A 44,399-nucleotide genomic window follows, 5' to 3' on the forward strand; every position below is an offset into this window, starting at 1 on the left:
AGGGCTCGCTCTACACCGTCGTGCCAGGTGCACGTCATCTGTTTGGGCTTAAGGAAGTGCTCTACGATACGCCGTACCTTAACGACGAGAAGCTGCCGCAGACCACCGAGCTCGAGTTGGTCGGAACGCAGCGGGTGTCTGCGAACATTACGCTCCAGACCCAGGCAGACATTGAGGCGGTGTTCCAGATGACGCCGTACTACTACCGCACACGACCTGCCGATAAAGAGCGCCTGGCAAACCTGGACACCCTTCAAACTGACATCGACTTCATCATCGCCGAGTACCGCCACTAACCTGCCAAAAAGGGACAGGTTTATTTTGGTAGGTTTTATCTGGGCAAACGTAAAGGGCCGACCACGTTGCTGCGCGATCGGCCCTTTTCAGTTGCTTGGTTGCAGAGGTTATGAGAAGCGAGCGCTTACAGGCGGTCCTTGTTCTCGGCCTTAACGGCGTGCGCCTGCTGAACAAAGAACAGGTCGTACACCACGATGACAAAGGTGACGATATTGACGGAGCTGCCGCCGAGCGCGGGAAGCGTGAGCACGGCCTGCGCAATCGTGGCGATTGCGGCAACGATACCGAGCTTAAACGCGCCATCCACCTGCGAAGGCTTGTTGGCGCCCTTGATGCCCGCAACGCCTGCGGCGAGATCGATGAGGCCCTTGGCGACCAGCACGACCGCAGCGGGTATGGCGTTCGACCCGTACGTGGAATCGAGGTTGCCGGTCGCGGTGCCGGCGATTCCAATGACGAGGCTGACGATGCCCAAAACAAAATAGATGAGGGCAAGGATTTTGAGAGTCTTACGAGCGGCGCTCATAGCTGGTCCTTTCGATGCGGGCGCGGAGAATCTGTCGCACCCAGGTTGCGGCACATATCGTGAAGCACATTGTAGTTCAACGGGGCGATGCATGCGTTTGAAAGCGTCTCTTGCCTGTACGGTCCAACCTTTCAAAAAGGAAAGCTGGACGTAAGCCAAATCGATGGCAGCCCATGTGCGGCGCTGCGATGATGAGGCCGTAACAAGGAGCTGGTCTCAAGGAGGAGTCATGATGTACGGAGCAGGGCAAGTGCGTGAGCCGCGGTCGTTGGGAAGGCGCATGGGTGATTCTGTGATCGCTGCCGTGTGCACGGGATTGATGGCGGTGCTTTGCATTGCGATGCTGTGGACCATGTCGCATGTGGGACAATAGCGAACGGTTGGGTGCCGACACAAACGGCGCTCACGTATTCGCTTTGCTTGCTAAGGAGTGCCCATGGGCGTCGTCGATCCCTTTTCTGTTGCTCGGGCCGCGGGGCTTGAGCTGATCGGGAAGTCCGAGGGTCTTACGCTCACCGACGGCACGATGGAGCTGCGTGCCGATTTTACCCGCATGCTTCCACGACTCAAGCAGGGCCGTCTGCAGCAAGAACTGCTGGTAAAGGCTGCGCGCGTAAAAGGCATCGAGCGCCCATGGGCGATTGACGCTACGGCAGGCTTTGGCGAGGATTCGCTGCTACTGGCGGCCGCGGGCTTTACCGTCGATCTGTATGAACAGGATTGCGTGATCGCGGCGCTCCTCAAGGATGCTTTGGATCGCGCGGCAGATGATCCGGCGCTTGCGACAGCCGTGGCGCGCATGCGCTTACATGCGGGCGAGGACAGCATTGTCGGCCTTCGCCATACAGCTGATCTGATCGGGCGGGGCGAGCTCGCCGCTCCCGACGTGGTGTATCTGGACCCCATGTTTCCCGAGCGCACCAAGAGCGCGGCGGTCAAAAAGAAGTTCCAGCTCTTGCACCATTTGGAACAGCCGTGTACCGATGAGGAAACGCTGGTCGAAGCTGCGCTTGCGGTGCACCCGCGCAAGGTCGTTATCAAGCGACCGGTGAAGGGGCCACTGCTTGCCGGCGTTAAGCCGAGCTATCAGCTCGCGGGCAAGGCCGTTCGCTACGATGTTTTGGTGCCGCCGCGCCCGTAGTTTGCGTGCGATGGCTGGCACTCCGTCAGTGCCGTGCCGATGCGGCGCCTATTTCCAAGGGTGCGACGTCAGGTGCCATCCACCGCAGTATTCGCATTTGTAGCAGGCCAAACCGCGCCGTCCGCGGTTTTCGCAGTCGGCCATAACTGCCTCGGCCTCGGCGCGCGTGTCGTAACGGTTTTTGCGCTCGCACGACTTGTAGCGCCAGGCTTCATCGCGCTCGGCGTCTAGTGCGTCGCGGCGCTCGTCTTCGCGTGCAAACAGGTCGTTCATATCGCCGCCCGTGGCAGCGCCCAAAAACTCGCTTTTGGCTTTTGACCAGGCGGCTCGCTTTTTGCTACCCATCTGCTTCGCGCCCTTCTCAAAACGTTGGTATCATTGCTCAATCAAAGTGATACCAATAAACGTGAGGTCGCCGCGTGATGATCAGAAAAACCCTCGATACCGACATTCCCGCCGTCATGGCTGTCTATGACGCGGCCCGCGCCTTTATGCGCGCGCATGGCAACGCCACGCAGTGGCCCGAGGGCACGCCTTCTGCCGAGCAACTGGCTGCCGATATCGCCGCTGGTGGCAGCTATGTGTGTGAAGTCGACCGTCGCGTGGTGGCGACGTTTGCCTTTTTACCGGGCCCGGACGAGTGCTATGACGTAATTGAGGACGGTCAATGGCGTAGCGACGCTCCGTACGCCGTGCTGCACCGTGTGGCATCCGATGGCACCGTGCACGGTATCGCGGCTGCGATGTTTGCCTTTGCCAAGGAGCGTGCCGATCACCTGCGCATCGACACGCATCAGGACAACCTGCCCATGCAGGGTGCGAGCCTCAAGGCCGGGTTTAAGCGTGCCGGCGTCGTGCATGTGTCGGACGGCACGCCGCGTGTTGCGTTTGACTGGCTGCGCGAGGCATAAGAGCAAGGGCGCGTGTCAACAATTCGCACGAACGAAAATGGCCCGGGCGGGGCCATTTTCGTTCGCTGCGCTGTTTTGAAAGCCGGCTTTCGCAAGGCGCGAACCTACGAAAATCGCCGCGCGGCAACGCGGGGCGATGAGCTCGGTCGGGGGATAGGGCCCGCTTCGCCCGCCGGCCCGTAAATTGTATCATCCAGTGTGGAGCGTGAACGCCCGTTGCCGCGTGCGATGGGCTTGTAATAAGAGGAGAGCCATGTCGAAGCAAGCGGTCGTTGGAATCTTGGCGCATGTCGATGCTGGCAAGACCACGTTGGCCGAGGCCATGCTGTTCAACGCGGGTCGCATTCGCAAGCGCGGCCGCGTGGACGATGGCGATTCGCATCTGGACACTAATGCAATCGAGCGCGAGCGTGGCATCACGATTTTCTCGTCGCAGGCCGTGCTCGACCACGGTGATACCCATGTCATGCTCGTGGATGCGCCGGGGCATGTCGATTTTTCTGCCGAGGCGGAGCGCACATTGCGCGCGCTGGACTACGCGATTATAGTCGTGGGCGCCAACGATGGCGTGCAGGGGCATACCGAAACTCTGTGGCGCCTGCTTGCACGCTATGACATCCCGACGTTCATCTTCATCAACAAGATCGATTTGGAAAATCCCGGCCGCGATGTTTTGCTGGCACAACTTGGGCAACGTCTTTCCGAGGGCTGCCTGGATGCCAACGAACTGCTGGCGGGCGGCGCCGTTCAGGAGGACGCTGCTGCGTTGGACGAAGCGGCACTCGAGGAGTTTCTTGAAGCGGGTGAGCTTTCCGTCGCAACGCTGTCGCGCATGGTTGCCGAGCGCAAGCTCTTTCCCTGCTTTGCCGGCTCGGCGCTCAAGGACCAGGGCGTGGACGAGCTGCTGGATGGTATATGCGCGCTGATGCGTGAACAGGCGTGGCTCCCGGAGTTTGCCGCGCGCGTCTATCGTGTCAGCCGCGGGGATCGCGGAGAGCGCTTGGCATGGGTTAAGGTGACCGGCGGCACGCTGCATGCCAAGCAGATGATTGCCGGACGTTCCGGTGCCGAGGCATGGGAGCAGAAGGTCGATCAGGTACGCATCTATAACGGCGATAAGTATGAGCTTGCCCAAGAAGTTGCTGCTGGCGGTATTTGCACCGTGACGGGTCTTGCGCACGTTCGCCCGGGGGACGCCCTGGGCGCGGAGCCTGCGGGCGATGCGCCTGTCATTGCGCCGGTCCTCACCTATACGGTGCTTCCGGGCGAACACGATGTCCACGCGGTGTTCAAAGCGCTGACTGAGTTAGCGGGCGAAGATCCCATGCTCGGCGTAAGCTGGAATACGCATCTGGAGCAGATTCACCTGCAGTTGATGGGCGCCGTGCAACTCGAGGTCGTGCAGCGGGTGTTGGCCGATCGCTTTGGCCTTTCGGTTGCGTTTGAGTCTGGCGGCATTCTCTATAAGGAGACTATTTCGCAGCCGGTCGAGGGCGTGGGCCACTTTGAGCCGCTGCGCCACTATGCCGAGGTGCATCTGCGTCTGGAGCCGTTGCCAGCGGGTTCGGGCGTGCAGTTTGGCACCGTGACCTCGACCGACGAGCTCGATCTTAACTGGCAGCGTTTGGCGCTCACCAACGCTATGGAGCGCGATCACCTGGGCGTGCTGACCGGCTCGTCCATCACCGATGTGCGCATTACGCTCACGGGCGGCCGCGCGCATGCCAAGCACACCGAGGGCGGCGATTTTCGCCAGGCCACGTATCGCGCGATTCGCCAGGGTTTGATGCAGGCGCGCGAGGCCGGCGCGGCTGTGCTGTTGGAGCCGTGGTATCGCTTTGAGCTCGAGGTGCCGGGGGAGTGCGTGGGCCGGGCGCTCTCGGATGCCACGCGCATGGGTGCCGAGTACGAGCCGCCGACGATGGCGGGCGATCGGGCAAAGCTTGTGGGTCGCGTGCCGGCATCCGAGGTGCAGGATTACGCGCTGGAGGTGGCCGCCTACACGAGCGGTCGCGGGCATCTGTACCTAGAGTTCGCCGGCTATGCGGCTTGTCATGATGCCGAGCGCGTAATCGAGACGGCCGCCTATGAGCCCGAGGCCGATCTGCCCAACACGCCCGACTCGGTCTTTTGCTCTCACGGCGCCGGCTACACGGTCAAATGGTATGACGTGCCCGCCGCAGCGCACGTAAAGATCGATCCCGCCACCTTCCGTCCCTGGCGAGCAGCAGACGCCGAGTTTTTCGGCCATAGGTGATAGAAGGGCGGCCTCTTTGTCACCTGCTGTTGGTATAACTCGGTATAAGTTGGTATAACTATAGGCAGCGTTTGCCAATCCGAGGAGGCCGACATGAATCCAAATCCCTTTAAGCCCACGGCTGGCAAGCGGCCTCCGATACTCATCGGCCGCGAGTCGGTCATCGAAGATTTCGAGGAAGGACTCGATAACGGCGCCGGAGCGCCGGGTAGGCTCATGCTCATTACGGGAAACCGCGGCTGTGGCAAGACAGTTCTCCTGCGGGAGCTGCAACGTCTAGCCAATGAGCGCGGATGGGCGGTTGTCTCCGATTCCGCTTCGCTTGGCTTATGCGATCGCTTGGCCGACGCGCTTCGCTCGAATAAACCCGTTGTGACGTCAATGGAGCTCGGTCCGTCGTTTGGCCGGATGTCGGTCGAGGCGGCGCGAGCAAAGGGCGAGACATTGAGAGGGCTGGTCAACGAGCGCCTCAAGAGGCTCGGTCCAGGCAAGGGCATACTGTTTGCGATTGACGAAGCGCAATCGGCGTCTATCGAGGAACTGGCGGCTCTTGCCGTTCTCTATCAGCAGGTGCTCGGAGATCAAGATGCCACGGGCTTGCCCGATAGCGACCAGCGCGGTCTTGCGCTGGTTTTTGCCGGCTTGCCCAGTATGGTTGATGACTTGCTCGAAGAGCCGAGCGTGACGTTTTTGCGACGTGCCCAGCAGCGTACGCTGGGGGCTATCTCTTTGCCCAAGGTGCGTGATTCATATATCCAGACGGTCAAAGACGCTGGCCTTTACGTTGACGCGGAGACAGCGGACCTTGCGGCGCGCAAGAGCATGGGACATCCTTACATGGTTCAGCTGGTGGGATATTACATGTGGCGCTCTGCTGTCCGGCGTGGCTCGCAGGTCATCGAAGTGTGCGATGTCGAGGCTGGCCATACGGACGCTGTCTCCGAGTTCTACGAAGCAGTTGACGCGCCCCTGTATTATGGGCTGCGCAGTCCGCAACGCCTCTTTATCGAGGCCATGGCTGCTGACGAGGGTAAGCCGACGCGCATGGCAGACATCATTGAGCGTTGCGACCGCACCCAAAGCTGGGCGAGTAAATATCGCGCAAGCCTGATTCGCGAGCGCGTCATCGAGGCTGCCGGATACGGCCTCGTCCGGTTTACCGTGCCCATGCTGGGCGCGTACATTCGCGATCGAGTTTTATGGCATGAGTAGGGTGATAAAGGTGACGGAACAGAAGATGAGCCCGCAGGCTATCGAGGTGCGTGGCGCGCGCGTGCACAACCTCAAAGACATCGATATCGATATTCCACTGGGAAGGCTTGTGGGCATTGCCGGCGTGTCGGGCTCGGGCAAGAGTTCGCTGGCGCTGGGGGTTCTTTATGCCGAGGGCTCGCGTCGCTATCTTGAGGCGCTCAGCACCTATACCCGCCGTCGTCTGACGCAGGCCGAACACGCCCAGGTGGACGAGGTGCTGCACGTGCCGGCGGCGCTCGCATTGCATCAGCGCCCCAGCGTGCCGGGCGTGCGTTCTACCTTTGGCACCATGACCGAGCTCAACAATAGCCTGCGTCTGCTCTTTAGCCGTTGCGCCCATCACGTATGCCCGCATTGCGGGGCGCGTTTGGAGCCGAGCCTTAACGTGGCCGCAGGCCTGTCGCTCACGTGTCTGACATGCGGCCGCGAGTTCTACGCGCCGAGTGCCGAGGATTTGGCTTTCAATAGCGGCGGCGCGTGTCCCACTTGCGGCGGTACCGGCGTCATGCGCGAGGTGGACGAGGCGAGCCTGGTACCCGACGAGTCAAAGACTATCAACGAAGGCGCGGTGCTTCCCTGGGGCACGCTTATGTGGGATCTGATGAAGCAGGTGGCTGGCGAGATGGGCGTGCGCACCGACGTGCCGTTTAATCAGCTCACGCCTCAAGAGCGCGACATCGTGTTTCACGGCCCCGCGGTTAAGAAGCACATTCTTTACGTTCCCAAAAACGGCGAGGGTGCCACGCCGCTCGACTTCACCTATTACAACGCCGTCTATACCGTCGAGAATGCGCTCGCCAAGGTCAAGGACGATAAGGGCTTAAAACGCGTTGCGCGCTTTTTGCGCGAGGGCCCATGCCGTGATTGCGACGGTACGCGTCTCTCCGAGGCTGCGCGCCAGCCCCAGGTGCGCGGTATCAATCTGTCACAGGCGGCGGCCATGACGCTTGGTGATGCGATTGAGTGGGTGCGCGGGGTGCCCGCATCCTTGCCGCCCGAGATGCGGCCCATGGCAGCGGATATCTGCGATTCGTTTTTGGGCACGGCTCGTCGTCTGGTCGACCTGGGTCTCGATTACCTTTCGCTCGATCGCGCCGGTGCCACGCTCTCCACGGGTGAGCGTCAGCGCGTGCAGCTCGCCCGCGTGGTGCGCAACCGATCGACGGGTGTGCTTTATGTGCTGGACGAGCCCTCAATTGGCCTGCATCCTGCCAATGTCGACGGCTTGGTGGGTGTGATGCGCGACCTAGTGGGCGACGGCAACACCGTGGTTGTTGTCGACCACGATACGCGCGTGTTGGCGGAGGCTGATTATCTGGTTGAGATGGGCCCCGTTGCCGGAGCAGGCGGCGGCAATGTGATCGCCGCTGGTACGGTTGACGAGGTCGAACAATCGCAGGGCAGCCGCATCGCACCGTTTTTGCGCGCAGACCCCAAGCGTTTGCGCCCGCGGGTGGCTGACGACGAAATGTTCGATCAAGGCCATATCCGCATGGCGACCGATGCCATCCATACCGTCAACCCGCTCGAAGTCGATATACCGCGCGGCCGCCTTGTCACGGTGACGGGCGTTTCGGGTTCGGGCAAGACAACCCTGGTGCTCGAGACGCTCATCCCTGCACTCAAGGCTCAGGCAACTGGCGCGCGCCTGCCAAGCCATGTGCGCTGGGTCGACGCCGAGGGCATCGCACGCGCCAACCTGATTGACGCCACGCCCATCGGCGCCAACGTGCGCTCGACGGTGGCGACTTATGCCGACATCCATGACGAGCTGCGCCGCGCCTTCGCCCGTACGTCTGAGGCCAAGGCAGCCGGCTACAAGGCAGGCGCCTTTAGCTACAACACCGGCGCCTTGCGCTGCCCTACGTGCGACGGCACGGGCTCGATATCACTCGACGTGCAGTTTTTGCCCGATGTCGAGATCGTCTGCCCGGCATGTCGCGGCTCACGTTATGCAGACGCGGCTTCGCATATCCATCGCGAGGGCAAGGACGGGAGCTTGCTTACGTTGCCGCAGCTCATGGATATGAGTGTGGATGAGGCCATCGACGCCACACTGGGACTCAAGAAGGTTCAGACGCGCTTGCAGACCTTGCACGACCTGGGCTTGGGTTATCTCACGCTCGGTGAACCCACGCCGGCGCTTTCGGGCGGCGAGGCACAGCGTCTTAAGCTTGCGAGCGAGATGGGCCGCGTGCAGGACGATGCCGTATTCGTATTCGACGAGCCCACGATCGGCCTACATCCGCTCGATGTTCAGGTGTTGCTGAGTGTGTTCGACGGCCTTGTTGTCAAAGGCGCCACGGTTATCGTGATTGAACACGATCTCGACCTTATCCGTAACGCCGATTACGTGATCGACATGGGCCCGGGCGGTGGCGATGCGGGCGGGCAAATCGTCTGTGCCGGCACGCCGGGGGACATCGCGGCCTGCTCCAAGAGCATTACCGGACGTTATCTATAACCGAATGCGACAAAGGGACAGTCCCTTTGCCTCATTGATACCTATTTCACGCATTGAGCTGCGAGATAGTCGCGGAAGAATGGCAATTCAAATGCGACGAGCCCTCGTCCTCGCTCCCCGATGATGCCGGCGTCTATCATGCGGCGTCGGTAGCGGGAGACCTGCTGCGGCGAACGCTTAAGGCGCTCGACAAGGTCAGCGGTGGTGGACTCTTCCTCGTCATCGAGCATGGCGATGAGGAATCGCTTGTCCTCTGCCGTGAGTTCCCGATAGGTTGCCGCGAGGATTCGGTCGTCCATCTCGTCGCGCGCGATTTTGATTCCCAGGTCAAAGTCGCGTGACGAGATTTCCTTCGAATCGCTTGTGAGGTCCCAGGCACGGTAGCCTACGAGTTGCAATAGGAAGGGAAAACCAGAGATCGAGCGAACGGCTCGATCGATTCCCTCAGCATCTGCCAGGCGATCGTTTTCCTGGATTGTGCGAATCAAGGCCTCGCGCACGTCATAGTCGGCAATGCGGCCCAGATGATATTGTTGGGCGCGGCGAAGGAACGAGACCGTCTTGTGGTTCAGTAGCGTCGATACGTTGTTGGGAAGTCCCGCCATGAGCAGAGCGACGCGTTTCCCATCGGTCACAAAGTGCTGATACGTCGCTGCGAGCTGAATCATCTCGTTGAGTGTCGGGTCCACCTCGTCAACCGTGACGAGCAGACCGGTGTCCGCCTCGTTGAGCTGGTCGATGATGTCGCTCATGCGATAACGCCAGGTTGAGGCATCGTGAACGCGACTGACCTCGATGCTGCCGAGCGGTGCAATTCCGAGACCGGTGACTTCGAAGTGGTTGGACGGGTCGATAAGATGGCCGGCAGCACGTTTCGCCCCGAGCTCGATTTCCTCAAGCATTCCCGGGAGCGCGGTCGTCTTTACGGCAATCCAGCCGTGGGATTCCGCCCTTGTCGCGAGCGACGACATGAGAGCGGTTTTACCGGTTCCACGCGCGCCTGAGAAGATCGAGGTTAATTCTGGGCGCCTGCGCTGGCTCAAGAAGGCACGGTCCAAATCCCGAATAATCTGTTGTCTGCCAGCGAGATGGGCAGGAACTTCGCCAAAGCTAGGGGTAAACGGGTTTTCGAGGTATTCCACAATGCCCTCCTTTAGCGTCTCGGGTTAATTTCATTTTATTCTAGTTAATCTCAATTAAAAACGATTAATTTCATTTCAAAGCATAAGGTTGGCGTCGTGCGTTATCGAAGCGGTGCTTGAATAGCTTACGTTGGAGCTCGAAAATGGGTTCAACCCATTCGCGAAATTTGCACGCCCTATTGTGAGTGGGCTCTCAGATGAGCTGAAGCTGCCATCGTGCGGCTGATAGGGGCAATCATGAAAAACAGAATCTATGGGTATGCTCGAGTTTCGTCAGCAGATCAGAACCTGGATCGCCAACTGGATGCGCTGGAGCGGTTTCCGGTCCAAACGAATTTGATCTATGCTGACAAAGCGAGCGGAAAGGACTTCAGGCGTCCTCAGTACCGGCGTCTTCTTCGTCGTCTGCGCGAAGGGGACGTTCTGGTGATTAAGAGTATCGATCGATTGGGTCGCGACTACCGTGAAGTTCTCGATGAATGGCGTCGCCTAACGACGGACAAACACGTTGCCATCGTGGTGCTCGATATGCCATTGCTTGATACACGCGAACAACCCAATGGAATTACGGGGACTTTTATTGCCGATCTAGTGCTTCAGGTTTTGAGCTACGTGGCTCAGGTGGAGCGCGAAAACATAAAGCAGCGCCAGGCGGAGGGTATCGCGTCGGCGCGTCTGCGGGGTGTGAGATTTGGGAGACCGACGCTCGAACGTCCGGATAACTACCGCGATGTCATCAAATCATTCGAAGGAGGTGAGGTTACGAGGCAAGAGGCCGCAATGCTTTTGAACGTTAGCGCATCGACGTTTGATCGTTGGAGACGGGCGGACGCGAACGGATATGACCGTTCGCCGTCTGCCCGTCCTCTTTAGCTAGACATTTTGACGAGGGGAGTTTATTGCACAGGGCCCACTCCTTCCCTCGATGTTTATCCAGTTCACGCCCTTGAATCAAATAGTGCCACCGCGTCGCCAATTCGTCTGCTATTTGACGAGGGGGGGTTAAACGACTACCAAAGGATATGTAATGAAGAAAAAGTTATTTACGGCAGTTCTGGCTTTTAGCGCGGCGGCGCTAATCGGCATTTCTCTACCACTCGGAATTACGGGTCGCGGCTGGAGTCCGACATGCGCATTTGCAGCGACTAAGAAAAGTGGAAAGAAGCCAAAGCCAGGTAAGAAGGATTCAGTAAAAATCGATCAACTAAACTGGAGCGTCTCAGAAGGCGTTGTTGATGGCGTCGAGATGATGACATTTGAATATGACAATAAATCGAGCTTCGATATTGCTCAGTTCACTATTCAGTTTGAGCCGAAAGGGGAGTTGACTGACGAACAGAAACTTCTGTTTACTGACGTTTTTGATGAGGAAGAGGCTGCGCACGATTATTCAACGCTGAAAATGACGGCGGATAGCCAGCGAATCGTCGAGAAGCGAGAATCGGTTGATAGCGTTCCGTGCATTACCCATGGTGACTATGTCGCCAATGCCCAGCAGAATCAATATGACCTGATGGAGCCTTCAGTGGCGACTATTGCCTATCTAGGCGGCGATGGAAAGATATATCTCGAGTACTATAGTTTCAAGTCGAAAACCTATACGACTTCATCAAAGGGCGGTGTCAAGGCGTATGACTGGCCAACAAAAGCCCTTGCAAAATCCTTGCCGAAGCCTGACTGCCCTATCGTTTATACGTCGTTAGACGAAAAAGACTGCCTTTCGTTTGTCGCATTTGGCATCGATCGTGATGGGTACGACAAATACATCAAAGCTTGCAAGAAAAAGGGATACAAGGACATCGAATATTCGTATGACAGCAGTTTTTGCGCAAAGGATAAAAAGGGACGGGAACTGATGATCGGATATAGCGACCGAGATCAGCGGATGGACGTCAGCGTTTCAGTTGATTAACGTGGGCATATGATCGAATGATCAACGCGTTATGATGCCTATGTATGGATTGGGGCGCCGGCCTATGGTCTGTGCCCCAATCTTTCTAAAGTTACGTGCAGCAGAATAGGTATTAAATTAACGTATGAATGTGTATTTATATTATGTTGGATTTAAGTCCTTCCTTTCTGAATTGGTTGACATCAAAACCCAATATAAATGAATTGAGTCCGTAATTACCCTGAGGACAACTGGAGGACAAGGGCTAAATGAGCGTTTCCAATCCGTTTAAAACAATTGGCCAGAAGATAATTGTCGCCCTATTGGCGTTAGGCTTGATTGCAGCTTGCGGCGGCTGCGTGTACCTGTGGTTGACGCGCGATCAGACCGTTATAAGCGATGATTCGATTCGGGAAGAAATTAAGCCGGTAACGAAGTTGCTTACCTACGAATACGATTTTACTCAGGTTCTATATATTGACGATGCAGGGAATCCGTTTGGTTTTAACAACCCATTTACTACTAAGCGATATGTAGCGACCATCGATGGCAAGGCGGATATCGGCCTGAACGTAGACGATGAGAACCTGAAGGTCAAAGTCCATCGTTCGAAAAACAACGAGTCGGTAATAAAATCTGTTAATGTTACGCTTCCGCATTCCGAGATCGTGACGTTGTCAACGGATCCGAACTCGCTTAAAAAGTACGTTGAGGACAATGGTTTTCTTAATTGGAATCAGGTCAGTACGGACGATTTAAATAAATTGCTTCAGCAGGCTGATAAGGACCAGAGGCAAAAGGTTCAAGAAAGTGGCATGCTGGAAAAATCTGATGAACGTGCAGTAAAACTGGTGAAAAAGCAGGTGTCGACGTTCTGTGGTCCAGACGTAAGGGTCAATGTCGAATTCGAAGATTAATATCTACCTTTGAAATCAAATTACTGATTCAGCTGAATGCCCGCTATCGCGATGCCTTACGTTGCGATAGCGGGCATCTCTGATTTCGTTTGAAGGGTGTCAATGTGACAATTGTCCGATATGACAACGAGACTGTCCCTTTGTCACATTCCCGGAAAGCCTGTTTGGCGCAGGGCTTCGTAGAGGACGATGGCGGCGCTGTTGGAGAGGTTGAGTGCGCTGATGCGGTAGTCGTCCGGATTGACGAAGTTGCCGCAAATATCCTGCTGAAGGATGGCCTCGTGGCTGTCCTCGGTATGCCCCAGCGATTCCTCGTGGGCTTCCCAGGCCTCGGCGTTATCGAGTGAGTCGCAATCGCGCAGCATCGGGATGCGCTCGCAGCGCTCGGACGCCGCGGCGAGTAGCTCCTCGGGAATCCCTGAGCTCTCGCTGCCAAAGACCAAGTAGTCGCCATCGCGGTAGGTACTTTGCGCATAGGTGCGGCGTGCCTTTTTGGTCAGCAGATGCAGGCGCTCGTCGGCGGGGGAGAGGCCGTTGCGGGCAAGGAAATCCTCCCAGCCGGCATAGGTTGTCACGTCCAAGTTTTGCCAGTAGCCCAGGCCGGCGCGACGCACCGTCTTGTCATCGAGCGAAAAGCCCAGCGGCTCCACCAGATGCAGGCGGGCGCCGGTAACCACGCAGGTGCGGCCGATATTGCCCGTATTGGCCGGAATCTCGGGCGCGTACAGCACAATGTTGAACATGACTCTCCTTGGCTCAGAACGAAAAACCACCACGAAGGGCACCTTCGTGGTGGTTTGGCGGTTGCGTAGGCGGAAAAATGCCCGCTTGGATAAACCTAGGCGCGGTGCCAGTCGGTCAGGCAGGCATCGAGGGAGGCGATGAGCGCATCCTTGTCCATGTGACGGCCGATGATGCACAGGCTCGTCATACGGTCGCCCGTCTCGTCGTCCCAAATCTGCATGATCTCGGGGTTCTCGTCGATGATCTTCTGCTTCTCGCCCTCGGGCGCGGAGTCAACGAACAGACCGTTCTCCATCAGGCGCATCTGGTGGCCGGCCTGCTCAAACATGTAGCACATGTCCGGATCGCCGGTCTGCCACAGCGGACCCTTGACGCGAATGACCTCGTCGGGCCACTCCTGCTCAACAAAATCGGTGAACTTCTGCAGGTCAAACGGCTTGCGGCGCGAGTACACAAAGGTCTCGATGTCGTACTCGAGCACCTCGGGGTCGTCGTGCTCCTCGGGATGCTCCATGGCCTCGATCCAGGCGGCGGAGTTGTAGGCGCGCATAAAGTCGAAGCGGTCGGTGTCGAGCAGCTCCTCCATGGGGACCTCGCCGTTTTGAGCCTCGACGATCACGGCGTCCTTCTGCAGGCTGCGCACGATGGCCTTGAGCTCGGCGATCTGCTCAGGGCTCACGGTATCGGTCTTGTTGAGAATCAGCGTGGAGCAGAACTCGATCTGCTGGATGAGCAGGCTCTCGATGTCGTCCTCGTCGATATCCTCTGCCAGCAGGTCGCGACCGCCGTTGAACTCGTCATACATGCGGGCGCAGTCGACCACGGCCACGATGTTGTCGAGCGCGAGCTTGGGCTCGCCGCCCACCTTGGCCTCGTCGCAGAAGCTCGAGATGGTGTAGGCGATGGGGATAGGCTCGCAAATACCCGATGCCTCGATGATGATGTAATCGAAGTTGCCCGAATCGGCGATGCCCTGCAGCTGGTTGGCCAGGTCATCCGAAAGCGTGCAGCAGATGCAGCCGTTGGTGAGCGGGATGAGGTCGTCGGTCTCGGAAAGACCGCCGTCGGCGATGAGGCTGGCGTCCACATTGATCTCGCCGATGTCGTTGACGATTACGGCGGCGCGGATGCCGCCGTCGTTAGCGAGGATGTGGTTGAGCAGCGTGGTCTTGCCGGCACCGAGGTATCCGGTAAGCATGATGATCTTCACGGGTTTGTTGGGCATGTGCCCTCCTTTGTTAGACATGGCTTACAGCTGAATCTTATGCCAAACGCCTGCTCTTATACCCACGCGCCGGCAAATAACACAAGCTACTCCCAGGCTCCCCATACATCGGGGCAATAACCGACGGTGGCCTTTTTGCCGTTGCGCACGATGGGCTCGGCTAGAACCTGCTGGTTCTCGAGCAGCTTGTCGAAGCGCTGGCTAGGGGTGAGGTGCTGGATGAGCGCGAGCGTCTCCTCGTCCTTGGCTTTGGGGTTGAGCAACTTGTCGATACCGCCGACCGCCTGCATCACGCTCGTGAGCTCGCCCTTGCTCATCTCCTTTTCCTTAAGGTCAATTAACTGCACCTTAATGCGGCGCTCCTTAAAATAGCGCTGGGCCTTTTTGGTGTCGAACGACTTCTTGGTGCCAAAAATTTGCACGTTCACTTATCGGCTCCCGTTCTAACGAATGAAGTTGGTGCGCTCGCGATCGGCTTCGGGGACTTCGATGCCGGCGGCCTGTCCTGCCTCGATACAATGCAGGAGCCAGGCCATGTTCTTGCCGATGTTGCGCATGGTGGCCAGACCCTCGGCGTCCTGGGCGGCCTCGCCAGGCATGGCGCCAAACACGTTGTTCCAGTACGTGGAGGCGACCACGGGCATCTGGTTGATGGTGAAGTACTTGTTGAGCACGTCGAAGGTGGTCGACGTGCCGCCGCGACGGGCGACGGCGACGGCAGCGCCCGGCTTGTGTGCAAAGGCTTTGCCTCCGGCATAGAATGCGCGATCGAGTGCCGAGAGGATGCGGCCGCTGGGGTGCGCGTAGTAGACAGGCGAGCCAAAGACAAAGCCGTCAGCCTGTTCGGCTGCAGCGATCAGCTCGTTGACCACGTCGTCGTCAAAGGTGCAGCGACCGTTAAGCTTGCCACACTGGCCGCAGCCGATGCAGTCGCGAATGGGCTTGGCGCCCAGCTGAAATACCTCACTATCGATGCCTTCGGCTTTAAGCTGCTCTGCAATCTCGGCGAGCGCCCGGGCGGTGTTTCCGTTTGCCTTGGGACTGCCGTTGACCAAAAGAACCTTCATCGCAAACTCCCTCTGCTGTCGGTGACTTCTGCAGAGGATTATCGCACGATGGGGGAGGCGGTGTGGGCGCGGTGCTAATCCAGTTTGGTACCTGGCACCTGCACGGCTTTCCCGAGCAACGCTTTGAGCTCGTTCAAAATCGAAACGGGCTGACGGTCGACGCCGTCCAGATGGAGCGTGGCCACGCGAATGGGCGGCTGATATTCAAATGGGCCAAAGAGCACGGGCGAACCCAGGAACCGCTCGATTTCCTCTGCAATCGCATCGGTTTCTTCGGGATCAAAGTCGTCGAAAAGAGCCACGAACATCGGCCCCGTCGAGCGGAACATACGACCCTTACCGCGCGAGCATTCCACCAGACAGGCGGCACATTCTGCCAAAACGCGGTCGCCCGCATCAAAGCCAAAGCGGGCATTGACCTGAGCGATATCGTCGATTTTGATGGCGATCAAACCAGCCTTGCGCGCCACGCGACGCATTTCGCCAATGGCGTTGACCAGGGCGTGAATATCGCCCAAGCCGGTCACGGAATCGGTCGTATCTGCCAAGCTTCGGTTGATGATAATGCCCACATACATGCCGGGCTCGGTATCGGTGCCGTCCAAGCGGTAGCCCGTGCAGTCGCAAAGCACGTATTTTCCGGTGGCATCCATTACGCGATACTGCATGTAGTGGAAGTGCCACGTGCCGTTTATCACCATGTCGAGCTCGACACGTACGTTGTCGCGGTCCTCGGGATGAACGCGGGCGAGCCACATGTCGAGTGAGTTAAAAGGGTGCTGGGAGGGCAGGTCAAAATCGCGCACGGCGTTAACCGACCATTGCGATTCTCCCGTATCGAGATTGAGGATAAACGGATAGCGCGTCTCGGAGCTCATGGAGATCGCTTGGAACACCCGGTCGTTGCAGGGAAGCTGATCGACGATTGGGCGTTGCGGCGCGTCATCGTCTTTCGGTTGCTGCACACGATGCATAAGCTTATAGCGATACATCTTGCGATCGGCATCCATTGTCATCTGGCGACGCGTGTCGCCAGCAAGTGGATCGACGCGCGAGCAGCCAAAGCTAAAGCTGCCGATCATGGGCGCCTTGCCACCTGAGCTCGCCTCGATCAGCCTGGTACGTACCTGCTCCAAGCGCTGCTCGAGTTCAATCTCGTTTGCGGAGAGCGAGATGAGCACAAACTCGTCTCCACCGATACGGAACAGCATCTCATCGTGCTCCATGGTTTCGGAGAGCGTGCGGCAGATGCTCAGAATATAGCGATTGCCTTCGGCGTGGCCAAACCTATCATTGCAATGCTTGAGATGGTCGATGTCAATATAGGCGCAGGTGAAGGGGTCGCCTTTGCGCCAGAGTTGCTCGACGTGACGGTCGAATCCGTTGCGGTTGCCCAAGTTGGTGAGCGGATCGATATAGGCGTTGCGCTCAAGCAGCTGGCGCTCTTGTTGCAGGATGGCATGCGTCTTTTGCAGTTGCTCGCCAACGGCGCGTAGCCCAGCAGGCAGCGCGGCAACATCGAGTTCGGCGGTCGAGACGCCGTTCGCAAGTCGCTGAAGATAGGCAATAATCGATTGCTCGCCCAGGCGATACGACTCGTTCATGATGGATAACCTCCTTGGGCGGAACAACGGTTTGTATCATATCCCCAATTCGGTTTGAATTGGGGATATAAGTTAGCTAATGGAGACAAATATCCCCTTCGACGGTGGCGTTTTGCGCGCGAGCGTATCAGTTGTTATTGCCGCCATCGAGCAATGCCTCAAAATCCTTCGCCTGCATGGGGCGGTAGTAGAGGAAGCCCTGAGCGTAGCGGGCGCCCATTTGTCGTAGCATGTTCGCCTGCTCATTTGTCTCGACGCCTTCGACCACGACGGGCAGATGGAGCGACTGCGCCATTTCGAGCATCGATGAAATGATTTGCGTGCTGCGGCCTTGATCGCGGTCGGTGGGCACAAAGGTGCGGTCGAGCTTGATGACGTCGACGTTGACGTTCTTGAGCATCGCGAGCGTGGACTGGCCGGTGCCAAAATCGTCCATGTAGGTCGAGAAGCCACGGGTGTGCAGATCCGCGGTCAGCTTATCCACGGCCTCGGACTCTCCGGTATAGGCGGTCTCGGTGATCTCGATGTGCATGAGTTCGGGCGGCAGGTTGTACTGGGCGGCGAGCGACCCCATATGCTCGGCGACATCGCAGGCAAGAATGTCTACGCGCGACACATTGAGGGAAATCGGAACCACGCGAAGTCCTCGATTGAGGCGCTCGCGGAGCCACATGGCGACGCCCTGCCAAACATATTTGTCGAGCGTCACTACAAAGCCGCTTTCCTCGAGTGCGGGGATAAACGTTGCGGGCGAAATGAGAGAGCCGTCCTTGTTAATCCAGCGGGTGAGTGCTTCGGCGCCAATAATCTCGCCGGTTTCCATATCGACCTGGGGCTGAAGATAGTACGTGATGCGACCATTTGACAGCGCGTACTGGAATTCGGTCAGCGTGCGGTTGAACACGATTTCGCGCTTGTACTCCTCGGGGCAAAAAATGGCAATGCGCTCCTTAAAGTCGTTTTTTGCGCGCCGATTGGTAAACATGGCCTTTGCCTGCGCATCGATGGTGATCTCCTCATTGGAATCGATGGGGTAAACGCCCATGGACGGCCAAAAACCTACGCCGCCATCATACCTGGCTACTGCCTCGCGAACGCGGTTGTAGATTTGATGGACGGTGATGTGCTTAAAGGGGATGAGTACGCAAAAGTCATCTTGGCCCCAGTACCCTGCGACGCCCATGTCGGCATTCTCGATGTCCTTGAGGACCGTGCCCACATCGGCAAGCAGGCGGTCGCCTTCGGCCTGTCCATACCATTCGTTAAACAGGCGCATGTGGCCCATGTCGACCGTGGCGATGCACCAGGCGCCGTCGCGTCTTGCCTCGAGAAAAGCGTTGGCGCGCCGCATAAACTCGCTGGGTCGATAGAGACCCGTGAGCGAGTCGATACGTTCGGCGATGGCGCTTTTGCGCTCAGCCTCGGGTATGGGGAGGCTGTCGTTGGGAACAAGCCCGCCGGCCGTGCGAAGGCGACGGTTGAGTTCGCCTAAAACGGCGGTCGCTTGATGGGTTAAGTGCTCGTAAAAGGCCGGGACGACAAGGCAGACGGGAGTAATGGTGTCGCCTGCGATTCGAACAGGAGCGAAAACGGCCTCTTTAAGGTGGCGGGTCAGTTGCTCGAATGCCTCGTGGTCTAGGTTGTTGCTGAGCACGACGAACTGAACGCTTCGTGAACGGTAGACCCGGCTCCTGCCGCGAGTGATCGACAGCATACGGCCTGCGTATTCGGCAAGCATGTTGTCGACGGCCTCGGCCCCGTAGAGCTCGTTGAGCTTTGTCGTGCTACGAACGCGCACCGCTATAAGCCCTGTCTCGCAACGATCGCGGCGGCAGGCGTCGATGGCGTTGGCCAGCATGCGCTGCGTTCCGAGGCCTGTGGCGGCGTCGACGGTTTCGGCAAGTGAGTGGTTGACGAGCTCGCCGACATAGAGCGAGGGGACATTTCCGTCGCCGTCGATACGAAACCCGCGAGCACGGCAAAGGACGTAGTCGCCGACGGCGTTGCGCACACGATACTGCATGACGCGACGGTGCTTGGTGCCGTTGTAGACTTGGTCGATGTCGTTGATGCAGGCCTCAAGGTCGTCGGGATGGACGCGCGTTTTCCAGTAATCGCGACAGTTGTCTATGTGCTCCGAGGGAAGGCCAAGATCGCGCAAGGCACCTTGTGACCAAAGGGTGCGATGTTTGTCCAAGTTCTCGATAAAGAAATATCGGCCCTCATTGAGCATCGAAAAGGCGTCAAAAATTCGATCGCTTATTTCGAAGTCGTCGGCGTGAACTTGCGTGATATTGCGTCGATCGAGGTGCATGGCATGACGTAGCTTGTAGTCGTACATGCGATGGTCGGCATCGAGCGTCATGCGATTGGAAGCTTCGCCCAGGGCGGGGTCGGCATGTGACACTCCGTAGCTAAACGAGTGGGGCATCTCGGAATCGTTGTTTTTGAGCAGAACCGTTCGGCAGTGTTTCAGACGTTCGGCGAGGTCGTCCTCGGTTGCAATCGTAGATAGGATGGCAAACTCGTCGCCGCCTATGCGAAACGCCGCTTCGCCCACCTTCATATACAGATTAAGATAGAGACTTACCTGCAAGATATAGCGGTTGCCCTCGTCATGTCCAAAGACGTCGTTGCAGTGCTTGAGATTGTCGATATCGATGAACGCCATGGTAACGGGGGCGTCCTGCTCCCAGAGCTCCTCGAGGGAACGGGCAAAGCCGCCACGGTTGCCAAGCCCGGTAAGCTGGTCGGTAAAGGCGGTCCTGATCAGATCCTCCTGCCGCTCGAGAAGGTCGCGGACGGTCTTTTCGAGCGTTTCGGTGTAATTGCTGACAGTTTCCATGTTCTAAGTGGCTTTCTGAGGTCGGGGCGGATTGCGTCGGGCGAGCTCGTTGTGTACACGCGTCGTTGCTCAGCGCTTTGCATGTATCCAGGCCCCCGCCTTGCCGCGTTGTTGAGTTAATTTGCCGGCTAATGTTCGCTGTTGATAACAGCTGAGTAGTGTAAACAATAGTGCACAATTATATATGGGTGCACATGCTGTGGGCGGCTATTGTTCGACAAGCGGTAGCGCGACGATGCGATGTTCGATAAAAATGCGACTGGGACGATATATGTTGACGGGTATACTTGTCCCGTTTGAATTTGTGGGGACGGAGATGGTCGCATGGCACAGTCAAATACGACGCGCACGGTGGGGCTGGCACTCGAGGGAGGCGGCTACCGCGGTATGTATACGGCGGGCGTGCTCGACGTTTGGATGGAGCACGGCTTAACTTGCGACCATATGGTGGGTGTCTCGGCGGGCGCGGCGTTTGGCTACAACTTTAAATCGCGCCAGATCGGCCGCGCCATTCGCTATAACAAGGCCTATTGTGCCGATAAGCGCTATGCGGGTGTAGCAAGCTGGCTGCGGACCGGCGATATGTTCAATGCCGATTTTGCCTATCACGAGGTGCCCATCGAGCGCGATCCCATCGATTTGGAGACATATCGCGTCTGCCCCATGCGGTTTACGTGCGTGTGTACCGATATCGAGACGGGCAAGGCCGTCTACCACGACCTGCCCTATGGCGATGAGCACGATATCGAGTGGATCCGGGCGTCATCGGCGATTCCCGTGGCGACGCGCCCTGTCGCCATTGAGGGCCGTAAGTACCTGGATGGCGGCGTGGCTGATTCTATTCCCAGCGCATGGCTGTTTGCGCAGGGGTATGACCGTAATATCGTGGTACTCACGCAGCCGGCGGGCTTTGTAAAGCAGCCCAACAGCGTGATGCCCATGCTGCGTCGCGTGTTCCGTCACTATCCGGAGTTTGTCGCAGCGCTCGAGCATCGGCATGAGGTCTACAATGCCACGCTCGATGACCTGGCACGTCGCGAGGCCGCCGGCGAAATCTTTGTGGTGCGGCCGAGCGAATCGGTGAAGGTGCCGTCGCTGTGTCGCGAGCCCGATGAACTTGAGCGCATCTACCAGATTGGTCGCCGCGATGCGGAGGCGACTTTGCCGGCGTTGGAAGCGTATCTGGCGGGGTAAGGGTCGCATGTGGAAAGCGCATCCCGGAATGGAGGTCCAAACTGGGATGCGCTTTCCATTGCTGAAGATGTGAGGCTGCGAATCGGCTGCTCGGCTTATGGCTATGCCTGCTGCCAGGTGTCGACAAGCTCCTTGGCCGCGGCGTAGGGGTCATCGGCGCTGCAGACGGCGCTCACCACAAAGAAGCCGTTGACGCCGGTGGCCTTAAGCTGCGGCAGGTCGGCTGTCTTAACGCCGCCGCCCACCACGATGGGCACGGGGCTTGCCGCGTGGAGTGCGGCCAGGTCCTCAAAGCTCTTGGTGATGATAGAGCCGTCGGCCGCGCGTCCGCAGTCGCGCTTGGTCTCGGTCTCGTGGAGCGGGCCGATGCCCAGGTAGTCGACCAGGCTCATGTCGGCGGTCTTGACGTACTCGAGCATCTCCTCACAACGGGCCGAAAGGCCCACGATGGCGTCGGGGCCCAGCAGCTTGCGACAGACCTCGACGGGAATATCGCTTTGGCCCACGTGCACGCCGTCGACGGCAATACCCTGCTCGCGCGCGGCGAGTACACAGTCCAGACGGTCGTCGATTAACAGGGCGACCTGACCGGTCTTGCCGGCCTGTGCGATTGCCTGCGCGGCGTCGCCGGTCAGCGCAATGATCTCGCGGGCGCTTGCCACCTTGGAGCGCACCTGGATGCAGGTAAAGCCGGCGTCGAGCGCCTGGGCCACCACATCGCCCACGGGGCGTCCCAGCGTATTTTCGGGGCCGAGTACCAGATAGGCCGAGATATCAAGGTTGTCGCGGATGCTCATCGTGCTTCCTCCTGCTTTTTGATCTGCGCTTCCATGCGTTCAAGCTTGCCGGTCATGGTGTCGGTAAATCCGGGCCGAATATCGGCTTTGAGCACGACTTCGGTGCGGATGCCCTTGCTCGCCAACACAAAGGTTGCGTCGCGCACGACCTGCATGACCTCGTCCCAGTCGCCCTCGATCTCGGTGAACATCGAGGTGGTGCGGTTGGGAAGGCCGCTCTCGCGAATGACGCGCACGACCTCGGCGACCTCGGCGGACAGCTCATCGCCGGTGCCGCACGGGGCGATGGCCACAGCGACGAGCGTGTTCATGCTGGCATTGGTTGCGGGCTCGGACATGGCCTATGCCTCCTCGAGCTCGAGCTGGTTGTTGGCGATGTCCTGGGCGCTCGCGCGGTAGAGCTCGTCGATAAAGGCGACCTTAAAGCTCGCCGGGGCATCGGCGACGGCGGCAGCACGCGTGCCAGCGACGTTGTAGACGGCGGTACCGCAGACTGCCGCCGTAAACGGATCGGCGGCACAGGCGTACACGGCCAGTACGCCGCCTTGCGAGCAACCGCAACCGGTGATCTTGGACATGAGCGGGCTGCCGCCGTGGGACTTGGCCACGGTCGTGCCGTCGGTAATCAGGTCGACTTCGCCCGAGACCACAACGGCGCCGCCGGTGTAGCGGGCGAGCGCCACGGCGGCATCGCGGGCGGCGTCTACCGTGTCGGTGGTATCGACACCGCGTACGCGGCTCAGATCAGCCGCCTCGCCCTCAAGACCCCACAGGCCGGCGAGCGCGATGATCTCGGAGGCGTTGCCGCGCACGATGGCGGGCTTGTACTGCTTGAGTTCGTTTACCAACTGGGTGCGCAGACTACCGATACCCAGGCCCACCGGATCGAGCACCCAGGGCTTGCCGGCGTCGTGTGCCGCCTTGGCCGCGCGGGGAATCGTTTGCTCGTAGATGGGGAAGAGCGTGCCCATATTGAGATAGATGGCGCCGCCGCCGGCAACGAGCGCCTCGCCCTCGTCGGGCAGATAGACCATGGCGGCCGATCCGCCCACGGCGAGCTGTGCGTTGGCGACAAAGTCGATCGTCACCGTGTTGGTGATGGAGCCGGCCATCGGATTGGTGGCGCGAATTTCCTCTACGGCCTTGACCATATGTTGCTTAAGCTGTTCCGAATCAATCACTGCACATGCCTCCTTGGCATAGAAAAGGGGCGCTGTGCATAGACAGCGCCCCTGTAAAGGCGGCATGCTCCCTACGCCAGCATTAACTGACAGGTTCAAAGGATTGGGCCCCATGCCCTCTCAGCCTTGTGGTTTGCACCGCCGGCACTCCCGCATCGAATCTGTTGTTCCCTATACTAGCGCACCTGCCAAAAAGGGACAGGTTTATTTTGGCAGGTCGTTACAATAGGTAGGACCGATACGAATGGGGGCCTTATGATTAAACTTGTGCTGACCGATATGGACGATACACTGATTCCAGCCGGGCATGACGGCGCCAGCGACTACGCCATTGAGGGTATTCATGCCATGCAGGCGGCGGGTCTGCACTTTGGGCCGGTTTCGGGTCGTCAGCCGTCCGCGATGGGCTGGATGTTCAAAAACCGTTCCGAGTGTTTTTCGACCGGTGCGTTCTGTAACGGCCAGGTGATGTTTGTCGGCGGCGAAGTAGTCGCTTCGCGCGCAATCGACAACGATGCTCTGATGCGTTTGGCTGACTATCTGGAGCAAGAGACCGACGATACATTTCTAAAAGTCTACAGCCTGGGCGATGACTTTTGGGGCAACGATGCCTATTGCGTGACGAGCAATCCCGAGCGTGTGCGTCGCGCTATGGAGTCGGGCGGCAATGCGTGGCTCAAAGGCGAAGAGGCCCCGTGTCGTCCCGTCGTCGATGGCGCGCCGGTGTTTAAGGCGAATATCTGGAGTGCCCGTTCGCGTGAGGAGCTCGCGGAGCTACGCGAGCGCGTTGCCGTTGAGGTACCGGAACTTTCGCTTGTGTTTCCCAACAACCGAGTGCGCCTGTTCGACATCCTTCCGGATGGTTGGGACAAGGGCTGCGCTGCGCTGGAGCTGGCGCGCGCCTTGGGCCTGACGCCCGACGAGGTGGCTGTATTTGGCGATTCCGATAACGATCTGCCCATGATCGATGCCGTTCCCAACTCCGTTGCAGTCGCCAATGCCAACGAGGCCGTCACGGCTGCCGCGCGCTGGCATATCGGCGCCGCGGCAGATGATGCGGTCGCCGGGGCTTTGCATCAGATTGCCGCCTGCGCCGCGACGGGGGAGATGCCGCCGTTTATGCGCCTGCCGGGTACTGCCGACGCGAATCTCACGAACAGCTAAGGAGACAGTCATGAAGCTCCAGCAGCTCAGATATGTCGTCAAAGTTGCCGAATGCGGCAGCATTACCGAGGCCTCGCGCCGTCTCTTTGTGTCGCAGCCTTCGATTACCGCGTCGATTCGCGATCTCGAAAACGAGATGGGTGTGCACATCTTTGAGCGCACCAACAAGGGCGTCATTGTGTCCGAGGAAGGCGAGACCTTCTTGGGCTATGCGCGCCAGGTACTCGACCAGGCCGACCTGCTCGAGGGCAAGTACAAGGGCGCATCCGAGCAGGTGCCGCACTTTAGTGTGAGCTGCCAGCATTATTCCTTTGCCGTTAACGCGTTTGTTGACGTGATTCGCGAGTTCGATGCCGCGCGTTACGACTTTACCCTGCGCGAGGAGCAGACCCACGAGATTATCGAGGATGTCGCGCATATGAAAAGCGAACTGGGCATCCTGTACTTATCCGAGCATAACCGCGAGGTCATCGAGCGCATGCTGGTGGCCAACGAGCTCGTGTTCGAAGGACTCTTCTGCGCCACGCCGCATGTCTTCGTCTGCGCCGACCATCCGCTGGCGGACCGCTCCAGCGTGACGCTCGAGGATCTGGAAGACTACCCGTTCCTGTCCTACGAGCAGGGCAGCTACAACTCGTTTTACTATTCCGAGGAGCTGACCTCGACGTTCGAGCGTCGCAAAAATATCCGCGTGCGCGACCGTGCGACGTTGTTCAATTTGGCCATGGGCCTCAACGGCTACACGGTATGCTCGGGCGTGATCAGCCACGAGCTCAACGGCCCCGGCATTATCTCGATTCCGCTCGACGTGGACGAGTACATGGAGATTGGCATCATCACGCGCAAGAACACGACGCTTACGCGCTACGGTCGGGCCTATATCGACGCGATTCGTCAGCATATCTAGGCTGCTGTGCTCCGCACGGTTCAAGTCTCTTTATGACAGTCCAGACTGATATAGGAAACATCTATATCAAACTGTTATAAACGTATATTTTACGATGGTCATATGAGCGCTCATACTCTGTCCCAGTAAAGCAACCAATGCAAAGGGAGATATCTATGAGCACTTCGATTCAACCGAACGCGCCGTTTCGCGCCGATATCGTCGGCAGCTTTCTTCGTCCGCAGGCTGTAAAGGACGCCCGTGCCGCCTATGTCGCGGGTAAACTCGACGCTTCCGGCCTTAAGGCCGTCGAGGACGATGCCATTCGCGATTTGGTGGCCAAGCAGAAGGCCGCCGGCCTGCAGGTGATCACCGATGGCGAGTTCCGCCGCAGCTACTGGCACCTCGATTTTATGTGGGGCCTCAACGGCATTGTGCGCCGCACCTCACGCACGGGTTATATGTTCCATGATGAGGAGACGACGGCCGACACCGCCGTGGTTACTGGTCCCATTAGCGGCGAGAACCACCCGTTCGTCGAGCATTTTAAGTTCGTCAAGGCGCTTGAGGGGGAGGGCCAGGTCGCACGCCAGACCATTCCGGCGCCGATCCAGACGTTCTCTGAGGTCACGCTCGATCGCTGCGACGGCCAGCAGGAGAGCCTGCGCGCTGTCTATAAGACCGATGAGGAACTTGCCGACGCTATTGCAGACGCTTATCGCACGGTGATCGCCGACCTGTACGCAGCAGGCTGCCGCAACGTCCAGTTTGATGACTGCACCTGGGGCATCTACTGCGATACCGATTTTGTCGCCAAAACCGGCATGAGCCCGGTCGACCTGCAAAAGGTAAGCGAGCTGGGCGTGGCGCTCAACAACGCCGCCATCGAGGGCAAGCCCGACGATCTGGTTATCAACACGCACGTGTGCCGCGGCAACTACCACTCCACCTATGCTTTTGAGGGCGGCTACGACCCCATCGCGCCGTACCTGTTCGCACATGAGGATGTCGATGCGTTCTATCTGGAGTTCGACACGCCGCGCGCCGGTGGTTTTGAGCCGCTTAAGTACGTTGCCCCCGGCAAGAAGGTGGTGCTGGGACTGGTCACTACAAAGGCAGCTGAGCTTGAGGACGAGGACGTTATCGTCGAACGTATCCACGAGGCCGCAAAGTACGTGCCGCTCGAGAACCTGTACCTGTCGCCCCAGTGCGGCTTTGCCAGCTGCGAGATTGGCAACAAGCTGACCGAGGACGAGCAGTGGGCGAAGATCGCGCTGGTCAAGCGCATTGCCGAGCGCGTTTGGAAGTAACGCTACCGTTTGCAGGTGGCGGCGCGCGCGAGACATTGCGTATCACGTACAATGGTTCGGATCGTATCGTTCGGGCAGGTTATCCAATATGCCTGATCGCCCTTCCATCATGAAAGGACTTCCATGTCCCAATCCTCGACGCCCACCGTATCTGAACTCGAGGAGACTGTCGAATAGTAGCTGCGTTCAGCCAAATTAAAAATGGCGTCCATGCGTGTGTACGCGTGGACGCCATTTTTAATGCGTCAGTATCCAGTGGATGCCGCGCGCCATGCGCAGGTCAGTTTGGGCAAAATGATTGCCGGGGTTGAGCTCCAGCGTTGTTGGGATGTCGCGCTCGATAAACAGCTTTTCCATCGCGCGCGTATCGTCGAGTACGTGCCGCATCATGCGGTTGGGCGTCTTGGTTTCCTTTTTACCGAGCGACAGATAGGCGGCGTCGGGCGTAGCCGTCATCGTGCGCTCGCGCGCGTAGTCGATAAAGCCGGGGAACCACAGCGACCCCGATGCACTCGCCACGCGCTCAAAGACATCTGTTTGCCAAAGTGCCCACAGTGCAAAAAGACCCGCCAACGAGTAGCCGGCAACGCTGCGCCAGGCGGGCGGTTGCGGGAGCGATGATTCGGCCTGGGGGATTATCTGCTTCAACAACTCGTCAAGAAAACCAGCAGCCTGTCCGCCAAAGGGCTCGGCATCTCGTATAGTTCCGTCGCATTCCCAGGGGCTCAGCTCGCGATTCCAATCGAGCCCTCCAATGGCGACAAGGGTGAACGGCGGGCAGTCGAGCTCTCGGCAGCGCTCGTAGACTTCACTACCGTTGCCCATAACCACGGGGAGATAGATGACGGGTGCGCCTTCCGCACACTCTGAATAAACGGTTATCTGCTTATGATGCGCTTCCAAGGCAGGCTTCTCTCAGTGTTGTGATATTGACAGCCTCAATTGTCGCACGCTGACACGGGGGCAGACGCTAAAAGAAAGGCGCGGAGCCGCTCGATGCGATTCCGCGCCTTGTTGTTTTGCTTTAGCAGACTATGCCGTTACGCCACGAAGAAGTAGACGAGGAAGGCGAGGGCTGCGATCCACATGAGCGGCTTGATCTTGGAGGCCTCGCCCTTAAAGAGCGCGACGACCACGTAGGCGATGAAGCCCAGGCCAATGCCGGCAGAGATGGAGTAGGTGAAGGGCACGCCGGCGACAATCATGAACGCCGGGAAACCCTGCGACACGTCGGACCAGTCGATCTCGGAGGCTTCGCTCATCATGAGGTAGCCGACGTAGACCAGAGCACCGCAGGTGGCGGCGCTGGAAACGATGGTGACGATGGGGGAGAAGAACGCGGCGAGAATGAACAGCACGCCGGTGGTGACGGAGGTGAGGCCCGTGCGGCCACCGTCGGCAGCGCCAGAGGTGGACTCGACGAAGGTGGTGATGGAGGAGACGCCCATGAAACCGCCCACAGCAGCGGCGGCGGAGTCGACGATCAGGATCTCCTTGATATTCTCGACGTTGCCGTCGTCGGTGAGGAACTCGCCCTGCTTGGCCACGGCCATCGCGGTGCCCATGGTGTCGAAGAAGTCACTCATGAGCAGCGAGAACGAGATGACGAGGAGCGCGGGGTCGGTAAGGACCTTGACGATGGCGGGCACGCCGCCGGCGTCGGCGATGGGGCCACCAATGCTCGAGAAATCGAGCGGGGCGATGATACCGGTCGGAGCCTGGGTCACACCTAGGGGGATACCGGCGATGACGGCGACGACGATGCCGATGAGCAGCGAGCCGGGGACGTTACGGCAGGCGAGGGCGACCGTCACCAGGATGGAGATGATGCCGACGATGAAGGTGGGGGAGGTGATGTCGCCCAGACCGACGAGTGTACCGGCGCCAGCGGTGATAATGCCGGCATCGCACAGGCCAATCATGGCGATGAACAGGCCCAGACCCACCGAGATGGCGTGACGCAGGACAACCGGGATGGCGTCCATGATGGCCTCACGCAGGCCACAAAGCACGAGCAGCAAGATGACGACGCCCTCAAGGAAGATGACGCTCATGGCCACGTGCCAGTCACCGCCGCAGACGGTGGTGGTGATTCCAGCGATCATCGCGTTGACGCCTAAGCCCGATGCGCAGGCGAGCGGGCGGTTGGCGAAGATGCCCATGCAGATGGTCATGATGCCGGCGCCCAGGCAGGTGGCGCAGGCGAGCGCTCCCGCATCGATGCCAGCACCCGAGAGCACCGCGGGGTTGACGGCGATGATGTAGGCCATCGCCAGGAATGTTGTCAGTCCAGCGCGGAGTTCGGTCCCGATTGTGGACTTGCGCTCGCTGACGTGAAATAGTTCGTCCATGCATACCCTTTCCTTGTTCGGCCCCGAGTTTAGGCCGATTGACGCGAACTCACCCACTATATCGCCTTTGTGAAGTTGGTGTTCCTCACATGTTGATGTTCGGCGGTTTGTAACGGACGGGCGGTATCTTTCGCATGAAATTGTGTAGGTACCGTATACTTAAGCGGTTACAACGACCCCTATGGAGGAACGTATGATTAAAGAGCTCTGCCGCGACGAGGCTATCCTGTCTCAGCGTTGCGAGGTTGCGACTGTCGAGGACGAGTCGGTCGCTCAGGATCTGATTGATACCATCAAGTCGCTCGATGATGCCGGCTGCTTGGCCGCCAACCAGATTGGCGTTACCAAGAAGGTTTGCGTCTACCTGGACGATGCCGGCGAACCCCACGTACTCTACAACCCCCGTCTGGTGTTTGGCCTGGGTGCCAGCAAGATGGAGGAGAGCTGCCTGACGCACGAGGAGGTCACCAAGTCCACGCGCTATATCAAGTGCAAGGTTGCCTTTGACCAGATTGTCGACGGCAAGATGAAGGAGTGCCGCCGCGACTATGCGGGCTTTGAGGCACAGATGATCCAGCATATGATCGACCACTGTCTTGGAAAGTTGGTCTAAGGGGACCAAAGCACCGCACTTCGCCTCTTTTGGCCCGGGCATGACATTGTTGTCATGTCCGGGCTTTTGTGTTTAGCGCCTTTTTGTTTGGAGACAATGAAATTAGCAAGAACGTAAAGCTAGGAGGCGCTATGTGTACGAGTATTCGATTTACCGATAATTCTGGCCACATGTATCTGGGCCGCAATCTCGACTGGAGCTTTGACTACGGCCAACAGGTTCGCGTGATGCCGCGCGGGTTCCACATTCCGTATTCGTTTATCGACGACGCGACAGCGGCACACGCGGTGATCGGTATGTGCATCGATTACAAGAACTATCCCATGTTTTTCGATTGCGGTAACGATGCGGGTCTGGCTGTGGCGGGGCTCAACTTTCCCGGCTATGCCGAGTATGCCGAGGGCCCTGTCGACGGCAAGACCAATATCGCGGCCTATGAGTTCCCCCTGTGGGTGGCAGCGACGTTCTCGACGGTCGATGAGGTCGAGGCCGCGCTGCGCGACACGGTGATTGTCGCCAAATCTGCCGGAGAGGGGCTGGGCGTGTCGCTGCTCCATTGGATTATCGGCGACAGCCAGCGCAGCATCGTGGTCGAGATGATGGCTGACGGTCTGCATGTATACGACGATCCGGTCGACACCCTTGCCAACCAGCCGACCTTCCCGTGGCACATGGAAAACCTGCGCACCTATATCACCGCCACAAGCGATTTTCCGCAGACGGCGACATGGCGTGGCGCCGAGCTCAAGCCCTATGGAGCCGGTGCCGGCATGCGCGGCATTCCGGGCGATTGCTATTCGCCGAGCCGTTTTGTAAAGGCGGCGTACCTCAATGCCAATTACCCGCAAAAGGAGAGCGAGACCGAAAACGTCGTTCGCATGTTCCGCTCGCTCGAGGGTGTGGTGATGATCGAGGGAGCGTCCAGGATGGGCGATGGCAAGTTCGAGAAGACTATCTACACCGGATGCTTTAGCGCGCGCACGGGCAATTATTACTACGCGATGTATGGGGATCCGTCGATTCGCTACGTGAGCCTGATGGATGCCGAGGGCGCGAGCCCCGATAGGCTCGTGGTTCCCGAGCCGCGCCGTTCGTAGCTCACTGGTCCGTTGCGACATAAAACGGCCTCGCACCTCTTATGAGATGCGAGGCCGTTGTCGTCAATGGCTGATGGCGTGTTAGAAGTTGGCGTCGTTGAACTGGGTGCTCTCGAGTCCGTCGAGTTGCTGTTCGGGCGTATCGGCGACGCTCTCGAGCAACTCGGTGGGATCGACGTTCATGTCCTTACCGGCTTCGTTGCCGTTGACCAAGTCGTCCGAGAAGATGTCGACTTCCATTTCCTCGGCCTCTTCGATCTGAACCTCGAGCGGCACCTGGGTGCGCACGAGCTTAACGGCCGGGCGCATGCGGGCAAACAGCGGCACGTACTCGATGATGATGGCCGAGTTCTCAAGACCGTACCAGCGTGCCGGGCTTCCGCAGGCGCGGCGGACGGCGTACTTGATGGCCATCACGCGGTGGTCATTGCGGTTGATGTCCGTTTCGGGGGCAAGCATCTTGCGCAGCATACAAAAGCGGAAGTCACCCACGTTGCCGCGTGTCTCGTAGATGGAGTAGGTGTGATGTTGCGGCGGCAGCTCGCCCGATGCCATCAAGTCGCCGACGATCTGACGCAGATAAGCGTTGACGCGCTGGTTGACTTTAAAGCCCAGGTCCAGGCGAACGCGGAAGAGGAAGTCCGTGCCAAAGGTCTCGACGGAATACTCGTGCGTATAGGGTTCGTCGGTAACGTGCACGTTAATGAACCAATATGCCTTGGCGCGCTTGGGATGCTTATCCAGGATGGAATAGAGCACGTCGCGGTCGAGCGTGAGCGGGTCGGGGCTGTTGGTGAGAAATACCAGATTGTCGGCGAGCACGGGATAGGTCTCGTCGTTGCGCAGGCGGTTGAGCTGATCGATGTACTTGGAGACGGGCAACAGAATCGTCTGTGTGCGCTCGATGGCGGTGCCACGGCGCCACACGTACATAAGGCCAAATAGCAGTGCGGCCAGGAAGATCATCACATAGCCGCCGTCAAAGAACATGGTGAGGCACGAGGCAAAGAAGCACAGCTCAATGGCACCGAAGAGCAGGGCGAAGACGCAGGCGCCCAGCTTGTGCTTGAGAATGCCAGCGATATAGCTCGTCAAAAGCGTCGTGGTCATGAGCATGGTCACGGTAATGGCGAGGCCGTAGGCGCTCTCCATGCGCTCGGAGTTTTGGAACAGCAGCACGATGAAGATGCAGCCGACCCACATGATGTTGTTGACGAGCGGAATATAGAGCTGGCCCTTGGTGTCGCTGGGGTAGTGGATGCGCAGATGCGGCATAAGGTTGAGGCGCGTGGCCTCGGATACCAGCGAGAACGAGCCGGTGATGAGCGCCTGCGAGGCGATGATGGCCGCTACGGCCGAAAGCACGATGGCAAAGGGGCGCAGGGGCTCGGGAAGCATCATATAAAACGGGTTGACGATATCCATCGCGAGCATCTGGGGGTTGGAGTTGTTGGCGAGCAGCCAAGCGCCCTGGCCCAGATAGTTAAGGATGAGGGCCGCCTTAACAAACGGCCAGGATGCGTAGATGTTGGCCTTGCCCACGTGGCCCATGTCTGAATAGAGCGCCTCGGCGCCGGTCGTCGACAGGAAGACGAAGCCGAGCACCATGATGCCCGAGTGGTTGATGGGCGAGAACAGGAACATAATGCCGCGAATGGGGTTGAGCGCGCGCAAGATGGACAGGTTGCCGAGCATGTTGAACAGGCCGGCGCCTGCCAGGAACAGGAACCACAGCGTCATGAGCGGGCCGAAGAGCTTGCCGATTGACGAGGTGCCGGCGCGCTGCATGGCAAACAGACCGCAGATAATGATGATTGTGATGATGATGACGTTGGTCTGGCCGTCGCCCAGCAGCGCATGGCCCCATTCGATGGTGCGCAGACCCTCGATGGCTGTGGTGACCGTGACCGCGGGGGTGAGGATGCCGTCGGCGAGCAGCGCCGCGCCGCCGATCATGGCGGGAAGAATCAGCCAAGGCGCCACTTTGCGCACCAAGCTAAACAGGGCGAAGATGCCGCCCTCGTTATGGTTGTCGGCCTTCATGGCGATTACAACGTACTTGACCGTGGTCACGAGTGTCATGGTCCAGATGACGAGCGAAAGCGCGCCCAGAATCATGTCCTCGCTGACGGTGCCGATGCCGCCGTTGTTGGCGACGATTGATTTCATGGTGTACATGGGGCTTGTGCCGATGTCACCGTAGACGACGCCGAGCGTTACGAGCAGCATGCCAGCGGAGAGGGGAATGGCTCCATGCCCGCCTTGACTACGCTGGTCTTGGAGGTTTGCCTCCAGTTTATTGTGTGCCACGAGGACTCCCTTAGACATCCGGTTATCTGTCTAGGACAAAAAACTTTATGCCGTCTTTATACATACAAGAGCAGTTTGGCACATCGGGTTATTTTAGACAATAATCCTCAGCTGGGGATTATTTATCTACGCAGGTAGCATTTCAAAGCAGGGGCTTTTAAGCACGTGCTGTCTGGGCGATGCCAGCCTTGGCGTTTGCGCGTTTGCCGGCGAGTTCGCAAAAAATCGCGCCGCCGATGATAAGCGCGGCGCCCATCAGGCGGACCGGTGTTATGGCTTCGCACAAAAGAACGGCGGAGAACACGACGGCCGAAAGCGGCTCGAGGTAGCCGACGACGGCGACGGTCTGCACAGGCAGTTTGGCGACGGCGCTAAAGTAGAGCAGGCAACCAATGCCGGTGTTGACGACGCCGAGCATGACGACGGCGCGCCAATCGATGCCTGCGGCGACGCCGGCGGACAGGAATGAGGGAGCACCCTGCGTGATGAGCGTGAGGACCAGCGCGGTCACAAAGGCGGCACTCACCTGGAGCGTGGAGTTCTCGAGGCCTTCGATGTGTGGCGCACCCTTGCTAGCGATGACCATCAGTGCATAGCAAAATGCCGAGGCGATGCCGCAGACGATACCCACAATGGGCATATTGCCGCCTAGACCTTGCGCTGCAATGAGAAAAGCACCGCACGCAACGGCGATAAAGCCGGCGATTTTGCCGCCGGTCAGCTTTTCGCCAAAGATGAGCGGGGAGAGTGCCATGACAATGATGGGGCCGCAGTAGTACAGCAGCGAGGATACGCCGACGCCGATCGTCTGGTAGGCGCGGAACAGAAAAATCCAGCCGGCACCCAGCGCGGCTCCCGAGAGGAGGAGGGCTGCGGCTTCGCGGGGGCGAGATGGCGCCTGCAACTTATGGCGTTGGGTGATGGCGAGGATGGTGACAAGCGAGAATGCACCCAAAAACGTGCGTAGTAGCACGATATCCGAGCTCGGCAGCGCGATAGCAGCGGCGATGATGCCGTTGGAACCAAACAATAGCAATGCTGCTAAGTACGTAAACAGTCCGTTGTTCATGCGCTGACATCCCCTCTATATCCGAGCATCTTCACTATGGGTGAACTGGCTTTAGAAGAAAAGCGAATATAATGCATAGATAACATGACAAAAACTCATGCAAAGGTGGAGGCGTGACGTGGAAACGAATATTCAAAAGATGCAGGTGCTGCTCGAGACCGTGCGCGCCGGCAGTTTTACGCGCGCCGCCGAGCGCCTGAGCTATTCGCAATCGGGCGTGAGCCGTATGGTGGCCGATCTCGAGGCCGACTGGGGCTTTAAGGTGCTCGACCGCAGTCGCGAGGGCGTAGTACTTTCTGCCGATGGACGGCAAGTTATGCCTGCGGTTGAGGCGTTATGCGAGGAATTCGTTCGCTTGCAGCGACGGGTGGATGAGATGCGTGGGCTCATGCGCGGCAAAATCTGCATCGGTACGTTTTCGAGTGTGGCGACCCACGTGCTGCCGCCGGTGATTGCGCGCTTTCGCGCCGATCATCCGGACGTCGATTACGAGTTGCTGATGGGCGATTACTCAGAGATTGAACAATGGGTGTCAGAGGGCCGCTGCGATCTGGGCTTTATCCCGCGTGAGCCACGCGGCGCCGGCATGGCGTCGCGGCCGTTGGTGCAAGACGAGCTGATGGCCGTGGTGCCAGCGGACTCCTCGCTTGCCACCGCGGAGGCCGTTTCCCTTGCCGATTTGGCCAACGAGCAGTTTATTCTGCTGGAACGCGGTAGCGACGACGAAATTACCCCGCTGTTTCGCCGCGCGGGCCTGGCGGTGCGCTCTAAGCTGTCAACCTGGGATGACTATGCGATTATGGCCATGGTCGAGGACGGCCTGGGCGTGAGCATTCTTCCGGCGCTCATCTTGCGCCGTTGTCAGTTCGATGTTGCTGTGCGCCCACTCGAGGCGCATCCCCATCGCCAAATCAACGCCATATATCGAACGGCCGATGTTTCGCTTGCCGCCGCCCGTTTCCTCGAATACCTCTAAACGTGTACACGTCATTGTCCGTTTTGGGCAAATCTCGGAGTTCGGTACGTTTTCTTATGAAATTGAACTTTCGAATGAGGCGCGGCGCTATACTGCTTGCTAAATTGAACCCCGGTTCAATTCGTGTTCTATAAATTGAACTTTGCCAGCAAGGAGGTTCCTGTGGCCCAAGAGACGTTTAGCGATCGCCTGCGACAGGCTATGTCCGATTGCGGCGTTCGCCAGTCGAACGTGATCCGCGCATCGGAGATGCTCGGCAAAAAACTCGGCAAGAGTCAGATGAGCCAATATGTGAGCGGCAAGACGATCCCGCGACGCGATGTGGCCGAGCTGCTCGCCCGTATTTTGGAGGTCGATGTTACCTGGCTGCTTGCCGGCGACGCCGATCAAGGCGAGGCATCATCACCCCGCAACGATTCCAAGCCCGAACCCCATCCCTCAGCTCAAATTGCAAGGAGCACCACCATGCGTACTTTTTCTAAATCCACCAAGCTCGATAACGTCCTGTATGACGTGCGCGGTCCCGTCGTCGACGAGGCCGCCCGTATGGAGGACGAGGGCGAGCGCATCCTCAAGCTCAATATCGGTAACCCGGCGCCCTTCGGTTTCCGCACGCCCGATGAGGTCATCAAGGACATGCGCCAGCAGCTGCCCGACTGCGAAGGCTATTCCAATTCGCGCGGCCTGTTCTCTGCGCGCAAGGCGATTATGCAGTACTCGCAGATCAAGGGCCTGCCCAATGTTCAGATGGAGCACATCTACACGGGCAACGGCGTGTCCGAACTCATTCAGCTTTCGATGAACGCGCTGCTCGACAATGGCGACGAGATTCTGATCCCCAGCCCCGACTACCCGCTGTGGACGGCGTGCGCGACCCTTGCCGGCGGTCATCCCGTACATTATCTGTGTGATGAGCAAGCGGATTGGTATCCCGACTTGGAGGATATGGAGTCCAAGATTACGAGCGCGACCAAAGCTCTCGTCATCATCAACCCCAACAACCCCACGGGTTCCGTCTATCCGCGCGAGGTGCTCGAGGGCATCGTCGAGGTTGCACGTAGGCATCAGCTGATGATCCTTGCCGATGAGATCTACGACCGCCTGTGCATGGACGGCTACGAGCACGTCTCGATTGCCTCGCTCGCCCCCGACCTGCCCTGCGTCACCTTTAGCGGCCTTTCCAAGTCGCACATGATCGCGGGCTATCGTATTGGCTGGATGGTGCTTTCGGGCAACCAGCGCTGCATGAGCGACTTCATCATGGGCGTCAACATGCTCTCGAACATGCGCCTGTGCTCCAACGTGCCGGCTCAGTCGATCGTTCAGACGGCACTCGGTGGCCATCAGTCGGTCAACGACTACATCCGTCCCGGCGGCCGTGTCTACGAGCAGCGCAACTTTGTGTATGAGGCGCTCAACAAGATCGACGGCATCTCGGTGGTCAAGCCGCGTGCGGCGTTCTACATCTTCCCCAAGATGGATGTTAAAAAGTTCAACATCACCGATGACGAGCAATTCGCCCTTGACCTGCTGCACGAGAAGAAGATCCTGATCACGCGCGGCGGCGGCTTTAACTGGGCTGAGCCCGACCACTTCCGTATCGTGTACCTGCCGCGCATGGAAGTACTCAAAGAGTCCCTCGAAGACCTCGCCGACTTCTTTGACCATTACCGTCAATCATAACGACAGAGATAGTCTGTCATTTAACGGGCGGCCCGTAACAGATTCGGGTCGCCCGTTTTCTGTTAAAGCTCGCGTTGTCGGCGTCTCGATCGTTTGGGCGAGTGGGAATCGCGTGTGAACGGAAAACTGTATTCCAAAATGGAATACAGTGTGCTTCAACTGGAATTGATGTCCGTGTGTCCGCTTTTTTAGAATGTTCTCGACAAGATGAAAGGCGGTCCCCACCAATGATTATCGATGCAAATTCCTACTGGTTTGACGAGCGCATCTTCCATGACGAGACGCTCTGTGAACAGTTTTTGGCCGAGGTGCCCCGCGCTTACGACACCGAGGGCTACCTGACCGTAAGCCCCACGGGCAAGCGACAGATTGTGATCGAAAAGCCCGCTGGCTTTCCGGGCCTCAACTATATCGAGGGAGACTACACCCTTGAGAAGCGTCTGGCAGACATGGACGAGGCGGGGGTCGATAAAGCGATTCTCAAACTCCCCGGCTGCCATGAGTGGATGTCGCTCGAGATGTGCCGGCGCTTCAACGACGGTATGGCTGCTGACGCGAAGGCGTCAAGTGGCCGTCTGATTCCGCTTGTCGCCGTGCCGCCCTTTGGCACCAAAGCGAATTTGGAGGAGCTCGACCGCAGGCTCGACGATGGTTTTGTGGGTGTGCAGCTCTGCGCTCACTACGGCAAGCGCTATCTCGACGACCAGGTCTTCTCGAGCTTTTTCGAGCACCTGAACGAACGCCATGTCACCGTTTACGTGCACCATGTTCCCGTGCCGGTCGAGAACGAATCGCTTCTCACGTACGACAACCTTCGCCGCTCTTATGGCCGCTGCGTCGACCAAACTACGGCGATCGGCCGAGAGATCTTTGGCGATTTCTTTGAACGCTACCCCAATATCAAGATGGTCCACTCCATGCTCGGCGGCGCATACTTTGCGTTTAAGGAGATGCTGCTGCCTCATGGTCCCAAGCGCCCTGATGCTTCTGGCCGTTTTCAGGTCGATACCGAGACCGTTTCCAGGCGCCTCGAGAACAACATCTATTTCGACATGTCCCATGCTCAGCCTTGGGGCAAGACACTCCTTGCCTGCGCGGTTGACGTGCTGGGTGCAGACCATATTGTTTTTGGCACGAGCTATCCCGTTAAACGCGAGTGGCTCACCGAGGGTGTCGCCTGCGTTCGCGCTGCAAATCTGAGCGATACAGACAGCGACCTTGTGCTTGGCGGTACGGCGCAGCAACTGTACGGTGTCGAGTGAGCGGCAATCAGAGGGGAGTATCTGCCATGGACGAAGGAGAGATGAGGGCTGGGGCCGCTCGTGTGGCCATCGATCTTGGGGACGTGTTGCCGTTCGACGGTTTCGACGAACTCCGTCATGAGGTCTTCGCCCGTGCCCTTATCATCGAGGGGACGGGGCGACGCGCCTGCGTCCTTTCGCTTGAGGTCACCTCGATCGCTCCGGCTCTACTCGCCGATCTGCGTGAGGTTGTTGAGGATGCCGCCAATTGCAGCGGTGCTTATTCTTGGGTGGTTCCTACCCACACGTTTTCCATGCCTCACGTCCGCACTCCCGGGCATCTTGCCGACGATGCTACCCGCAATCGCAACGAGCGCTATCGCGCAGCGCTCGTCGCTGCCGCCCGCACGGCTGTCGAGCGCGCTGTTGCGGGCATTCGCTCTGCCACGCTCGCCGCTGTGGAGGGCGAATGCCCCGTGAACGTTAATCGCGACATTGAGACGCCTGCCGGCTGGTGGTTGGGCTCGAATCCCAGGGGGTTTGCCGACCACACGATGCCCGTACTCGCCATAAGGGATGCCGGGGGCGAGTATGTTGCCGTGCTCGCGACGGCGGACGTTCAGTCCTCCGTGCTCGACGGGTCGCGCGACTCCGAGGGGAGGCGCATGGCGAGCGGAGACCTCTTTGGTTTTGCCGCCATGTCACTCGAGCGCGAGCTGGGCGGCGTTGCCCTGTTGCTGCCAGGCGCCGCGGGCGACCAAGGTCCGGCGGAGCGCGCCATGAACGTCATGTTCGATGCGGCCGGCGTTAAGCAGACGGTCGATGCCCATGAGGACGGATACCGCATGCTGCACCAGCAGGGGCAGGCCTTGGGCGATGCTTTGATCGAGGCCGCTCGCATGGCGCGTAAGGATGACGCTACCGGCATCGGTGCCCGCACGGTCGACGTTCTCCTGCCCGCTCAGACACGCGCCGATTTTCACTCTTTGGCTCCGCACCGAACGTATGAGTTTCATGCCGCTGGCGAGCAGCGCACGAGGGTCTATCTACTCCGGCTGGGAAACGTCGAGCTTGTCGGCGTACAACCCGAGGTCTCGAGTGCATTCGGCGCCACTGTGCGCGCCGCTCGGTCCGGCTCTGTGTTCTTTGCCACGCTCGTCAACGGCGGACAGAAGTACCTGCCGGCCCCCGATGCGTACGAGAAAATCACCTATGAGGCCATGAACTCCGGCTTTGCCGCCGGCTCCCATGAGCGCCTCCTCCAAACCATCCTTGCCGCTTTGAACGCGGCGCGACAAAAAGGAGAACTTGCATGAATATCGGACATGCACGCCGCAAGATTACCCCGCAAGGCGACATCTATCTAATCGGATACCGTAACCTCCCCAACCGTCTGGAGCCTGCGACAGGCGTCCATGACGACGTCTTCGCCAACGCGATTCTTTTCCAACAGGACGACCGCGAAGTTTTTCTCTTCAACGCCGATGTTCTCGAGTTTGAGGAGAGCATGGCCGAGGAGGTTAAGACGATGCTCGCCGAGCGCTACGGAATCGACCGTGACTGCGTTCTGCTCTCCGCGACGCACGACCACACTTCGATCGTCGCCTACCATCGCAGCTGGTGGACGGGAAAATTCAACGAGGACTACTATCGCTGGTTCCTCGATACCATCTGTCAATGCTTCGAAGAGTGCCGCGCCAACGCGCGACCTGCGACCTGTCGCATGGGCAAAAAAGTCATCACCGGTTTCTACGACAACCGCATCATTCCCGGTGAGCTTGCCGACAATGAGGTTATCGTGGTGTCGTTCTTCGATACCGAAGGCAAGCCATTTGCGGGCTTTGTGAACTGGGCGGTGCATTCCGCTTGCGTCGGACCCGACTGCACAGAGCTCACGAGCGAACTCGCCGGTCTTACCGGCAAAAAGCTCGCTCAGAGTCTTGGTTACTATCCGGCCATGGTCGTCGGTGCTGCTGGCGACTGTAGCGACCGCAATTTTCGCCAGGGACGCGGCATTCCCGAGGTTGAGCGTGTTTCGACCGGTCTTGCCGAGGCGATTTCCCAGATCAAGCTCGATCGCGAGGTCGTTCTCGACCGCATCGAGCCTCAGACGTTCTATCACACCGTTGCCCATGACGACTTTTCGCTCACGCTTAAGTGTGCCGTCATCAGTCTGGGCGGCTTGCATCTCTTTGTGTTCCCGAGTGAACTCGGCAGCGACCTGGGCATTCGCATGAAGCGCGAATGTCCGGTCGAGGGAATAGTCTGCGGTTACACCAACGGCTATTTTGAGTATTTCCTTCCGGCACGCGAGTACGGCCTCTCCTTTGAGACCGAGCGTACTCAGATTCCCCAGGGCGAACCGGAACGTCTGTGTGACAAGTTCTGCCAGACGACGAGACTTCTCGGCGCAGCAGATTCGCGTCTGTAGGCCTGATTGCGTGATATGGGCCAATGAGGCTCATTGCCATGTGATCGGCATCTTCCATCTTCTCTGCCGTTCCCCATCCCGGGCGTACGTGCGTCCGCGGATTTCAAAGGGGGAAGCGGGTTCCTTGCCCTCCCACGTCGACTACGGAGGCATGAAATCGATGCTATACCCCGCTCAGAAAAAGGAGAATTCCATGAAATACCAGAAGCTTTGCGATGAAATCATCACAAAGGTCGGTGGTCGAGACAATGTGTTAGACGTGAGCCACTGCATTACGCGTCTCCGCTTCCACCTCAAGGATGAATCGCTCGCCCAGACCAATGAGCTTAAGGCGACGAAGGGCGTCGTTGACGTCATCCAGGCCGGCGGACAGTATCAGGTCGTGATTGGTGCCACTGTCGAGGCCGTCTACAACGACCTCGTTCAGATTGGCGGGTTCGACTCCAAACCCGCGCTCGATATCGATGAAGGCGACGACGTCAAAAAGAGCGATCCATTCTCGCGTCTGCTTGCCATCATCTCCGAGATTCTGCAACCGGTTCTTGGCGTGCTTATGGCCGGTGGCTTTATCAAGTCGATGCTCGCGCTCTGCACGGTTGCCGGTTGGCTTGCCAAGGACAGCAATACGTATGTGACGCTCTCGGCAATCGGAGATTCGGTCTTCTATTACTTTCCGCTAATCATTGGCTGGACGTCGGCCAAGAAGTTCGGACTTAAGCCCGTTATGGGAATGGCGCTCGGCGGTATCCTCGTCTACCCGACGCTCGTTGCCCTTATGGGCGGAGATCCGCTCTACACGCTCGGCGCCGGTACGGTCTTCGAGTCCAATGTCTACGGTGATATTTTTGGCATCCCGCTGATCATGCAGAATTACTCATCGACGATTCTGCCTGCGATCTTTATCGTCTGGATTGCCTCCAAGGTGCACAAGGCCCTTTCTAACGCGCTGCCCGCGCTTGTGAGCTCGTTCTTCTCCAACATCCTGACGCTCCTCATTTGCGGCATCCTTGGCCTGCTTGTGGTCGGTCCGGTCATGACGGTCCTCTCCAACATCGTTGCCCAGATCATCTTGATGCTCATCAACTTCCAGCCCGCCATCGCCGACTTCGTCATCGGCACGTTCTGGAGCCTGCTCGTCATGTTCGGCCTGCACTGGGGTATCATCCCGCTGTGGTTTCTCGATGTCGCAACCTACGGCTATGACCTCATTAACCCGCTCGTGTATGCAGGCGGTTGTGCCATCGCCGGTGCTGTGCTTGGCATGGTCATCCGAACCAAGGACTCCGAGGAAAATGCTGCCGTCAACATTCCCGCCCTTGTCTCTTCGATTTTCGGTGTCAACGAGCCTGCGCTTTACGCCATCTTGCTGCCGCGTAAGCGTCTTATGTGGGCAACCTTTATTTCCGCTGGTGTAGGCGGCGCCATTGCCGGCCTCATGGGTGCCAAACTCTATGCCTTCGGTGCCTCCGGCCCGCTCGGTTTCCCGAGCTTTATTAACCCTGCCGGCATCGACACGGGCTTTATCGGCCTTGTCATCTCCGGTGTGGTCGCTTTCGTTCTGGCTCTTGTCGCCGCTATGGCGATCGGTACCAGGAAGGACGAGGGCGGTAAGGCGCTCAACATCTCGGTGGACTAGTCTGTCTGCGCACTTTAACTAAATATGCCTCGGACGGCGACGTGCCGCCCGAGGCATATTTGTGTTTTGTGCCGTTGTCAGCGTGTTTGCGGACACAAGTCTGCGGTTGTGGAGCAGCGGGGATTATGACGGTCGTGCCGCGGTGGAAGACGCACGGTCGCCCTGCAGGAGCTGACGGTAGGGGAGGAAGCCGATGAACGAGACGACCGCCTGCGAGTGCGCGGCGTTCCGCTTGAGGTAGAGCCTGACCTCGGAGGTCGTCGCGGGCTCAAGCGGCACCAGGGCTACCTTTCCGCTGGCAAGCGATTCCGCCGGCTTGCGCATGAGGAATGAGACGCCGGCGCCGCGTGCGACAAGAGAGATGATGTTCTCGGCTCGTTTGCCGGTGAACGTAACGCGTGGGCCAAATCCAGCTTCGCGACAAAGGGAAAGGACGAGCTCGCTTACGAACGAGCCTTGGGGAAGCATGAGGAAATTCTCGTCGATAAGGTCGTCTATCTCGACGGTGTCACGTTCGGCGAGCGGATGGTCGAGCGGAAGGACGGCCACGAGCCGGTCAGTCGTAAAGGGAATCTTTTTGAACTCCGGCTCGATGGCGCCACTGTCACGGATGAAGGCCAGGTCAATGTCCTCGTGCAGGAGCATACGCTTGAGTGTGTCGCCCTCGCCCTCGATGAGCTCAACAGAATATGAGGGGTTCGCCTGCTGAAAATCGATGACGGCGTCCGTGATCCCATAAGGGGCCATAATGGGGATAGAACCTACGGTGAGGTGCTCGAGCGGCTCACCTGCGCCTATTTGAATGGCGGCAAGATAGCGGTGCTGAAGCGTCGCAATTTTTTGCGCATAGGGGAGGAGCGCTTCACCTTGCGCGGTGAGTGTTACGTGGCGCTGGCTTCGATCGATGAGCTTGCAGCCGAGTTCGTGCTCCATTGCCATGATGTGCTTGGAGAGGGTTGATTGCGACATGAAAAGCAGTTCCGCCGCATCAAGAAACGTGCGTGACTGCGCTAAGATGGCGAATTCGCCAAAGCGGCTGATATCCATAGGGAGGCCTCCGGTACCCTCATTTTGGCAGGTGGCCTAAACCACGACGCCATTGCAGTGGTCGATTTCGTGCTGGATGATCTCGGCGGTGTAGCCCGAGAAGTTTTTGATGCGGTGAACGAAGTTCTCGTCCAAATACTCAACCTTAATGCGGCGATAGCGGGTACAGGGACGCTCGCCGGTCAGACACTATGACCCAATCCGAGGGCACTAAAAAGATAGGAGCCCCCGCTCGTGACCGCGGGTCGGGGCTGCGACAATGATGTTGAAGTGCCATAGGCGCAGCCGCGCCGCAACGAGGTTGGGAGGCTCCCATGCCAAAGTATTCTACCGCGTTCGGGATGGACGTCCACCTGAGGTCGACCACCGTCTGCGCCCTCGACGCGGACACCGGCGAGGCCGTGACGAGGAGGTTCCCCGGCAACCCCTGGGGCGAGATCGCCGGGTGGATGGATGGGTTCCCCGGGCCGTCGCTCGCGGCCTACGAGAGCGGCTACCTCGGCTTCGCCCCGCAAAGGGAGCTCGCCGGGCTCGGCGTCGAGTGCGTCGTCGCCGCGGTCTCGAAGATCCCCAGGTCGGCCGCCGACTCGGCCTCCAAGAACGACAGGAACGACGCCGCCAGGATGGCCAAGGCGATACTCGCCCACGACATCTCCCCCGTATGGGTCCCCTCCCCCGAGGTCGAAGGCGTCAGGGACCTCGCCGGCGCCTACGACGGGGCGACCGCGCGCCTGGCGACCGCCAAGCAGCGGCTGCTCGCCTTCCTCGCAAAGCGAGGGTTCGTCTACGGCGGCACCACGCCCGCCGGCAACCCGAGGAAGTACTGGACCTACGACTTCCTGAGGTGGCTCGACAAGGTCAGGCCGGAGGACGACGGCGGGGTTCGGACGCTCGCCGCCCTGAGGAACGAGGTCGAGGCCGCGGCGGAGGCCCGGGCGGACCTGCTCTCCGAGTACAGGGCCGCCGTGGATGCCAGCCCGATCGCCGCGGAGGTGGCCGCCCTCCAGTCGATCAAGGGGTGCGGGTTCGCGCTCGCCGCCGCCTTCGCGTCCGAGGTCGGCGACTTCTCGAGGTTCCGCTCCGGCAGGCAGGTGACGGCCTACTTCGGCCTCGCCCCGAAGCAGAGGT

The 44,399-nt window shown here is 58.9% G+C and carries 40 protein-coding genes and 1 riboswitch (1 of these 41 only partly in view); of the genes, 22 read left to right on the plus strand and 18 right to left on the minus strand.

Going from position 1 to position 44,399, the window contains the following annotated elements; translation table 11 throughout:
* Nucleotides 1–296: the end of a putative RNA methyltransferase gene (locus tag AAAV44_RS04455; RefSeq protein WP_349114756.1), read on the plus strand. 517 nt of this gene lie to the left of the window's left edge; 296 of the gene's 813 nt are visible here — the last part of the coding sequence; the start codon falls outside the window, past its left edge; its stop codon occupies nt 294–296.
* Between the two features lie 125 nt (nt 297–421).
* Here the strand turns inward: AAAV44_RS04455 and AAAV44_RS04460 are convergent, their stop codons facing one another.
* A complete protein-coding gene (locus AAAV44_RS04460) occupies nt 422–823 on the minus strand; it encodes a hypothetical protein (RefSeq protein WP_349114757.1) in 402 nt (133 codons plus the stop codon).
* A 436-nt stretch (nt 824–1,259) separates the two neighbouring features.
* On the opposite strand from AAAV44_RS04460, the gene AAAV44_RS04465 reads away from it, so the two are divergent.
* Nucleotides 1,260–1,964: a class I SAM-dependent methyltransferase gene (locus AAAV44_RS04465; protein ID WP_349114759.1), complete on the plus strand. Its 705-nt coding sequence runs from the start codon at nt 1,260–1,262 to the stop codon at nt 1,962–1,964.
* Nucleotides 1,965–2,012: 48 nt separating this feature from the next.
* Here AAAV44_RS04465 and AAAV44_RS04470 read toward each other — a convergent pair whose 3' ends face one another.
* Nucleotides 2,013–2,309 (minus strand): hypothetical protein, encoded by a 297-nt coding sequence (locus AAAV44_RS04470; protein WP_349114760.1) that lies wholly within the window; start codon nt 2,307–2,309, stop codon nt 2,013–2,015.
* 77 nt (nt 2,310–2,386) lie between these two features.
* Between AAAV44_RS04470 and AAAV44_RS04475 the strand changes: the two genes are divergently transcribed.
* From AAAV44_RS04475 to AAAV44_RS04490, 4 genes are all read left to right on the plus strand, one after another.
* Entirely contained in the window at nt 2,387–2,875 is a 489-nt protein-coding gene (locus AAAV44_RS04475) for an N-acetyltransferase (RefSeq protein ID WP_349114761.1), read from the plus strand.
* Between the two features lie 253 nt (nt 2,876–3,128).
* Complete coding sequence (locus AAAV44_RS04480) at nt 3,129–5,132, plus strand: translation factor GTPase family protein (RefSeq protein ID WP_349114762.1); 2,004 nt, start codon at nt 3,129–3,131, stop codon at nt 5,130–5,132.
* Nucleotides 5,133–5,225: 93 nt separating this feature from the next.
* Nucleotides 5,226–6,344, plus strand: coding sequence for an ATP-binding protein (locus AAAV44_RS04485; protein ID WP_349114763.1), 1,119 nt, complete (start codon nt 5,226–5,228; stop codon nt 6,342–6,344).
* A gap of 10 nt (nt 6,345–6,354) precedes the next feature.
* Nucleotides 6,355–8,850: an excinuclease ABC subunit UvrA gene (locus tag AAAV44_RS04490; protein WP_349114764.1), complete on the plus strand. Its 2,496-nt coding sequence runs from the start codon at nt 6,355–6,357 to the stop codon at nt 8,848–8,850.
* 41 nt (nt 8,851–8,891) lie between these two features.
* Here the strand turns inward: AAAV44_RS04490 and AAAV44_RS04495 are convergent, their stop codons facing one another.
* Nucleotides 8,892–9,821: an ATP-binding protein gene (locus AAAV44_RS04495; RefSeq protein ID WP_349114765.1), complete on the minus strand. Its 930-nt coding sequence runs from the start codon at nt 9,819–9,821 to the stop codon at nt 8,892–8,894.
* 408 nt (nt 9,822–10,229) lie between these two features.
* On the opposite strand from AAAV44_RS04495, the gene AAAV44_RS04500 reads away from it, so the two are divergent.
* From AAAV44_RS04500 to AAAV44_RS04510, 3 genes are all read left to right on the plus strand, one after another.
* Nucleotides 10,230–10,865: a recombinase family protein gene (locus AAAV44_RS04500; protein WP_349114766.1), complete on the plus strand. Its 636-nt coding sequence runs from the start codon at nt 10,230–10,232 to the stop codon at nt 10,863–10,865.
* A gap of 154 nt (nt 10,866–11,019) precedes the next feature.
* The gene (locus AAAV44_RS04505; RefSeq protein WP_349114767.1) at nt 11,020–11,904 is read left to right on the plus strand and encodes a DUF6591 domain-containing protein; all 885 of its coding nucleotides are present in this window, start codon (nt 11,020–11,022) and stop codon (nt 11,902–11,904) included.
* A gap of 248 nt (nt 11,905–12,152) precedes the next feature.
* Entirely contained in the window at nt 12,153–12,800 is a 648-nt protein-coding gene (locus tag AAAV44_RS04510) for a DUF4230 domain-containing protein (protein ID WP_118267933.1), read from the plus strand.
* A 143-nt stretch (nt 12,801–12,943) separates the two neighbouring features.
* Here AAAV44_RS04510 and AAAV44_RS04515 read toward each other — a convergent pair whose 3' ends face one another.
* The 6 genes from AAAV44_RS04515 to AAAV44_RS04540 all read right to left on the minus strand — a co-directional run bounded on the left by AAAV44_RS04515 (nt 12,944) and on the right by AAAV44_RS04540 (nt 20,285).
* Nucleotides 12,944–13,543, minus strand: coding sequence for a tRNA (cytidine(34)-2'-O)-methyltransferase (locus AAAV44_RS04515; protein ID WP_349114768.1), 600 nt, complete (start codon nt 13,541–13,543; stop codon nt 12,944–12,946).
* Between the two features lie 95 nt (nt 13,544–13,638).
* Nucleotides 13,639–14,769: a GTP-binding protein gene (locus tag AAAV44_RS04520; protein ID WP_035137003.1), complete on the minus strand. Its 1,131-nt coding sequence runs from the start codon at nt 14,767–14,769 to the stop codon at nt 13,639–13,641.
* Nucleotides 14,770–14,855: 86 nt separating this feature from the next.
* Nucleotides 14,856–15,197: an ArsC/Spx/MgsR family protein gene (locus tag AAAV44_RS04525; RefSeq protein WP_349114769.1), complete on the minus strand. Its 342-nt coding sequence runs from the start codon at nt 15,195–15,197 to the stop codon at nt 14,856–14,858.
* A 15-nt stretch (nt 15,198–15,212) separates the two neighbouring features.
* Entirely contained in the window at nt 15,213–15,836 is a 624-nt protein-coding gene (locus AAAV44_RS04530; RefSeq protein ID WP_349114770.1) for a flavodoxin family protein, read from the minus strand.
* Nucleotides 15,837–15,910: 74 nt separating this feature from the next.
* Entirely contained in the window at nt 15,911–17,440 is a 1,530-nt protein-coding gene (locus tag AAAV44_RS04535) for a diguanylate cyclase (RefSeq protein WP_152068414.1), read from the minus strand.
* A gap of 127 nt (nt 17,441–17,567) precedes the next feature.
* Nucleotides 17,568–20,285: an EAL domain-containing protein gene (locus AAAV44_RS04540; protein ID WP_349114771.1), complete on the minus strand. Its 2,718-nt coding sequence runs from the start codon at nt 20,283–20,285 to the stop codon at nt 17,568–17,570.
* 324 nt (nt 20,286–20,609) lie between these two features.
* Between AAAV44_RS04540 and AAAV44_RS04545 the strand changes: the two genes are divergently transcribed.
* Nucleotides 20,610–21,479 carry a patatin family protein gene (locus tag AAAV44_RS04545; RefSeq protein WP_349114772.1) on the plus strand — a complete coding sequence of 290 codons (870 nt, stop codon included), beginning with the start codon at nt 20,610–20,612 and terminating at the stop codon, nt 21,477–21,479.
* 101 nt (nt 21,480–21,580) lie between these two features.
* On the opposite strand, the gene AAAV44_RS04550 is transcribed toward AAAV44_RS04545, so the two are convergent.
* The 3 genes from AAAV44_RS04550 to thiM are packed head-to-tail and all read right to left on the minus strand — an operon-like array spanning nt 21,581 to nt 23,457.
* Nucleotides 21,581–22,276 (minus strand): thiamine phosphate synthase, encoded by a 696-nt coding sequence (locus AAAV44_RS04550; protein ID WP_195544247.1) that lies wholly within the window; start codon nt 22,274–22,276, stop codon nt 21,581–21,583.
* Nucleotides 22,273–22,614, minus strand: coding sequence for a thiamine-binding protein (locus AAAV44_RS04555; RefSeq protein WP_349114773.1), 342 nt, complete (start codon nt 22,612–22,614; stop codon nt 22,273–22,275). The genes AAAV44_RS04550 and AAAV44_RS04555 overlap by 4 nt, the downstream gene beginning before the upstream one ends.
* A gap of 3 nt (nt 22,615–22,617) precedes the next feature.
* On the minus strand, nt 22,618–23,457 hold the full coding sequence (thiM, locus tag AAAV44_RS04560; protein ID WP_349114774.1) for a hydroxyethylthiazole kinase: 840 nt from the start codon (nt 23,455–23,457) through the stop codon (nt 22,618–22,620).
* Nucleotides 23,458–23,508: 51 nt separating this feature from the next.
* A riboswitch (TPP riboswitch) is annotated at nt 23,509–23,619 on the minus strand.
* A 93-nt stretch (nt 23,620–23,712) separates the two neighbouring features.
* Here thiM and AAAV44_RS04565 point away from each other — a divergent pair.
* The 3 genes from AAAV44_RS04565 to AAAV44_RS04575 all read left to right on the plus strand — a co-directional run bounded on the left by AAAV44_RS04565 (nt 23,713) and on the right by AAAV44_RS04575 (nt 26,817).
* Nucleotides 23,713–24,621 carry an HAD family hydrolase gene (locus tag AAAV44_RS04565; RefSeq protein ID WP_349114775.1) on the plus strand — a complete coding sequence of 303 codons (909 nt, stop codon included), beginning with the start codon at nt 23,713–23,715 and terminating at the stop codon, nt 24,619–24,621.
* 10 nt (nt 24,622–24,631) lie between these two features.
* Nucleotides 24,632–25,528, plus strand: a complete 897-nt coding sequence (locus tag AAAV44_RS04570; RefSeq protein WP_055286633.1) for a LysR family transcriptional regulator — start codon at nt 24,632–24,634, stop codon at nt 25,526–25,528.
* Between the two features lie 155 nt (nt 25,529–25,683).
* Complete coding sequence (locus AAAV44_RS04575) at nt 25,684–26,817, plus strand: 5-methyltetrahydropteroyltriglutamate--homocysteine S-methyltransferase (protein ID WP_349114776.1); 1,134 nt, start codon at nt 25,684–25,686, stop codon at nt 26,815–26,817.
* Nucleotides 26,818–27,054: 237 nt separating this feature from the next.
* Here AAAV44_RS04575 and AAAV44_RS04580 read toward each other — a convergent pair whose 3' ends face one another.
* Nucleotides 27,055–27,720, minus strand: coding sequence for an alpha/beta hydrolase-fold protein (locus tag AAAV44_RS04580; protein ID WP_152068410.1), 666 nt, complete (start codon nt 27,718–27,720; stop codon nt 27,055–27,057).
* 137 nt (nt 27,721–27,857) lie between these two features.
* Nucleotides 27,858–29,168: an NCS2 family permease gene (locus tag AAAV44_RS04585; RefSeq protein WP_022094378.1), complete on the minus strand. Its 1,311-nt coding sequence runs from the start codon at nt 29,166–29,168 to the stop codon at nt 27,858–27,860.
* Nucleotides 29,169–29,361: 193 nt separating this feature from the next.
* Between AAAV44_RS04585 and AAAV44_RS04590 the strand changes: the two genes are divergently transcribed.
* Nucleotides 29,362–29,781, plus strand: coding sequence for a peptide deformylase (locus AAAV44_RS04590; protein WP_196025965.1), 420 nt, complete (start codon nt 29,362–29,364; stop codon nt 29,779–29,781).
* A gap of 131 nt (nt 29,782–29,912) precedes the next feature.
* Nucleotides 29,913–30,878: a choloylglycine hydrolase gene (gene bsh / locus AAAV44_RS04595; RefSeq protein WP_055310022.1), complete on the plus strand. Its 966-nt coding sequence runs from the start codon at nt 29,913–29,915 to the stop codon at nt 30,876–30,878.
* Between the two features lie 81 nt (nt 30,879–30,959).
* Here bsh and AAAV44_RS04600 read toward each other — a convergent pair whose 3' ends face one another.
* Both AAAV44_RS04600 and AAAV44_RS04605 read right to left on the minus strand, forming a co-directional pair.
* Complete coding sequence (locus AAAV44_RS04600) at nt 30,960–33,206, minus strand: KUP/HAK/KT family potassium transporter (RefSeq protein ID WP_349114777.1); 2,247 nt, start codon at nt 33,204–33,206, stop codon at nt 30,960–30,962.
* 139 nt (nt 33,207–33,345) lie between these two features.
* Nucleotides 33,346–34,257 carry a DMT family transporter gene (locus AAAV44_RS04605; protein WP_349114778.1) on the minus strand — a complete coding sequence of 304 codons (912 nt, stop codon included), beginning with the start codon at nt 34,255–34,257 and terminating at the stop codon, nt 33,346–33,348.
* 118 nt (nt 34,258–34,375) lie between these two features.
* Between AAAV44_RS04605 and AAAV44_RS04610 the strand changes: the two genes are divergently transcribed.
* The 6 genes from AAAV44_RS04610 to AAAV44_RS04635 all read left to right on the plus strand — a co-directional run bounded on the left by AAAV44_RS04610 (nt 34,376) and on the right by AAAV44_RS04635 (nt 42,224).
* A complete protein-coding gene (locus AAAV44_RS04610) occupies nt 34,376–35,233 on the plus strand; it encodes a LysR family transcriptional regulator (protein ID WP_349114779.1) in 858 nt (285 codons plus the stop codon).
* A 201-nt stretch (nt 35,234–35,434) separates the two neighbouring features.
* Nucleotides 35,435–36,916, plus strand: coding sequence for an aminotransferase class I/II-fold pyridoxal phosphate-dependent enzyme (locus AAAV44_RS04615; RefSeq protein WP_349114788.1), 1,482 nt, complete (start codon nt 35,435–35,437; stop codon nt 36,914–36,916).
* Nucleotides 36,917–37,143: 227 nt separating this feature from the next.
* Nucleotides 37,144–38,178, plus strand: a complete 1,035-nt coding sequence (locus AAAV44_RS04620; protein WP_349114780.1) for an amidohydrolase family protein — start codon at nt 37,144–37,146, stop codon at nt 38,176–38,178.
* 26 nt (nt 38,179–38,204) lie between these two features.
* Nucleotides 38,205–39,473 (plus strand): hypothetical protein, encoded by a 1,269-nt coding sequence (locus AAAV44_RS04625; protein WP_138341140.1) that lies wholly within the window; start codon nt 38,205–38,207, stop codon nt 39,471–39,473.
* Complete coding sequence (locus AAAV44_RS04630) at nt 39,470–40,588, plus strand: neutral/alkaline non-lysosomal ceramidase N-terminal domain-containing protein (protein WP_349114782.1); 1,119 nt, start codon at nt 39,470–39,472, stop codon at nt 40,586–40,588. Before AAAV44_RS04625 ends, AAAV44_RS04630 begins: the two co-directional genes overlap by 4 nt.
* A gap of 193 nt (nt 40,589–40,781) precedes the next feature.
* On the plus strand, nt 40,782–42,224 hold the full coding sequence (locus AAAV44_RS04635; RefSeq protein ID WP_349114784.1) for a PTS transporter subunit EIIC: 1,443 nt from the start codon (nt 40,782–40,784) through the stop codon (nt 42,222–42,224).
* Nucleotides 42,225–42,347: 123 nt separating this feature from the next.
* On the opposite strand, the gene AAAV44_RS04640 is transcribed toward AAAV44_RS04635, so the two are convergent.
* Nucleotides 42,348–43,271, minus strand: a complete 924-nt coding sequence (locus AAAV44_RS04640; protein ID WP_138341146.1) for a LysR family transcriptional regulator — start codon at nt 43,269–43,271, stop codon at nt 42,348–42,350.
* Nucleotides 43,272–43,307: 36 nt separating this feature from the next.
* A complete protein-coding gene (locus AAAV44_RS04645; RefSeq protein ID WP_349114789.1) occupies nt 43,308–43,457 on the minus strand; it encodes a peptide deformylase in 150 nt (49 codons plus the stop codon).
* Between the two features lie 128 nt (nt 43,458–43,585).
* Between AAAV44_RS04645 and AAAV44_RS04650 the strand changes: the two genes are divergently transcribed.
* On the plus strand, nt 43,586–44,399 hold an 814-nt coding region (locus tag AAAV44_RS04650; RefSeq protein WP_349114786.1), incomplete at its 3' end, for an IS110 family transposase.

The sequence above is a fragment of the Collinsella sp. CLA-AP-H1 genome, assembly GCF_040092945.1.
Taxonomy (GTDB): Bacteria; Actinomycetota; Coriobacteriia; order Coriobacteriales; family Coriobacteriaceae; genus Collinsella.

Excerpts from the sequence above, each read along its gene's own strand:
- AAAV44_RS04460 (WP_349114757.1), bottom strand. The coding sequence starts at position 823 with ATGAGCGCCGCTCGTAAGACTCTCAAAATCCTTGCCCTCATCTATTTT.
- AAAV44_RS04465 (WP_349114759.1), top strand. The coding sequence starts at position 1,260 with ATGGGCGTCGTCGATCCCTTTTCTGTTGCTCGGGCCGCGGGGCTTGAG.
- AAAV44_RS04470 (WP_349114760.1), bottom strand. The coding sequence starts at position 2,309 with ATGGGTAGCAAAAAGCGAGCCGCCTGGTCAAAAGCCAAAAGCGAGTTT.
- AAAV44_RS04475 (WP_349114761.1), top strand. The coding sequence starts at position 2,387 with ATGATCAGAAAAACCCTCGATACCGACATTCCCGCCGTCATGGCTGTC.
- AAAV44_RS04480 (WP_349114762.1), top strand. The coding sequence starts at position 3,129 with ATGTCGAAGCAAGCGGTCGTTGGAATCTTGGCGCATGTCGATGCTGGC.
- AAAV44_RS04485 (WP_349114763.1), top strand. The coding sequence starts at position 5,226 with ATGAATCCAAATCCCTTTAAGCCCACGGCTGGCAAGCGGCCTCCGATA.
- AAAV44_RS04495 (WP_349114765.1), bottom strand. The coding sequence starts at position 9,821 with ATGTCGTCGCTCGCGACAAGGGCGGAATCCCACGGCTGGATTGCCGTA.
- AAAV44_RS04500 (WP_349114766.1), top strand. The coding sequence starts at position 10,230 with ATGAAAAACAGAATCTATGGGTATGCTCGAGTTTCGTCAGCAGATCAG.
- AAAV44_RS04505 (WP_349114767.1), top strand. The coding sequence starts at position 11,020 with ATGAAGAAAAAGTTATTTACGGCAGTTCTGGCTTTTAGCGCGGCGGCG.
- AAAV44_RS04510 (WP_118267933.1), top strand. The coding sequence starts at position 12,153 with ATGAGCGTTTCCAATCCGTTTAAAACAATTGGCCAGAAGATAATTGTC.
- AAAV44_RS04515 (WP_349114768.1), bottom strand. The coding sequence starts at position 13,543 with ATGTTCAACATTGTGCTGTACGCGCCCGAGATTCCGGCCAATACGGGC.
- AAAV44_RS04520 (WP_035137003.1), bottom strand. The coding sequence starts at position 14,769 with ATGCCCAACAAACCCGTGAAGATCATCATGCTTACCGGATACCTCGGT.
- AAAV44_RS04530 (WP_349114770.1), bottom strand. The coding sequence starts at position 15,836 with ATGAAGGTTCTTTTGGTCAACGGCAGTCCCAAGGCAAACGGAAACACC.
- AAAV44_RS04535 (WP_152068414.1), bottom strand. The coding sequence starts at position 17,440 with ATGAACGAGTCGTATCGCCTGGGCGAGCAATCGATTATTGCCTATCTT.
- AAAV44_RS04540 (WP_349114771.1), bottom strand. The coding sequence starts at position 20,285 with ATGGAAACTGTCAGCAATTACACCGAAACGCTCGAAAAGACCGTCCGC.
- AAAV44_RS04545 (WP_349114772.1), top strand. The coding sequence starts at position 20,610 with ATGGCACAGTCAAATACGACGCGCACGGTGGGGCTGGCACTCGAGGGA.
- AAAV44_RS04550 (WP_195544247.1), bottom strand. The coding sequence starts at position 22,276 with ATGAGCATCCGCGACAACCTTGATATCTCGGCCTATCTGGTACTCGGC.
- AAAV44_RS04555 (WP_349114773.1), bottom strand. The coding sequence starts at position 22,614 with ATGTCCGAGCCCGCAACCAATGCCAGCATGAACACGCTCGTCGCTGTG.
- AAAV44_RS04565 (WP_349114775.1), top strand. The coding sequence starts at position 23,713 with ATGATTAAACTTGTGCTGACCGATATGGACGATACACTGATTCCAGCC.
- AAAV44_RS04570 (WP_055286633.1), top strand. The coding sequence starts at position 24,632 with ATGAAGCTCCAGCAGCTCAGATATGTCGTCAAAGTTGCCGAATGCGGC.
- AAAV44_RS04575 (WP_349114776.1), top strand. The coding sequence starts at position 25,684 with ATGAGCACTTCGATTCAACCGAACGCGCCGTTTCGCGCCGATATCGTC.
- AAAV44_RS04585 (WP_022094378.1), bottom strand. The coding sequence starts at position 29,168 with ATGGACGAACTATTTCACGTCAGCGAGCGCAAGTCCACAATCGGGACC.
- AAAV44_RS04590 (WP_196025965.1), top strand. The coding sequence starts at position 29,362 with ATGATTAAAGAGCTCTGCCGCGACGAGGCTATCCTGTCTCAGCGTTGC.
- bsh (WP_055310022.1), top strand. The coding sequence starts at position 29,913 with ATGTGTACGAGTATTCGATTTACCGATAATTCTGGCCACATGTATCTG.
- AAAV44_RS04600 (WP_349114777.1), bottom strand. The coding sequence starts at position 33,206 with ATGTCTAAGGGAGTCCTCGTGGCACACAATAAACTGGAGGCAAACCTC.
- AAAV44_RS04605 (WP_349114778.1), bottom strand. The coding sequence starts at position 34,257 with ATGAACAACGGACTGTTTACGTACTTAGCAGCATTGCTATTGTTTGGT.
- AAAV44_RS04615 (WP_349114788.1), top strand. The coding sequence starts at position 35,435 with ATGTCCGATTGCGGCGTTCGCCAGTCGAACGTGATCCGCGCATCGGAG.
- AAAV44_RS04620 (WP_349114780.1), top strand. The coding sequence starts at position 37,144 with ATGATTATCGATGCAAATTCCTACTGGTTTGACGAGCGCATCTTCCAT.
- AAAV44_RS04625 (WP_138341140.1), top strand. The coding sequence starts at position 38,205 with ATGGACGAAGGAGAGATGAGGGCTGGGGCCGCTCGTGTGGCCATCGAT.
- AAAV44_RS04630 (WP_349114782.1), top strand. The coding sequence starts at position 39,470 with ATGAATATCGGACATGCACGCCGCAAGATTACCCCGCAAGGCGACATC.
- AAAV44_RS04635 (WP_349114784.1), top strand. The coding sequence starts at position 40,782 with ATGAAATACCAGAAGCTTTGCGATGAAATCATCACAAAGGTCGGTGGT.
- AAAV44_RS04640 (WP_138341146.1), bottom strand. The coding sequence starts at position 43,271 with ATGGATATCAGCCGCTTTGGCGAATTCGCCATCTTAGCGCAGTCACGC.